The following is a 47,329-nucleotide window of genomic DNA, read 5'->3' as shown; positions in this document are numbered from 1 at the left end:
ATGGCTAAGTGGGAAAGGATGTGAGGATCCCAAAACAACCAGGATGTTGGCTTAGAAGCAGCCATCATTTAAAGAAAGCGTAACAGCTCACTGGTCTAAATAAGGGTCTTTGCGCCGAAAATGTACCGGGGCTAAAGCCATACACCGAAGCTGTGGATGCACGTATGTGCGTGGTAGCGGAGCGTTCCGTAAGCCTGTGAAGGGACAGTCGTGAGACATCCTGGAGGTATCGGAAGTGAGAATGCTGACATGAGTAACGATAAAGGGAGTGAGAGACTCCCTCGCCGAAAGTCCAAGGGTTCCTGCTTAAAGTTAATCTGAGCAGGGTTAGCCGGCCCCTAAGGCGAGGCCGAAAGGCGTAGTCGATGGGAACCACGTTAATATTCGTGGGCCTGCAGGTAGTGACGGATTGCGTGTGTTGTACATTCTTATTGGATTGAATGTGCAGCGAAGCGGTTCCAGGAAATAGCTCCTGCATATAGACCGTACCCTAAACCGACACTGGTGGACTGGTAGAGAATACCAAGGCGCTTGAGAGAACTGCGTTGAAGGAACTCGGCAAAATGCACGCGTAACTTCGGAAGAAGCGTGACCCTTCTATAGGCAACTATTGGAGGGTGGCACAGACCAGGGGGTAGCGACTGTTTACCAAAAACACAGGGCTCTGCGAAGTCGCAAGACGACGTATAGGGTCTGACGCCTGCCCGGTGCTGGAAGGTTAAGAGGAGATGTGCAAGCATTGAATTGAAGCCCCAGTAAACGGCGGCCGTAACTATAACGGTCCTAAGGTAGCGAAATTCCTTGTCGGGTAAGTTCCGACCTGCACGAATGGCGTAACGACTTCCCCGCTGTCTCCAACGCAGACTCAGTGAAATTGAATTCCCCGTGAAGATGCGGGGTTCCTGCGGTTAGACGGAAAGACCCCGTGCACCTTTACTATAGCTTTACACTGGCATTCGTGTCGACATGTGTAGGATAGGTGGTAGACTTTGAAGCAGTGGCGCCAGCCATTGTGGAGTCATCCTTGAAATACCACCCTTATCTATATGGATGTCTAACTGCGGCCCGTTATCCGGGTCCAGGACCGTGTATGGTGGGTAGTTTGACTGGGGCGGTCGCCTCCTAAAGAGTAACGGAGGCGCGCGATGGTAGGCTCAGAACGGTCGGAAATCGTTCGTCGAGTGCAATGGCATAAGCCTGCCTGACTGCAAGACTGACAAGTCGAGCAGAGACGAAAGTCGGTCATAGTGATCCGGTGGTCCCGCGTGGAAGGGCCATCGCTCAACGGATAAAAGGTACGCCGGGGATAACAGGCTGATGACCCCCAAGAGTCCATATCGACGGGGTTGTTTGGCACCTCGATGTCGACTCATCGCATCCTGGGGCTGGAGCAGGTCCCAAGGGTATGGCTGTTCGCCATTTAAAGCGGTACGTGAGTTGGGTTCAGAACGTCGTGAGACAGTTCGGTCCCTATCTGCCGTGGGTGTAGGAATATTGATAGGATCTGTCCCTAGTACGAGAGGACCGGGATGGACGTATCTCTGGTGGACCTGTTGTCGTGCCAACGGCATAGCAGGGTAGCTATATACGGACGGGATAACCGCTGAAGGCATCTAAGCGGGAAACCCACCTAAAAACGAGTATTCCCTATCAGAGCCGTGGAAGACTACCACGTTGATAGGCCGGGTGTGGAAGTGCGGCAACGCATGTAGCTTACCGGTACTAATAGCTCGATCGACTTGATCATTCTCATTTACAATATCCATCAAGCGTAGCTTGATGAATTGTTTGTCCTCACGCTGTCGCAGCTAAAGCTGCTTCGCTGCGGACGGCGCGTCGCATAAGCGACGGCACACAGTCGTGTGCTTATTGTTTATCAGCGCCAAAAAAAACAAATCAATATCTGCACGAAAGACAACCAGCTTCTCATATTTGTGTTCTTCGCCGACCTGGTGGTTATGGCGGAGCGGCTGCACCCGATCCCATTCCGAACTCGGCCGTGAAACGCTCCAGCGCCAATGGTACTTTGTCTTAAGACACGGGAGAGTAGGTCGCTGCCAGGTCTGCTAAGCACACAAATCATCAACATCTTCTCATAATCATACAAAACAGCATTCATCAGCGCTAAGCGCAAAAACTACCAAATCCGGTCATACAAATTAAGCCCTTAACGCGGGGTGGAGCAGCCCGGTAGCTCGTCAGGCTCATAACCTGAAGGCCGCAGGTTCAAATCCTGCCCCCGCAACCAAATTCAAAAACGCCCGTGGACAAAACCACGGGCGTTTTGACGTTTAAGGGACAGAGCTGTCCGCGTCTGAAAATAGTGCCAGGTACAGGATCGGCAAGGATGCAACTCCAAGCCCCATGCAACGGCAATCAGCACCTTCGGAAGCCAAAGACCAGACAATTAAACCCGTGAAGGCTGGTTCTAAACGAAATCGCTATCTACATAGAGAAAAGCCCCGGCAACGAGAGTTGACCGGGGCTACGTTATTTTTAAACCTCTGTGAGGCTAACTCTGGAGGCCACGTAAATGTGCGGAAAAGCTAGACGGTTTCCGTGACTTTGCTGAGATTCATAGGCTGGTCCGGATCAAGACCACGGCCAAGCGCAACACGTTCAATCAAGGTGTAATAAGCTCCAAGACCGACGAGCGGATCAATCAAACCGTGCCCCGTTGGTGTTATCCCTATAGTTTTATGCTGGGTGCGTTCAGCGCCAATCGTTAATACATCGGCCCCCAGACCGATCAGACGGTCGACTGCCTGTTTGCTGGCAGCGAATGCGTCGTCTTCATTCAAAAATGCCAGGACGGGAAAGCCGCTATGAACCAGACGTATAGGACCGTGCATAACTTCGGCCAATGAAAAAGCCTCGGCGTGAATGCCGCAGGTTTCCTTGGCCTTAAGCGCCGCCTCCAATGCGACCGCAAAACCCGTGCCCCGTCCGACGACATACATTCCTTCAATTGAGGCGAGCTGCGTAATCAATGCTGCATCGATTGGATTTGCAACAGTGGCATCCAATGCCTGCGGCAGTCTGGTGAGCGCCGCTTGCAACGCATCGTCGCCGCTGATCGCGGCAGTGATGGCTGCGAGCGCGGTTGCGCCAGCGATGCAGGATTTCGTTGCGGCTACACTCTGTTCTTTACCTGCGTGCAAGCCCAACACAATATCGGCCTGCTCTGCCAATGGGCTGTCAGTTACATTGACGATGGCCACAGTAATGGCTCCACCTGCTTTGGCGGCCTTCTGCAAGGCAACAATGTCAGGACTCGCACCAGACTGTGAAACCGTAAAATGCAATCCGTCCTGCAGTTGCAGGCGGCTGTTATAAACGGATGTCACGGAAGGGCCGATTGAAGCCACCGGTAAGCCAACGCTGATCTCAAACAGATACTTGAAGAAGGAAGCCGCATGATCGGATGATCCGCGGGCAGCCGTGGTGATCACACGTGGCTTGCGCTCTTCATAGAGACGTTTGATTTCCGCGATTGTTGCGGCTTCTTCAGTCAGCAAACGCGAAACAACGGCAGAGGCCTCGATTGTCTCTTTGCGCATAAACGATGTCGTGACCATGAAGGCCCCCTTGCTTGAATAGTTGTGTAATGTGCTGACGGTCTAGCTCTGCAGGATGGAAGCTCCGCCTGCGGCCTGTACGGCCAGACTGCCGCTCTTGACGCCTGCGGCGAGACAGTCGGCCGGGCTGCGCCCGTCAATCCACGAGTCAATGAAGCCAGCATTGAAAGCATCGCCCGCACCGGTCGTATCGATAACATCTACCTTGTCAGCCGGAATATGCATCTCCGTTGAGCCGGTAGTCAGCCATGCCCCTTCTTCGCCCGCCTTCAGAGCGACGACAGGGAAGTGCTTCGATAGAATATCAATCGCCTTACGGGGATCTCTATCGCCGGTAATGGCTTCTGCTTCTTCGCTGTTTGGCAGGAATATATCCACGCCCTCGCAGCTTTTCAGAAAGTCCTGGCTGTAGATGAGAGTTTCATCCCAGCTTGGATCCAGTGATACGGTCAGGCCGGCAGCTTTGGCTTTTGCTACCAGATCCGGAATTTCATGCAGTGTCGCATATTCTGCGATGTGCAGATGTTTAGCGCTGTTCCACATCAATGCGTCATCCAGAGTGGATGGCCTCGCGGAACCCGCACGACGGGAAAGAAACGCTCGGTCGTTGCCGATAACACTGGCCACAGTCACTTGCGGCCCAGCCTCAATTGAGGTTTCCAGAAAGCGAAGATCAAGGCCATCGATGGCCAGGTCTGTGGATATGCCTTTTGAGAGACTGTCAGTGCCAAGCCGTGCGACCAAAGCCACTGAGCGGCCAACATGAGCAAAGTGGGCGGCGGAAATAAAGGCACCGCCGCCGGCTACGATCTTCATGTCGCCTGCGAAAACTTCTCTGCCTGGTTGCGGTAACGCATCAAGGCCAGTGAAAATCAAGTCGCAGTAAATCCGTCCTATGCTCAGGACAGCAGGAGTTTTGAATTGTTTTGACATTATAGGCGACCGAGGCTCTTTTCCGTTTTGGCATCGAACAGATAAAGGCTACCAGCAGGCGCAAAGACGCTCAGTGTAGTGCCCGATTTTGGAACGGTTTTGCCCGGTGCTGTCGCAATGACTGCGGCGCCTTCGACATCAAGATGGACCAGAGTTTCCGCACCGAGTGGTTCAACAGCCGTTACAATGCCTTGCAGCGATATCCCGCCGGGCGTGCCGGTTTCACCAACAGTCAGCTCATGCGGGCGGATGCCGATCAGCATGTCGCCATCAGCCGCAAACTCAACCGTGTCGCCCTTGCGGCGACCTTGGAGCAGGTTCATCGATGGGCTGCCGATAAAGCGCGCGGTAAACACATCCACTGGATGTTCATAAAGTTCAGTTGGTGTGCCGGTTTGCAGGATATTACCATCGCGCATTACTACAATGCGGTCGGCCATGGTCATGGCTTCAACCTGATCATGCGTTACATAAACCGTAGTGGTCTTGAGGCTCTGGTGCAGGCGCTTGATTTCAATGCGCATCTGTGCGCGCAATTGTGCGTCAAGGTTCGACAATGGCTCATCGAACAAAAACGCTGAAGGGTTGCGGACCATCGCGCGGCCAATCGCAACACGCTGACGTTGCCCACCGGACAATGCCGCAGGGCGGCGGTCCAGATAGGGTGTCAGCCCCAACGATGCGCCAACATCTTCAATTCGCTTGGCCTTTTCCGCCTTGGAAAGCTTCGATGTATAAAGACCGAAACCGATATTCTGGCGCACGCTCATATGCGGATAAATTGCATAATTCTGGAACACCATCGCAATATTGCGCTGTTTCGGATCGCGTTCGTTGACGACTTCGCCGCCGATTTTCAGCTGGCCGCCTGAAATATCTTCGAGGCCTGCAATCATACGCAGAGTTGTTGATTTACCGCAGCCGGAAGGGCCAACGAAAACAACAAATTCTCCGTCTTCGATCTGCAAATCGATTGCGCGAACTGCTTCGACTTTGCCGTAACGTTTGACAAGTTTTTCGAGTTCAATGGTTGCCATTAACGTGTCTCCGCAAGTGCGCTGAATTTTTCATTAAGTTCTTGATTGGCTTTGGCTTCATAAGCTTCGTGCTCTGCTGCACGTGCATTGAACGCCTCTGCAGCAGCATGGTATCGCGTCAGAGCCTCGCCCATAGGCTTTGGTGCCGGACCGCCGAGACGGTCGCGTACGGCAACGAAATGCTGTGGCGAAACCAGTTCTTCAAATTTTATCTGATCAAAAGACGGTTCGCGCCCCGTTGCTGCATGGAATGCCGTAAGGAAAGGTGCAAAGCCGTCTTTCTCAAGTCCGCCACCCTGAGCCACCACGGCACGTGCTACAGTCGCTGCAATCTCATGCGCCTGACGGAACGACAGGTCTTCAATACGCACCAGAGAATCCGCAAGTTCCGTGATCGTGATGCAGGAGCGGCGGATATTTTCCGCAACCCTAGCCGGATCTATGCGGATCGCTTCAATGAAAGCCGCCAACAGATCAAGCACACGACCGGCTGAAGCAAAAGCCTCATACCCCATCTGCTGCGTTTCGCCTTCACTGTCATTCATATCGGTGAAAGGCGTATTGTGCATTACATCCAGCACGGTGCGGGCTCGCCCCATTGACTGGCTCGACAGATGACGCATGTGCTCAATTGGCACCGGATTGCGCTTTTGCGGCATGATTGAAGAAATCTGCACAAAGGCATTCGGCACATAAATCTGGCCAACTTCAAAACTCGTCCAGAACTGGAAGTCCTGAATGAGCCGTCCCAGATGAATGAACATCAGTTCCAACGCGGAATAGGTCGAGGTGACGTAATCCACGGCTGCGATACAGCTATAGGAATTGTTTAAGGGGGCAGCAAAGCCCAACAGCTCCGAGACGCGTTTGCGATCGATCGGAAAGCCGGAGGTGGTGATGGCTGCTGCCCCCATCGGTGACAGGTTCACAATCGTACGTGCGGCTTCAAGGCGCTCGATATCCCGGATCAGCACTTCCGTAGCCGCAGCAAGATAATGCCCGAATGTTGTCGGCTGTGCCGGTTGCCCGTGGGTATAGGCAACGATCAATGTAGCCTGCTCGCGTTCAACAGCTGCAACCAGCACATCAAGCAGGTGCCGTGACTTGGCGAGCAGCGTATCAATGTGCTTTTTCAAACCGAGCTTGAACAGCGTATGATCAATATCATTGCGTGAACGCGCAGTATGCAGGCGACCGGCAACATCGGCACCAATACGGGCTTTAAGTTCTTTTTCGATGAGGAAGAAGAAGTCTTCAACCTCACCGGTATAGGTCAGCTCAGCCGGATTGATTTCCTGATCAATGGCTTCCAGAGCGACGGCAATCTGTGCCGCCTGATCGCGATCAAGAATGCCGGTTTCAACCAGCATCACCAGATGGGCGCGGTCGATGCGTCGAAACCCATCCACATGATGCGTCTTGGCACCGTCAAACAGCGGCCGCAGCACGGTTTCTTTATAAACCGGATTTGGAAACACGCTGTTGTCGGACAATTTTGGGTCGAGATCAGACATGGTTCAACCTTTAAGACCAGCAAGCATAACACCGCGTACGATGTAGCGCTGAAGCAGCATGAAAACGATAAGCGTAGGCAATGTGGCGATAGCTGCGCCGGTCATGATCATTTCCCACTGGATCGACTGTTCAACCGCAAAGCTCGATAGACCAACCGGCAGCGTATAAAGCTCTGGACTGGTTGAAACGATCAGCGGCCAGAAGAAAGCGGTCCAGTTGCCAAGGAAGGTAAAGATCGCCAGCGCTGATAGGGCCGGGGTGACCAATGGCATGGCAATTTTCCACCAGATCTGGAACTCGTTAAGCCCGTCCACACGTGCGGCTTCGAGGAAGTCATTTGGCACACCTTCAAAGAATTGCTTCATCAGGAAGGTGCCGAAGGCAGTCATCATGCCTGGGAACATGATACCCCAATAGCTATCCAGCCAGCCGAGTTTGCTCGACATCAGATACCATGGAATAACCAGCATTTCGGTCGGGATCATCAGGGTCGAAAGGATCGCAAGGAAGATGAAATAGCGGCCCCGGAACTGGAATTTAGCCAACGTATAACCGACAAGGCTGTCGAAAAAAACGTTCGACAAAGTCACGACTACAGCCACGATCATCGAATTCATGAACCAGCGCAGAAAGCGCCCGTCAGCAAGAATGGTGGCATAGTTCTGGAGCGTTGGCTCCGCAGGAATAAGCCTCAAATCATAGACCTGACTTGCAGTTTTCAACGAGGTTGAAAACATGAAAACAAGTGGCGTGATCATGATCAGACCGCCGATGAACAGCAAAGTCCATGTAATGACGCGGCCGGGCTTCAGATTCTGGAACGGGAGGGATTTGGTTTGTGCAGGCGCGGTCATTTCTTTTCCCTCAGAATCCAGAGCTGTAACAGGGATACGCAAAGCAGAATGATGAAGAGAATGATCGTTTGAGCAGCCGCATAGCCCATTGCATAGGACGAAAACGCCGTTTGATAGATCATCAGTACCAGTGGTTTTGTCGAACCCAGCGGACCGCCCGGATCATTGGTGGTCATGTTGTAGACCTGATCGAAGATGCGCAGGAAACCGATCGAGGAAAACACCACCAGAAACACAGTTGTCGGCTTTAGCAACGGGATGGTGATTTTGCGCAGGATTGCCCACTCGCCGAGGCCATCGATGCGCGCGGCCTCATAAAATGTGCCGGGAATTGCGCGCAAACCTGCCATGAAGATGATGATCTGAAAGCCAAGTCCCGCCCAGATCGACGTTGCCATAATGGCATAAAGCCCCTGGTCAACCGAGCGCAGAAAGCCCTGTTGAGGCAGGCCGAGCGAACTCAGAATATTATTGATGAAGCCGATTGGTGCCGGCTGATAAAACCAGCGCCATACCCACGCCATTGCTGCTGCGGTTGTCAGATAAGGCAGGAAATATAGGGCGCGAATGAAGCCGTGCATGAGCCTGACACGGTCCAGATAGTAAGCGATGACAAAAGCCAAAACCAGACTGATGGGCGTGCCGACCAACAGGTAGATGAAAGTGTTTTTGAAAACTTTCCAGAATTCAGGATCGGCAAAAAGCTTCTGATAGTTGGCGATGCCGATAAATTCCGGCGGGCTCATCAGATCCCAGTTGGTGAAAGATAGCCAGAATGCTTCAATCGTCGGATAAAAGCGAATGACGCTATAGAAAAGGATGGGCAGAGCCAGAAAGCTCCACACCCAAATCAATCTTCTGGTTTTCATCGACAGGCGATCTGTCAGCCGCGAACCGAAAGGTCTGCGTGCTGTATGATCGGGTTGAGCCGTCATTGTCATAATAAAAATCCTTCGGCCAGCCGGTGCGTTGCAAGGCAGCCACGGTCGGAAGCGGTAAGCTCCCAAAACAGAGCCGTATTGTTCAAAGCAGTACGAAAGCTGCTGAAAATCGGAAGTGGGCGGTCTGCGGGAACCGCCCAACCGAACGCAGTTTTACTTCGCAGTGTCCAGAATGGCCTGTTCGGCCTTGGCAGCTTCATCAAGGGATTCCTTGACTGGCTGGTTCTGCAGGATCACGCGGTTAGACATGTCGACAACGATCTGGCGCTGTTTCAGCTCATCGGTGAACATGGTTGTATGGGCATATTCCAGACCTTTGAGGAATGGTCCATAAACCGGATCAGCCAAGTTGGTTTCCGTCAAAGCCGCCGAGCGACGTGCAGGCAGTTCGCCCACACCTTTCAGCCAGATTTCCATCGCTTCAGGTGAAGTGATGTAGTTGAGGAACTTTGAGGCTGCTTCCAGCTTTTCGCCCTTTGCCGATGCGCTGATGCCGTTGGCAAAATAGCTGGCATAGTTTGAACGCACGCCTTCAGCATTGGCTGGCAGCTCTGTCACGCCCCATTCAAAGTCTTTGATGGTGTTGAATGCTGCCAGACGGAACGTTCCGTCCACAGTCATTGCCGCTTTGCCGGAGCGGAATGCTGCATGGCCTTCATCCATGAACTTCACTTCGCCGACTTTATATTTGGTCTGCAAATCGGTGTAGAACTGCAATGCCTTTTCACCGGCAGCGTCGTCGTAGGCAACCTTGCGATAGTCATCGCTGTAAGGTGCACCACCGAACTGGCGAACCAGCACTTCGCGCCACCAATGCAGATCCTGACCCGGCATATCGAGTGTAATGCCTTCGCTCAACAGATTGCCGGAAGCATCGCGCTTGGTGGCTTTCTGGGCGTAAGCGAGCAGTTCGTCGAGGTTTTTCGGCGGGTTCTTGGGATCAAGACCAGCTTCTTCGAAAAGCTTCTTGTTGTAGAACAGTGCCAGCGAGCGCACAGCCGTCGGCAAGCCATAATATTCATCGCCGCGCTTCATTGCACTGACGATCGGGAAGAATTCACTTTCGATCTTGTCATGCGGAAATGCGTCCTGCGGCAGCGGCTGCAAAATGCCACCGGCTGCAAATTTATCGAGCCAGCCATAGAACAGCTGCATGACGTCCGGGCTTTTGCCCGCCATCTTCGCCGCAATGACGCGGGTCTGATAGTCGTCATAAGGGAACGTAACCTGTTTTACCTTGATGTCAGGATTGGCTTTTTCGAAATTCTCGATCAGTTTGTCCATCGTCTTGACGCGCGATTCAAAGACATACTGCCAATATTCGATTTCAACGGCTTGTGCAGCGTTGATTGCGATAGAGCTCAGACCGGCCACAAGACCCGCAAGCAGCAATTTACCCATTTGCATTAGACCTCCCCGTTGCTCAGCCCCTCTGGTGCCCGAGCAAGGTATGTGCAGGTCAATGACCTGCCGGTTCCACCATTGCTGCACTTTTCGTGCAGCATCCTCACCATCAGCATGTTCGGCCAAGTGCTGCCCGAATGCCGACAGGGCAATTATTTACCCCTGCATTAGGCTTCTATTTTGTGGCCCATTTGTCAATAAGATAATTTAGTTGAATTAATATATTGCTGTTAAAAGTCACGTGCGCTATCTAATTTGAGGCATCTGGGAGAGGGCATGAAATCGAAGGCGGCGAACTCACCAACCATGGCGCATCTGGACACGCAACCGATCACTCTGGGTAAAAATCCTGAACGAATCCGGGATCATAACCGACGTGTTGTGTTGGATGTCGTTCGTCGTCACGGTCCCGTGGGTCGTATGCATATTGCCCGTTTGACCCATCTGACGGCGCAGGCCATCGCCAATATCGTCGACGAGCTGGTTGCTGAAAATCTTCTGATGCAGCTTGGAAGATTGAAGACCGGGCGTGGTCAGCCACCGATCCAATTTGCTGTTAATCCTTCTGGTGCGATGACGATTGGAATCGAAATGGGTTCGACCCATATCGTGACGACAGTCCTCGATCTTTCTGGCACTCCGCGCAGGCAACAGGTGCATCTGGTAAGCGACACGCGGCCAGAGGCGCTTTGCGCCCAGCTTCGTATAGAGATCGACAAGATCAAGTCTGAGTTTGATGCGCGTCTCCTTGGGGTGGGGGTTGTGATGCCCGGTCCGTTTGGCATTGAGGGCATGACTTCTGTTGGTCCGACGACACTGCCGGGTTGGGCTGGTATTGATGCAGCCGCTGTCTTAAGTGCTGCATTTGGTGAGCCTGTTATTGTTGAAAATGATGCGAATGCCGCAGCCGTTGGTGAACGCTTGTTCGGTGCGGGGCGTGCGATTTCAAACTTTGCGATGATCTATTTTGGTGCCGGCATCGGACTTGGTATGATTCAGGATGGTTCACCATTCCGAGGCGCTTTCGGCAATGCCGGTGAAATCGGACATATCTCAATTGTTCCGGGGGGACGGCTCTGCTCTTGTGGTCAGCATGGCTGTTTGGAAACCTATTCATCTGTGCATGTTCTCAAAGAGAAGTTGGCGAATGCGGGGCTTTTCGATGTCAGCATCGACAAGCTCGAGGAGCTGTTACGCGACAAAAATCCGGTGATTTTGGATTGGGTAGCGGATGCTGCAAAACATCTCGCACAAATGATTGCTATCGTCGAAAACATACTCGATCCCGAGACTGTTGTTCTCGGAGGAATGCTGCCAAATCCTGTCATCGACGCGCTGATTTCGCATATGGATGAGCTGCCGATATCGGTTGCAAACAGAAGCGCACGCACGCTTTCGCGTGTGCTTCGCGGGCAGACAGGTCAGTTCACGGCAGCGCTCGGGGCGGCTTCGTTGCCCATGTTTGAGGTGATGACTCCCAAACTCGATACGAGTCTATAGAGTCCGTTTCGATCTGATTGAACGAGATCGGCGCTCTAACCCTTCTATCTGAAGCATCCTTCAGATAGTTCGCTCGTCGGTTTTCCAGTTCTGAGGCGAGGCTGAGTCCACGCAAAAGTTCACAGAAATAGCATTTAATTCCAGCAGCTTGTTTAAGATGGCGGTGGAATTCCGCCTCTCTATTGGGTGTGCACCGTTGTCTTGCAAATCTCTATTTTGACAAATGACGTATCTTAGTCAACAAATGTCAAATTCCTGTATTGACATATACGAGACAATTGGTGATTTTTGCCCTGCGTGGTCAAGGAGGATGACGTGCAGACGCTATCGGAGGATATGTCACCTTTTGCAGCAGTCTTTCTGGCATCAAGCGGCTCGCCCTATTGATCGATGGTGGAGCACAATTCTTTAAAGAAGCGGACGATCTGACGATTGGCTGGAGCCTTAGGCCTGACTTTACAATATATACCGCGGGAACTCATTTCTCGCCTTCGATAGGTGCAAAATGCAAAGATTTATCAATAACCCGGATGAAGTAGTCGAAGACACCGTCAAGGGCTTTGTCAAAGCTCATAAAGATCTGGTGCGGCTGTCGACGGAAAATCCCCGCGTGGTTGTAGCGAAAGACGCACCTGTCGATGGGAAAGTTGGCGTTATCACCGGCGGAGGCTCGGGCCACGAGCCAGCCTTCATTGGCTATACCGGCAAGAACCTGCTGGATGCTGTTGCCGTTGGCGAGCTTTTCTCTTCGCCGACCGCAAAGAGCTTTTACGATGCAGCGCGTGAAGCAAACGGCGGCAAGGGTGTCGTTTGTCTCTATGGCAACTATGCCGGCGACAACATGAATGTGAAAATGGCGGTGAAGCTTGCCGCCAAAGTCGGAATTGAGATTCTGACCGTTGTTGCCAATGACGATGTCTGCTCGGCTCCTATTGAAGAACGTGAAAAGCGCCGCGGCGTTGCTGGCGAAATCTTCATGTGGAAGGTTGGCGGCGCGAAGGCTGCTTCGGGGGCGAGTCTTCAGGAAGTACAGGCAACCGCACAGAAGGCCATCGATAACTGCCGTTCCATCGGCGTGGGTCTTGGTCCATGCACGTTGCCTTCGGTTGGGCACCCAAACTTCACGATTGAGCCGGGCACGATGGAAGTCGGGATCGGTCATCACGGCGAACCGGGCGTTCGCGTCGAGCCACTGAAGCGTGCCGATGAAGTTGCCAAGGATATGACCAAGATTGTTCTTGACGATCATAACCTTCCAGAAGGCGCTGAGGTGGCCGTTCTGGTGTCTGGCCTCGGTGCAACGCCGCTCAACGAGCTCTACATTCTCAACGATACCATTGAGCAGGAAATTACTGCCCGCGGCCTTACGATTTACCGCACCTATGTCGGCAACTATTTTACCTCACTTGAAATGGTTGGCGCGACGCTGACGATCATGGCGCTTGATGATGAACTCAAGACGTTGCTGGATGTTGAAGCCCGCTGCACGACAGTTTTGTAAGAAAGAGACGTATCATGCAGACTTTCAAGAACGCTGGATCGGGTGATATTGTTCTTTCGCTTGCAGACCGGATCATCGAAAACAAAGCCTATTTGAGCGAAATCGACGGCAAGATCGGTGATGGCGACCATGGTGTGAATATGGCCAAGGGCTTTGGCCTTGCCGCTGAACGCCTGAGAGGCAAAGATGTGACGCTCGCCGAAGGCCTCGATACGCTCGGAACGGTTCTGTTGACCGAGATCGGCGGCTCGATGGGCCCGCTCTATGGTGTGATGTTCAACGAGTTTGCAGAGAAGCTGGAAGGCATCGAGAATATTGACGCAGCCACTTTCAGCGCGATGCTTCATGCGGGTCTTGAAGGTATCCAGTCGATCGGCTCCGCAAAGCTCGGCGACAAGACGCTCCTCGATACGCTGATCCCGGCAATCAATGCTTTTGATGAAGCAAATGGCAAAGGCCAGTCCTTCGCTGAAAGCCTTGATGCTTTGTCGGCAGCTGCCGAAACAGGTCGTGACTCCACTATCAATCTCGTCGCTAAGATTGGTCGGGCAAGTCGTCTTGGCGAGCGCTCGCTGGGCGTACTTGACGCAGGTGCGACGTCCTGCGCGCTGATTCTGACAGACCTTTCGACACAGGCAAAGAGCCGTTTGCAGTAAGCTCTTTGCTTTAGTTTGGAATTTGGCACCTGAAAACTGTGTGGGTCAACACGTTCAGACGCCAAATTCGTTTCATCATGTTGCAATTGCGTTTGAACGCTTTCATGTTTGTGAGTGGAACAGAGGCAACAGAAAAATCGCATGACGCTCAAACCCAGCACATCGCGCAAGGCCGGCAAGCCCAAGGCCAATACCAGCGAAAATTCGTTTGCGATTCCCATGCGTTATGGTGACGACCCCTATGTTTGGGCCTGCTGGCTTTATTATGAAGACGGTCTGACACAAAGCGAGATTGCCGATGTCATGGGCATCTCGCGTGCCACCGTAAACAGCTATCTGGCTGAAGCGCGTGAAAAGGGTATCGTCAATATTTCCATTGAGGGTGGACGGCTTGAATCGCTGTCTATTGCTCAGGAATTGAAGCGCCATTTCGGTCTGGCAGACTGCCTTATCATTCCCCACGACGACAATGCCCGGCCTCTGATTGATCGGCTGGGTGGAGCTGGCGCTCATGCACTCAACAAGATCCTGAAATCAGGTGATACACTTGCCGTTGCCTGGGGCCGTACTGTGCTTTCGGTCGGTGAGCAGACCGTCATCGGTGCTTTGCAGGATATGACTGTTGTGCAAGCGACGGGTGGAACGACTGCATCTTTTCCTTATACGCCGGAACGCTGTGCAACCGTGCTTGCGGAAGCCGTATCTGCACGCTGCGTCAACATCATGGCGCCCGCGATGGTTCGTTCGCAACAGACGCGCGATGTTCTGCTTGACGAGCCCTTGCTTCACGAGCAATTCGCAATCCTTGAGAATGCCAATCGTATTCTGTTTGGTGTCTCGTCGCTTCGCTCCAATTCCACCATTCACACGAGCGGCTTTTTTGAATCTGTGTCTCTGCAGCAATATCTTGCAGCAGGTGCGGTCGGTGTTGTGGCCGGTCGTTTCATCGATGAGCGTGGGAAGCCGGTTGCGGGGCCACTTGATGAGCGCATCATAGGCATCTCGCTCGACAAGCTGCGCCAGATTCATACGCGTATTGCGGTTGCGGGTGGCTTCGACAAAGTGCCAGCGCTTCTCGCAGCACTCCGCGGCGGTTTCATCAATGTGCTTGTGACCGATGCTGCGACTGGGCTTGGTATTTTGCGTGCTGATGGCGTTATCGACCTTGATGCGCGCCTTTCGCAACGCCCGAAGGCAAATCAGGTGCCAGCGGCATTCCGCGTGCGGGTGAAGAAACTTCTCAACAACCCCAACGAGGTGGTTGAGGAAATGCTCGACGGCGTCGTTCGCGCCCATGGAAAATTTCTGCAACCAATCAGCGGCTCCAATCGTGCGCTGGTCGCGCGTGATGGCCCGCGTCCCGGTAAGGTCGGCCTGGTGATTGGCGGAGGGGCTGGGCATGAGCCGTGTTTCCTTGGCTATGTCGGCAAGGGACTGGCAGACGCAGTTGCTGTGGGCAACGTCTTCTCATCTCCTCCACCAGATCCGATTGTTCAATGCGCGCTTGCAGCCTCCAAGGGAGAGGGCGTGCTCTTCGTTTACGGCAATTATGCTGGCGACGTCATGAACTTCGAGATGGCTGCCGAGATGGCCGAAGAGAAGGGCGTCAGGATCAAAACCGTTTTGACCACCGACGACATCGCCTCTTCGCCGATCGATGACAAGGACGGGCGGCGTGGTGTGGCAGGCAATTTCTTCGTCTTCAAAGTGGCGGGTGCCGCTTGCGATAAAGGACTGTCGCTCGATGCCTGTGAGATCGTTACACGCAAGGCCAATGTGCGAACTTATACCATAGGTGTGGCGCTGGAGCCGGGTTCCCTCCCGCAAACTGGTCGGCATAATTTCGAGATTGGTCCCGAAGACATGGAAATCGGCGTCGGTATTCACGGCGAGCCGGGCGTCTCACGTGATCGCATTCGTCAGGCCGATGAAATCGTTGACGGCATCATGGACAGAATTTTCAATGAAATGAAGGCGGTCTCTGGTGATCGCGTGGCCGTGTTGGTCAATTCGTTTGGAGCGACGCCGCTGATGGAACTCTACGTTCTCTATCGGCGCGTGGCGCAGCGACTGGAAGCGAAGAATATCCATATCGAAGCCAATTGGATCGGGCATTACTGCACGTCTCTGGATATGGTCGGGGCATCGATATCTGTCATGCATCTTGATCAGGAGCTTACGGATCTCTTACTGCATCCCTGTGAAACGGCGAGCCTCAAAATCAGCTAGACCCTGTGTTTGAGTTCTGTCGTTTCACTCTGCCTGAAAGTAAATTAGCATACGCCTTATGATGAGCGACGCGCGTTGCAGTTGTAAGGTTTGAGGAGAAAATCCATGTCGGAAACTGCTGCTCGTCGTCTTGCCCATATGTTTGATGCTGTTTCTGCAGCCATAGAAGCTGATCGTGATCGGCTGTCCGAACTTGACGGCGCAATCGGCGACGGCGACCACGGAACGACAATGGCCCTGGGCTTTCAGACAGTGCGGAGTGAGTTGTCCAAGCTCAATCTGGATGAAGCTGACATTTCGATAGTTCTCAATACGGCTGCAACTGCCTTCATCAATGCGGTGGGCGCATCGACGGGTCCGCTTTATGCCACAGGTTTTCGTCGTGCAGCGCAGGCAACGACAGGCCGCAATGATCTCGACCTTGCCACTTGTGCAGTCATTATTGACGCTATCGGGGTAGGCATCCGTGAGCGTGGTCATGGTCAACGTGGCGACAAGACGATGCTTGACGCATGGCTGCCTGCCGCCGAAGCTGCTCAAGCGGCAGTCGCCGAAAATAGAAGTTCTGCTGAATTCTGGGACAAGGTTGTTTCAGCTGCCACGGCTGGCGCCAATACGACCCGCTCTATGATTGCAACCAAGGGACGCGCTGCGCGCCTTCGTGAACGCTCGCTCGGTCACATGGATCCGGGTGCGGCATCAGCGGTTATCATTTTGCAGGCGATGGCGGCATCAGCTAAAAACTGATGACAGTTATAGAGCTGAAAGCAGTTATCTGACAGCCCAACATTATCAGTATTTATTCGCCGTATGCCTCGATAGAAACCGATCAAGCTCTCTTTGTTCCGGTGCTTTGCCGGTGAAGGCTTCCACATAATGTGGAATGCGTGCGAGACGCACCTCAGTTTCTTCCTGTGTCCGCATGGAAATATAGCCGATCTGCACGAGATAGATTGTGCGGGCGCGGACATCTGAGATAGCTTTATCAAACCCGAAACGCTCAAACATGCGGGCCAGACCTTCCAGCCGCGAGGCATCGGCTGCACGCACTTCTTCTTCGACCTGTACGGATTGAAGCGCCCAGCTTCTAATGGCGAATTCGAAGGCTGGATCGAATAAATCGCGATCTAGCCAGCAGTCGAAGACATTCAAAACAGCTTCTTCGATGGTTTCTGCATAGGCGTCCGTCTGCCGTAAAAGAGCGCCGGTGTTCTTGTCACGCCAGCGTGCGATGAGTGCATCCAGCAACTCTTCGCGATCTTTGAAGAACCAGTAAAAACTGGTGCGTGAAATATCGAGGGTCTTTGCAAGCGGTAGAATGCGAACGGCATCCACGCCCTTTTCAATCAGTGCGTCATAGGCTGCCTGAAGCCATAAATCCGGCGAGCCGCGCCAGCCTGCATCACTCGTTGTGGCTTGTTTCATTGTTGAATTCTTACCAGACAGCATTGGTTTGGCAAGTGTAATGTACATCAATGATTATTAAATTGACAGTTATGTACATTTATACTTAGCTCATAAAAAATCATAAAATGGGAACTCTCGATATGTCAGTCGATCCGCTGCTGCAGCCGCTTCAGATCAAGCATCTGACGCTTCGCAATCGCATCATGCTTACCTCTCATGAACCGGCCTATGCCGAAGATGGTATGCCGAAGGAACGTTATCGCGCCTATCATGTGGAGCGCGCCAAAGCTGGTATTGCTTTGACGATGACAGCGGGTTCGGCAGCCGTTTCAAGGGACAGTCCACCGGCGTTTAACAACGTGCTTGCTTACAAGGATGAGGTTGTGCCGTGGCTGCGCGATCTCGCTGACGAGTGCCATGAGCATGGCGCAGCGGTCATGATCCAACTTACCCATCTTGGTCGTCGCACGCGTTGGGATAAAGGGGATTGGCTGCCTTCGCTCTCCTCTACGGGTAAGCACGAGCCTGCGCATCGTGCCTATCCCAAGAAGGCAGAGGAATGGGACATTGAGCGCATTATCGGCAATTATGCCGATGCCGCAGAACGGATGAAGGCGGCAGGTTTGGATGGATTGGAACTCGAAGCCTATGGCCATTTGCTGGATCAGTTCTGGTCGCCACGGACCAATGAACTGGAAGGCGATTATGGCGGCTCGCTCGACAATCGTATGCGCTTTTCGTTGCAGGTATTGGGTGCCATGCGCGAACGTGTCGGCCCCGATTTTCTGATCGGTATTCGCTATGTTGCTGATGAAGTGCTGGAAGGTGGACTGACGAAATCAGATGGTCTTGAAATCTCGCGCAAACTCAAGGAGAGCGGTCTCGTCGATTTTCTCAACGTCATTCGCGGGCATATCGAAACCGATGCAGGATTGACGGACGTTATTCCCATTCAGGGTATGCCCAGTGCACCGCATCTTGATTTTGCTGGCGAAGTTCGCGCGAGCACAGGCATGGCGACCTTTCATGCGGCGAAAATTCAGGATGTAGCAACCGCACGTCACGCAATTGCATCCGGCAAGCTCGATATGGTGGGTATGACGCGGGCGCATATGACCGACCCGCATATCGTGCGCAAGATTATCGAAAAGCGGGAAGAGGAAATTCGCCCCTGTGTGGGCGCCAATTACTGTCTTGATCGCATCTATCAGGGTGGTTCTGCTTATTGCATTCATAATCCCTCGACGGGACGTGAACTGACCATGCCGCATGTGGTGCAGAAAGTAGATCAAAGCCGACATATCGTCGTTGTTGGTGCTGGGCCAGCGGGTTTGGAAGTGGCGCGCGTGAGTGCGGAGCGTGGTCATAGGGTTACGGTATTTGAGGCTGCAAACCATCCCGGCGGACAGGTACGTTTAACAGCCCAAAGCCCGCGTCGCCGTGAAATGATGGGTATTATCGACTGGCGCATGGCACAATGCGAAAAACTTGGTGTCGAGTTCCATTTCAATACATGGGCAGAAACCGATGTCGTGCTTGGCGCGGCGCCTGATGTCGCAATTATTGCCACTGGTGGGATTCCTGATGTGCAAATCCTGCGCGAAGGTAACGAGTTAGCCGTTTCAACCTGGGACATAATCTCAGGTGATGTGCGACCGGGCGCAAATGTGCTGGTTTTCGATGAAGCTGGTGATCATGCCGGATTACAAGCGGCAGAGTTCGTCGCGGCGTCCGGTGGGAAAGTGGAGATCATGACTGCTGATCGCACCTTTGCGCCTGAGGTGATGGGCATGAATCTCGTACCCTATATGCGCAGCCTGCAAAAGAAGGATGTGACTTTCACGGTGGGCTATCGTCTGCACGTAATTCGCCGCGATAACAACCGGCTGATGGCACAGATTGGCAGTGATTACGGCGGTGTCGGTATTGAGCGCGAGTTTGACCAGATCATCGTCAATGACGGCACACGACCGATGGATGATCTGTATTTTGAGCTTAAACCTCTTTCCCGAAATATGGGTGCCGTCGACTATGATGCGCTTATAGATGGAAGACCCCAGAAACTGGTTGGAAACGAGGAAAGTGTCTTTGAGCTCTACCGGATTGGTGACGCGGTTTCTGCGCGCAACACACATGCTGCCATCTATGACGGATTGCGACTTGGCAAGGCGCTATAGCCTGATGTTAGGCGGCATTACTTCAGGTTATGACTGCGGGGATATTTTTTGCATTTGTAATCTGTTGGGTCGGAACTATCGTGACTAACCAAGGGAACGCTGACGGCAAAAAAATGAAACAGCCGTTAGAACGATAAATACTTCAGCACCGCTGCAGGAAATTGAAATCTGCACGTCGCGGAATGGTGGAACAATCGTGATGAACGATCAAAATGGGGAGTTTTCTTGTTGAACGCAATGCGGCCGACACTGGTGTCTGACAAGGCGAATGCAACCGCGCTCGCACCAAAACTCATCCGCCTGGAAGGGCTTAGTAAGCATTTCGGTGCACATCGCGTTCTCGAAAATATCGATCTGGATGTCGCGCAGGGCGAGGTTCTCGCAATTATCGGACCGAGTGGTTCAGGCAAAAGTACGCTGCTGCGCTGTATCAATTATCTCGAGCAGCCAGACGGCGGCTTGATTACGGTGGGCAAGGTGAAGCTTGATGCCACGCAACAGCCGCGTAAGGCGCAGTTGAAAGAGTTGCGCAACACGGTTGGTATGGTGTTCCAGTCGTTTAATTTATTTCCGCATATGAGCGTTCTGCGCAATGTCAGCTTGCCGCAGGAGCGCGTTTTGGGACGCAGCCGTGCCGAGGCAGAGGAAAGGGCGCTTCAACTCCTGGAGCGCGTAGGTCTTGCCGATAAAGCAACGCAATTTCCGGGGCGTTGTTCTGGCGGTCAGCAACAGCGTATCGCGATTGCGCGCTCGCTGGCGCTCGATCCGCAGGTGATGCTGTTCGATGAGCCAACTTCCGCACTCGATCCTGAACTCGGCCTCGAAGTCTTGGCCGTGATGCGCGAATTGGCTGAAAGCGGCATGACCATGCTGGTTGTCACGCATGAAATGGGCTTTGCCGAAAATGTTTCGGATACTGTCATGATCATGGCTGATGGCAAGATCATCGAAAAAGGCGCGTCGAAGGAAATCATGCGTAATCCGCAAGAGGAGCGTACGAAGCGGTTTCTTCGTGCGGTGCATGACAGATGACAGCAGACAATGTTCTTCTCATCCTGAGTGGCTTGCCATGGACACTTGCTCTGACGCTGGGTTCGTTTGGCATTGGCTGTATTCTCGGCGTTCCATTACTGGCAGCACGCAGAGCCGATTTTGCTCCCATACGCTGGATTGCGGCTTTCCTCATTCAGATCGTGCGTGCACTTCCACCCATTCTTTGGCTTTTCATCATCTTCTTCGGCATCGGTATGGGTATCATGCCCATCAATCCGTTTGTCGCAGCATTGATCGGCCTCGGCCTGATTGCATCAGCCAATATGGCTGAGATCTATCGTGGGGCACTGGCGTCACTCCATCATGGTCAGTGGGAGGCGGCGACGGCTCTAAATCTGGGAACCAGATTTACACTGATTGACGTTGTTGCTCCGCAAGCGTTTCGTGTCGCGCTGCCTTCGGCTGCGAGCTATCTGATCGGGCTTATGAAGGAAACGGCTGTCGCATCGACCATCGGCGTTGCTGATCTGGCATTCCGTGGCAATCAGGTATCGCAGCTTACCTTCAAGGGTATTGAAGTTTTCGCGCTGGTTGGCCTGTTCTATATTTTCCTGAGCCTGCCGGTTGCGTGGTTGTCGCGTTCTGCGGACAGCTATTTGAGAGCAAAGGTGGCACGCTGATGTTTCCCACCCTGGATGAATTTTATGAATGGATGCCGGCGCTTCTTGGCGGACTTAGAATCAGCCTGCAAGTTGCGGCCTTAAGCCTCGCAATCGGTATTCCGCTTGGGCTCGGTCTGGCACTCGGTGTGGGTGCCAAATCCCGTGCAGCACGCTATGTAAGCCTGTTTCTGGTTGAAATTGGCCGTGGCGCGCCCGCACTGGTTCTTCTGCAGTTCATGTATTTCGGTCTGCCCTCAACGGGACTGACAATGACGTCTTTTGCGGCAGCAATAGTTGCACTAGCCTGGAATACCGGTGCCTATACGAGTGAAATCATCCGCGCCAGCCTGCAATCGATCCATCATGGTCAGCGGGAAGCAGCTGAAGCGATGGGGTTCAGTACGCTTGATGAGTTGCGCTTCGTTTTGTTGCCGCAGGCCCTGCGAGTGGCGCTGCCAGCACTGTTGGGCTTTGCCATCCTGATTTTTCAGAGCACCTCGCTCTGTTTTACCATCGCGCTGCCGGAACTCGTGAGCAATGCTTATGAAATCGGGGCTAACACCTTCCGCTATATGCCCGCGCTGATGCTGGCGGGGCTGCTCTATGCCACGATCTGCGTTCCGGCGGCATGGATCGTATCTTACGTGGAGAAGCGGTCATCCGCTTATGCCGCGCGATAATTCACAATAACAAAAGGGGAGTCGCACATGAATAACGGGATCATTCGCAAGGGTATTATTGGGGTCGCCATTCTGATGGGGCTGTCGGCAACAGCCTTAGCACAGGATTGCAAGCCGAAGCATGAGTTCAAAACCATTACGCCGGGAACATTGACGATTGCCGTCACCACCTATGCACCGCATTCATTTATGGATGAAAGCGGCAAAATGAGTGGGCTTGATGGCGACATCGCGACAGAGTTTGCCAAACGCGAATGTCTGACACTGAAGCCTGTTGCGGTCGATCCGGCTGCAGCTATTCAGTATGTCCTGTCGGGCCAAGCCGATATCACTACCGGTGACTGGTATCGCACAGCCGAGCGCGCCAAGGTGATGAACCTTTCTTATCCGCTTTATAAGGATCAGATGGGCCTTTATTCCAAGGATGGCATCAAGACCGTCGAGGAACTGGTTGGCAAGAATGTAGGCACCGTTCAGGGTTATCTCTGGGTGACAGATGCCAAGAAACTGCTCGGTGCCAATCTTCGTCTTTATCCGAACTCGGTGAACATGCATCAGGATCTCGCATCCGGTCGTATCGATGTTGGTATCGATGGATATTCGACAGGCGCTTATGCTGCCAAGAATGGCAACTTGAAAGACATTAAGGTCGAGATTGCGCAGCCTGATGATCGCATTCGAGCCACTAAGGAAGCGGCACAGGCAAGCTTACCTTACGCCAAAAGTGCAACGGATTTTGGTGCTGCGCTCGATGCGAATATCGAAGAAATGCACAAGGACGGCACGATTTCCAAAATCCTGAAATCTTATGGTCTTGATGAAAGCATTGGGGACACCGGCGCTCCAAAGCTTATCGAATAGTCGATAAGATTACGACTTGATGCAGCGGATTGCCGCTGCATCCACCTCAACCAAATTCATATCGGAGACTGCAACGATGACTGTTTACGCGGTCAGCCGGAACAGCCAGTCGTGGTATGGGGAACAGGTCGGCATTCTCATTCTGGATGCCGCCTACCCTTGCGTGCCTGGCAATGTCGGCAATGCGACTACATATAAATACCCGGTGCGTTATCAGGAAGTGCGCGGTGCTTCCATTGATCGACTGCTGAACCAGCGCGATCCGGCGTTGCGTGATGCTTTCGTGGACGCGGCACTTGAGTTGCAGGGGCGGGGCGTCAAAGCCATCACGGGTGCCTGTGGCTTTATGGCATATTTTCAGGAAGAGGTTGCGGAAGCGGTCGATATTCCGGTCTTTCTGTCGAGCCTGATGCAGATACCGTTTATGCATGCTGTGGCGCGCGGTACGGTGGGCGTTATCACTGCCAATGCAGAGCGCCTGACCCCGCGCCATTTCGCTGCAAGCGGCATTCCAGACACGGTTCCGATTGTGTTGGCAGGAATGGAAGATCAGGTAGAGTTTCGCGAAGCGATCCTTGAGGAAAAAGGAACGCTTGATACCGCAGCCATCGAACGGGAAGTTTGCGAAGTTGCCAAAAAGCTGGTTCGCGAGAATCCGGAAGTGCGCTCGATTTTGCTCGAGTGCAGCGATCTGCCACCCTATGCCCATGCCGTGCAGAAGGTGACGGGTCGGCCGGTTTTCGATTTCATCTCAATGATCAATTATGTCCAGCAGACTGTTGCCTGTCGTCCTTATCAAGGCTTCATGTAATCCGCTTGATAATGAGGAGTTCCCCGATGTCGCTTGATCACTATTTCCTCCTCGGACGATCCGGTCTGCGTGTCAGTCGCCTAGCGCTTGGCACGATGACGTTTGGCAATGGGGGCGTCAGAGGGATCGGCGGTTCGTGGGGCACAGATGAAGACAATGCCCGCACCATCTTCAATCTTTATCTGGAGATGGGCGGCAATTTTATCGACACGGCAGACTCCTATGGCGCAGGTCTCAGTGAAACTCTGGTCGGCAAGTTTGTCACGGAAACTGCAAGCCGTGATCGGGTAGTGATTGCGACCAAATATTCGAACAATCTGCAGCCCGGCAATGCCAATGCGGGTGGCAATGGCCGCAAGAACATGATGCGTGCTGTCGAGCAGTCGCTGAACCGTCTGAAGACCGATTACATCGATCTTTATATGGTGCACACATGGGACGGCATGACCCCTGTTGAAGAAGTGATGCGCGGTTTTGATGATCTGATACGTGCTGGGAAAATCCGCTACTGCGGCCTGTCCGATGTGCCGTCATGGTATGCGGCGCGGGCACAAACATGGGCGGAAGCCCATGCATTGTCGCAACCGATCAGCCTGCAACTGCCGTATTCGCTGGTCGAACGCAGCATCGAACAGGAATTTGTGCCACTTGGGCAAAATCTCGGAATGGGTATCACTGCCTGGAGCCCGTTGGCCATGGGGCTTCTGTCTGGCAAATACCGTGCGGGCGGTGAGGGGCGGCTCAATCGCGATAATGCTGAGGGATTGGGGCTCTTCACGGAGCGCAACATGCGCATCGTGGCAGCACTTTCGGAAGTGTCCGACACTATGGATAAGTCAATGGCGCAGGTCGCGCTCAATTGGGTTGTCACTCAGCCGGGCATTGGTGCTGCCATCATCGGCGCAAGCAAGCTTACCCAGCTTGATGATAATCTCGGTGCGCTTGCGTTTACGATTCCCGACGAACTGCGCAAAAAGCTGGATGAGGCGAGTGCCATCCAACCGACTTATCCATACTCGCTTTTTGTCCCGGACTATCAGGCGGGCATCCTCAATACGGGTATTTCAGTTGGCGATAAGCCGCACGGTTATATGCCTTCGAAATTCGTGCCCAAGGTCGGTGACTACGCTTTCGGCAAATCCACCAAAGAATAGTGAAATTTCAGAAAGAACGATCATGAATGACATGCCAGTCAAGGTGCAGCCCGTGGCCAGCATCGATCCAACACTTTTTGTTCTGACGCTGGATTGTGATGACAAGCCCGGTATCGTGGCGGCAATCACCACAGAACTTGCGGCTGTTGGTGGTAATATCGTGGAAAGCAATCAGTTTCGCGATAAGCTCACCAATCGCTTTTTCATGCGTATCGCTTTCAGTGCTCCACTCGGCATGTCGCGTGAAGCCATAGAACATGCATTAAAGCCGGCTGGCGAACGGTTTGGTATGAAATTCACGGTTGCTGACGCCAACCGCAAGCCGAAGATCCTGCTTATGGTGTCGAAGTTCGATCATGCCATGTTGCATCTTCTCTATCAGATCCGAGTTGGCTGGCTGAATGCCGAAATTGTCGCCGTGGTATCTAACCACGAGGATAGCCGCGAGACTGCCGAGAGCGCTCAAATTCCATATCATTATTGGGTCGTGAATAAAGATAACAAGGTCGAGCAAGAGGCGCGGTTGCTTGATCTCGTGCGCGAAACTCAGGCTGATCTGGTCGTGCTCGCCCGCTATATGCAGGTGCTTTCAGATAACCTTTCAAACCGTTTGTTCGGTAAAATCATCAATATTCATCACTCGTTTCTACCATCTTTCAAGGGCGCCAAGCCGTATCATCAGGCATTCGAAAGGGGCGTGAAACTGATCGGTGCGACCGCGCATTATGTAACGCCGGACCTTGACGAAGGTCCGATTATCGAACAGGAAACCGAGCGCGTGACGCATTCCATGAGTGCTGAGGATTTTGTGGCGACAGGTCGCGATATCGAGAGCCGGGTTCTGGCGCGCGCGGTAAAGATGCACGCGGAAAATCGCGTCATGCTGAATGGGCATAAAACCGTTGTGTTTGCACAATAGATGCGGTTTCAGAACGTGCTTTAAATGCCGAATTCGGCATCTGCGCCTTGTTCCAGCAACCAGTCGCGAAACAGTTCAGCGCCTCGTTTTGGTGGGCGCTGGGCTGGCATGACGAGATGAATGATATCGCCAGATCGATTGTAAATGTCGATTGCAGGAACGAGGCGACCTGCCGCGATGTGATCGCGTACGAGATGCTTCCAGCCAAGTGCGATCCCCTGTCCAAAGACTGCAGCTTCAATCGAACTAAGTGCGTCGGTGAAGACAAAGTCCTGTTCAATGCGCGGGTTTGGCACGCCGCTGCGTTCCAGCCATTCGCGCCAGCCAAGCCGCGACCGATGCCGTTCCTCAAAATGCAATAATGTATGGTTGAGAAGATCCTGCGGGGATTTGATTGTCCCGTGTTCTTCGAGATAGGACGGGCTGCAGACAAGCCACACTTCTTCAGTCACAAAAGGCCATGAATGAATGCCGGGCCACTTGCCATTCCCGAGCCGGGCCGAAACGTCGATGTCTTCTTCCAGCATATCCTGATCGTCGCGGCTGCTTTCCTCGATACGAAGGGCGACATCGGGATGCTTCTCCTTGAAGCTTTTCAGGCGCGGCAACAGCCAAAGCTGCACAAAAGACGATGAGAACGACACGCGAATAATATCGCGTGAGTGCTTTTTGCGCATGGATGAAATGACCATGTGTAGATGATCGAATGCTTCCTGCGTTTCGCGATAAAGCCTTTGTCCTTCAGCCGTCAGCTCCAGACGACTGCGATCCCGCCTGAAAAGCTTCAGGCCGGTCGCTTCCTCTAGTAATTTGATCGTCTTGCTCACCGCAGGCTGGCTAACGTTCAGCTCTTCTGCAGCCGCCGTGAAGCTCAGGCGGCGAGCCGCCGCCTCGAACACGAAAAGATAGTTGGCAGAGGGGATCAGCGAGCGGAGTCTATGCATAATCTGAAGTTATACCTAAGCGGATTTTTTATCAAGCTCACAGCGTCGAGAACCCTCTGTAATGTAATGCCAAATGGGACCGTCCGGTTGCTTCGTCTGATCGCCGGTCGTCCCCACAAAATATGACATGGAAGGGAACTTGGAATGCAGACTCATGCACGCGCGGTGGTCATCGGGGGAGGGTGCGTTGGCGCCTCAATTCTGTATGGTCTGGCAAAAAGAGGTTGGTCAGACGTTGTTCTGTTGGAACGTACCCAGCTTACCGCTGGTTCGACATGGCACGCCGCGGGCCTGATCCCTTCTTACGCGCGCAACATCAATATCGGGCGCATGATCAACAAGTCTATCGAGATTTATGAAGGGCTGGAAGCAGAGACAGGACAACATGTCGGCTGGCACAAATGCGGGCAGCTGCGCATCGCCAATACGCGTGATCGTCTCGACGAATATAAGAGCTATATGAGTGTCGCCGAGGTACAGGGTATTCGGGCAGAACTTGTTTCTCCGGCCCGTGCGCGTGAGTTATGGCCTCTGCTTGAAAACAATCCTGATATGCTTGGAGCGCTCTATCATCCTGACGACGGTCATATCGCGCCGGCTGACGTAACCATGGCGCTTGCCAAAGGTGCACGCGACAATGGTGCCAAGATTTACCTCAACACGCAGGTTAATGGCTTCGAGCGTCTGCCGAGCGGCGAGTGGAAGGTGAAAACCAATAATGGTGACATCATCTGCGAGCACATTATTTCGGCCACCGGTAACTATGCTCGTCAGACCGGCGCGATGCTTGGGCTTGATATTCCCGCAATTCCGATTGTCCACCAGTACTGGATTACCGATGCCGTACCGGAAGTGATTGAGCGCAAGCGTCAGGGTTTGCCGGAAATGCCGATCCTGCGTGATGAAGGTTTTGAAGGCTATCTGCGCGAAGAAGGCGATGGCCTGATGTTCGGACCTTATGAAAAGACCGAACATCTGAAGTTGTTTGCTGAAAATGGTGTGCCTGAGTGGTTCGGTGCCGATCTTCTGGAGGAGGATTTTGACTCCGTTTCGTGGAATTGGGAACGAGCAATGGAACTCGTGCCCACACTTGGTCGGGTTGGCATCAAAGCCAATGTTCGCGGACCATTTCAGATGACAGCCGACGAACTGCCGCTGGTCGGTCCTGCGTGGGGGCTCGACAATGTCTGGCTCGCGGAGGGGGTTCCAGGCGGCATTTTGTGGGGCGGTGCAATTGGCTATTATCTCTCTGAGCGCATCGTTGAAGGGTGCAACAGTATCGACACGAGCGAACTCGATCCGCGCCGCTTCGGTGATTTTGCCAACAAGAACTGGACCCGCGAAAAGGTGCGAGAAGCATGGGGCACTCATGCGGACCAGCACTATCCGGGTCAGGATATGCCTGCAGCGCGCCCCCAGAAAACAGCGCCGTCTTATGATCGTTTGACGGAGTTAGGTGCCGTTTGGGGCTGCCTCAATGGCTGGGAAATGCCGAACTGGTTTGCACCAAAGGGTGTGGAAGCCAAAGATCAGTACAGCTGGCGTTGGACTGAAAAGGGCAAATATGTTGGCGAGGAAGTCGAAGCCGTGCGCAATGCGGTCGGCCTTGTCGAAATGACGCCGATGACCAAGTTTGAAGTCAGTGGTCCAGGTGCAGAAGCGTGGCTTGATAGCATTCTTGCCAATCGATTGCCGAAAGTGGGCCGCGTTAATCTCACCCATCATCTGACGAAAGCGGGCGGGGTGCAGGCCGAGTATGTCGTTGCCCGCATGGACGATGACAGCTTCTATATGATTTCTACACCGCGTGCCGAACGCTTGAATTTCGATGATCTGTCAAAGCTTCTGCCTAAGGACGGTAGCGTGAGATTGCGCAACGTTACCAATGATCGTGGCTGCTTCACCGTCGTCGGCCCGAAGGCGCGCGAGGTTCTGCAGTCGTTGACAGAGATTGATCTGTCCAACGAGGCATTTCCATGGTTTGGCATCAAGTCGGGAACGGTCGGGCTTGCCAGTGACGTGCGTCTGCTGCGCGTTAATTACGAAGGCGAACTTGGTTGGGAACTCTATCATCCACTCGCTTATCAGCGGCATTTGCTGGAAGCATTGCTCAATGCAGGCAAAGAACATGGCTTGCGCCTCATCGGTCTGCATGCACTGGAGTCGCTGCGTCTCGATAAATCCTATCGTGCGATGTATCGTGACATGAATCCTGAGCTAAGCGCTTGGGAAAGCGGTCTTGAACGCTTTATCCGTCTCGACAAGGGCGACTTTATTGGTAGGCAGGCCCTGGTCGCAGAAAAGGAACGCGGTATACAACAACGTTCCGTTACACTCGCTGTTGCAACCGATGGTGCCAGCACGCTGACTTGCGAGGGCGTGTATCATGACGGCAAGCTCGTCGGCCGTGTTACATCGGGCAGTTATTCCTACACTTTCAAACACGATATCGCGCTGGCGCTGCTGCCTGTTGAGTTGGGTGTACCGGGAACGGAGCTTGAAATCCCGGTTTTGGGAGAAATGCGCAAGGCGCGCGTGATTGAAGAGTCACCTTACGATCCGGAAGCCAAGCGTGCCCGCGTTTAACATGCAGATGACGCAAAACAGCGTTTCTATTTGAATGAAAGGTTAGCCTCATGAAGGCAGTTGTCGCAGTAAAGCGGGTTGTAGATTACAACGTAAAGATCCGTGTTAAGGGAGATGGTTTGGGCGTTGAGCTTGCGAACGTGAAGATGTCGATGAACCCTTTTGACGAGATTGCGGTTGAGGAAGCAATCCGTCTGAAGGAAGCTGGCAAGGTCACGGAAATCATCGCGGTTTCGGTCGGTCCGGCACAGGCGCAGGAAACGCTGCGCACAGCCCTTGCCATGGGGGCTGATCGTGCGATCCTCGTGAAGACCGATGACACCGTTGAGCCGCTTGGCGTTGCCAAGGTGTTGAAGGGCGTGGTCGAGGCTGAACAGCCGGATCTCGTTTTCCTCGGCAAGCAGGCGATCGACGACGATGCCAACCAGACCGGCCAGATGTTGTCGGCATTGCTCAACTGGAGCCAGGCGACGTTTGCCTCGAAGGTGGAGCTGGGTGACGGTTCTGCCAAGGTAACGCGTGAAGTCGATGGCGGTCTTCAGACCATTGATGTGAAGCTTCCAGCCATTGTGACAGTTGACCTTCGTTTGAACCAGCCGCGCTATGCATCGCTGCCAAACATCATGAAGGCGAAGAAGAAGCCGCTTGATGAAAAGTCGCCTGCTGATTTCGGTGCTGATATTGCACCGCGTCTCAAGGTCCTGAAGACCGAAGAGCCGGGTGGCCGCAAGGCTGGCGTGAAGGTCGGTTCGGTCTCCGAACTGGTCGAGAAGCTCAAGGCCGACGGCGTATTGTAAGAAATCGGAAGGGACAAACACATGGCTATTCTTCTTATTGCCGAACATGACAATGCAAGCCTTTCCGATCAGACCGCAAAGGCACTGACAGCCGCCGCTCAGATCGGTGGTGATGTTGATATTCTGGTTGCAGGCAAGGGTGCAAAGGCTGCGGCTGATGCGGCTGCAAAGCTTTCTGGCGTGCGCAAGGTTCTGCTGGCTGAAAGCGATGCGTTGGAAAATCGTTTGGCTGAGCCACTGGCTGCAGCCATCGTTGAACTCGCAGGAAACTACGACACGATCATTGCACCAGCCACCACGTCGGCCAAGAATGTGCTGCCGCGTGTGGCAGCACTTCTCGATGTGATGCAGTTGTCGGAAATCATGGAAGTGGTGTCCGCTGATACGTTCAAGCGTCCGATCTATGCGGGCAATGCGATCCAGACTGTGCAATCGACCGATGCCAAGAAGGTCATCACGGTTCGTACCGCTTCGTTCCAAGCGACCGGTGAAGGCGGCTCGGCTTCGGTTGAAAGCGTGAATGCGGCGAGCGATCCGGCGCTGTCGAGCTTTGTTGAAAACGCGCTTTCGGGTGGTGATCGTCCGGAACTGACGTCTGCCAAGATCATCATTTCGGGCGGCCGTGCGCTTGGTTCGTCAGAAAAGTTCCAGGAAGTGATCTTGCCTGTTGCTGACAAGCTTGGTGCAGCCGTTGGTGCCAGCCGTGCGGCAGTTGATGCGGGCTATGCGCCAAACGACTGGCAGGTTGGCCAGACCGGCAAGGTGGTTGCACCTGAACTTTACATCGCAGTCGGCATCTCGGGTGCGATCCAGCATCTTGCTGGTATGAAAGACAGCCGCGTGATTGTTGCGATCAACAAGGACGAGGAAGCTCCGATCTTCCAGGTTGCCGATTATGGGCTCGTAGGGGATCTCTTCACCGTGTTGCCGGAAATGGAAAAGGCTTCGATCTAAAGCATGTCTCCCGAAAGTGGGAACCGGTTTCGGGATAAAGACATGCTTAAAAACAAATAGATAGAGCATTTCCAATAATTCAATCAAAACAGGAAATGCTCTAGATATGCAGCAGGTCGCCGGATATTTGGTCTGGCGACCTGTTTGACTTAAACATTCTCGATCTTGTACAGAAACGTCGAAACTGTCTTCATACAGAGATCGCGTTCTTCCACATGCGGCATGTGGCTCGATTCCTCGAAAAGCACCCATTCACTACCCGGAACATTATCGACGTAAGGTTTGACCACTAAAGGGGTAGCCTCGTCATAACGACCGGAGATGACAAGTGTTGGTGCTTGAATGTGGTTGAGGCGGTCTTCAATCGTCCAGTCCTTCATCGTGCCAATCACGTGAAATTCGGTCGGGCCATTCATGTTGCGATAGACGGTATTGTCTTCATCCATGATGGCAAAGGTTCGTGCGACTTCCTTTGGCCATGGGCTCACGCGGCAGACATGCCGGTCGTAGAATACCCGCGAAGCGGCGATATATTCCGGATCGGTCAGCGTGCCTGCTTCTTCATGTTTCAACAAAGTCTGTTGTACATCTGAAGGAAGTTCGAGCCGCAAGCGGTTGGCCTCCGCGACCCATGTTCGCATATTGGCAGGTGAGTTGGCGATGACCAATGCTTTAAGGCCAGTCGGTCTCCGCACGGCATGTTCTGCGCCCAGTATTCCGCCCCATGATTGTCCCAGATAGGCATAGCGATCCTGAATGCCGAGATGTGTCAGAAGATTATCCAGCTCTTCCAGAAACAAATCCACGGTCCAGAAATCGGGGCCTTTATCTGGAAGACGTGTGGAGTTTCCGTTGCCGAGCTGATCGTAATGAATGACTGCACGACCATCGAGTGCTGCGATGTCCTTGAAAGCATCTACATAATCATGCGTGCAGCCGGGGCCGCCATGAGCGACGACAAGCGGGAGTTTTTCTGAATTGAGTGAGCCGGTAATGCGATACCACGTCTGGTAATCACGGAAGGGGGCAAAGCCTTCCGTCTGATTGATTAAAGCCAATTTGGTCCTCCATTTGTCTGTTTTTGGAGAACCATAGCGCTGCTTTTTTGGCTGCGGCAGCTATCATAACTTATAGGTCAGGCATCAAGCAGCCGCGCACGCGTCGCCCGTACAACGGCCTGAGTACGGTTTTTTGCACCCAGTTTTTTGGCTGCCGCGTTAAGATGCATCACCACTGTTGGAACGGATCTGTCGATGATGCGCGAGATTTCTTTCGCTGAGAGGCCTTCTGCCGCATAACGCAGACATTCACGCTCGCGAACTGTGAGATGCACCTTGCCAATGCCGCGAATATGCTCGTCAAAAAGCTCATATGCACTTTGATGGAAAATCTGTGCCATCAGGTTGAAATCGGCCACATAGCGTAAAGCGCGCTGTCTGAAGTCGGATCGTGGACCGGAAAATACGCCTGTGACGGTTGCATAATCGCCATGTGGCATATGAATGGGAACGGTGACGCCTGCGGATATATCGCGCTCATGAAGATAGTTTGCGACGGGTGCCGTGTCTTCCGTCATGAATTCCTGCAGCAGCGATTCAGCTCGCTCATCATAATTCCAGAAGAACGGGACAGATGCCCTGCAGGCGAGACGCTGAACCGGGTCGATGCGGAAATAGCCCTTTTCTGCCCAGAATTCGAACATGTCATCGCTGATATTGCGCAGTTTCATCAGCGACGGCCCCATCATGTCGCCATTCATGTCGAAAGCCGATGGGGTATAATCATAGATGAGGGCCTCGAAGCCAAGAGGCTTCATAGCCTGAAATATCTCATCAATACGCCCGTCGAGCGTCTGGTGAGCAGTAAAGTTCTGTCTGAAGGTCTCAATCTCGTCTCGCATCATGGTCTCCGAAACCTGACCCCAAGATTACATCCTATCACTTCTTATAGCTGGTGTAGTTTAGCTATTCGGTCCAAAATCAAAAGAAAAATGATGCCGACAATTCGACGCGGGAAACGGGTCGATGCGGTGATCGGGGAACAGATGTGGCGTGAGATGAAACCGGACAACCGGTATGAAGTGTCTGTGGGCACGCATAAAGTAGTGGCGTATAGTTTTGGAACGGGCGAAGAGGTGGTACTCTGTCTCAATGGCGGGCCCGGTTTGCCATGCGACTATTTGAGAGATGCGCATTCTTGCCTGATCGATGACGGTTACCGCGTGGTGGCTTTCGATCAGCTTGGAACCGGCGCGTCTGATCGTCCAACTGATCCTGCGTTATGGACAATCGCGCGCTATGTCGAGGAAACCGAAACGGTTCGTCAGGCGCTGGGTCTTGGTACAGTGCATCTTCTCGGCCATTCCTGGGGCGGCTGGCTTGGAATTGACTATGCACTGACCTATCCACAAAATCTGAAGACGCTCATTCTTGAAGATACAGTCGCGGACATGCCGCATCTGGTAAGTGAACTGGAGCGGCTGCGCAGCGCGCTGGGACCAGAAACCGTTGCGATGATGCAGAAGCATGAGGCGCAGGGGACGCTCGATCACCCGGAATATGCGGCAGCGATCACGATCCTCAATTATCGCCATGTTTGCCGCCTTTCGGATTGGCCCGCACCCGTGAAACGCTCGCTTGATGACTGGAACATGGGGCCATATGGTACGATGCAGGGTCCGAACGAGTTTCTCTATACGGGCAACCTGAAAGACTGGAACCGTGTGCCTGATCTCGGAAAAATCGAAGTTCCTGTGCTGATCACGGTTGGGGAGCATGATGAGCTGACGCCTGCCTGCGCTCTGCGCATGAAGCTTGCCTTGAAAAATGCCGAACTGCATGTGGTGCCAAATGCCAGCCATATGCCATTTTACGAAAACCCGTCCTATTATTATCCGGCCTTGACCGGCTTTCTCAATCGACATCGTTCCTCTCGATAGATCAGAATATTAGGGAGAAACTCCGCAGCCCATGCATCGCTTTCAGTTTGTACTACGCCGCCCCTTCCAGTTGCTGCCGGTTCTGTTCGGGATCAGTGTCATCACATTCGTACTGGTCCGGCTCATTCCGGGTGATCCGGCACGTGTGCTTCTGGGCACGCGCGCGACACCAGCAGCCATTGCCAATATCCGTGCGCAATATGGCCTCGATGAACCCATGTGGCTTCAATATCTGTATTTCCTGCGCAACATTGCAAATGGCGAAATGGGAAAATCGATCCTCTATAAGATTGACGTCCTGAAGCTGATTGCGACACGCATCGAACCGACTTTGATGCTGGTTATTTGCAGTGTCATTCTTTCGATCTTGATCGCCGTCCCTTTGGCCGCGATTGCAGCGCGGCGTAACGGTAAAATCAGCGATCATGTGATCCGCACGGTCTCGACATTCGGGATTGGCTTTCCGCCCTTCTGGCTCGCCTTGATGCTGATTATCCTCTTTAGTGTAAAGCTCGATCTGCTGCCGGTTTCAGGCTATGGCAACACGCTGCAAGAGAAGCTCGCGCATCTGGTGCTGCCGAGCCTCACGATAGCACTTTCACTTTCAACTGTGCTTGCCCGCAGCCTGCGCGCGGCTATGATCCAGTCACTCAATTCGGATGTTGCGACAGCTGCGCGAGCTCGTGGGATGCCTGAAAACATTGTGTTCTGGCGACATGTTTTACCCAACTCTCTGGTGCCGACTGTTAATTTGCTGGCCGTTAATATTGGCTGGCTGATCGGCAGCACAGTGGTTGTCGAGAGCGTGTTTGCTCTTCCGGGCATGGGGCAATTGCTGGTGCGTGCGATTTTCTCCCGCGACTATATGGTTGTGCAGGGCGTTGCCATGGTCTTTGCCTGCGCAACGGTTCTGGTCAATTTCATGGCCGACATCGCCACTGTCGCGCTTGATCCACGGGTGAAGCTATGAGTGCACGCCTTCTCCCTATAACCCTGATCAACTGGCGCCGTTTCCTAAGCCGACGCACGACGCTCGCCATCGGGATCGGTGTTCTTGCGTTCTTTGTATTGCTGGCTTTTGGTGCGCCGCTGATTGCCCCTTTTGATCCCGTTGTTCAAAATGCTGACGTTCGTTTGCAGCCACCGTCATGGTTGCACCCGTTCGGGACTGATAATTTCGGGCGGGATATTCTCTCCCGCGTTATCTGGGGTGCACGTATTGATCTTCAGATCGCAGTCTTCGGTGTCATATTCCCTTTCGCCATTGGAACGGTCGTCGGCACGGTTGCCGGGTTTTTTGGTGGCATTGTTGATACGATCTTCATGCGCCTGATCGATATCATTCTGGCGTTCCCATTTCTGGTATTGATGCTGTCGATCATCGCTATTTTGGGGCCGGGTCTTAAGAGCTTTTATATCGCCATGGCACTGGTTGGATGGGTTTCTTACGCCCGCCTTGTTCGGGCGCAGATACTGGTTCTGAAATCCACTGACTATGCCGTTGCTGCTGAAAGCCTTGGCTTCAGCCGTTTCCGTATCATGTTCCGCCATCTTCTGCCGAATGCCATTGCCGGATCGCTGGTTTTCGTAATGTCGGATGCCGTTCTCGTGCTGCTGAACGGTGCGGCAATCAGCTATCTCGGGCTTGGTGTGCAGCCACCTGTTGCAGAATGGGGTGTCATGGTTGCCGAAGGCCAGCCCTTTGTGACCACGGCCTGGTGGATCACCTTGTTTCCCGGACTTTCTATCGTGTTTCTGGCTTTTGGCTTTAGCATGCTCGGCGATGGACTGGGTGAAGCGCTGGGAGTGCACGAATGATGAAGCCAGTTCTTTCCATTCGTAATCTTCAGGTTGATGCATATTTGCCGGATGAAACCCGGCGCTTGATCGATGACGTTTCTCTCACGCTCAACCAAGGTGAAATTCTTGGCTTGGTCGGTGAAAGCGGATCGGGAAAAAGTCTGCTTTGCCGCTCGATTGTCAGGCTTTTACCGTCGTCGATTTTAAAGATCACCGCAGGTTCGGTCATGCTCAAGGGCAAGGATCTGGTTCAGGCAAGCGAAGCTGAATTGCTTGCCGTGCGTGGTGGCAAGATCGGCATGATTTTCCAGAACCCGACCAGCCATCTTGATCCTGTGATGAGTGTTGGTGACCAGATCGCGGAAGGCATACGCTTTCATAAAGGGCTCAATAAGGCTGACGCGCGGGCCGCAGCAATCGAAATCATGGCGCAGGTCGGCTTTACAGACCCTGCGCGCCAATATGGCAGTTATCCGCACGAATTTTCTGGTGGGATGCGTCAACGGGCGATGATTGCGGTGGCCCTTTCATGCGATCCGGAAATTCTTATTGCCGATGAGCCGACGACTGCACTCGATGTCACCATTCAGGCGCAGATACTCCAGCTCTTGATGGACATACGCGATCAACGCGGGCTTTCCATCATCCTCATCACCCATGATCTGGGGGTGGTCGCGCAGACTTGTGATCGTATTGCTGTTATGCGTAACGGGAAGGTGCTGGAACAGGGGTTGAAGAGCGACGTTCTCGGTAATCCCCGCGATCCCTATACACGCAATCTCATAGCCAGCCATCCGTCGTTGCCTGAGACGGCTTCCTTGCGTCTCGTGCCTCAGTTAGGGGATCAGCCGCTGTTGCAGGTTAATGATCTGCATGTTCGTTACCCTGTGGCTGGGGGATTTCTCAAGGCCCGGACGACGAGCGCGCTAAAGGGTGTAAGCCTTGAAGTTCGGGCTGGCGAGACGATCGGGATCGTCGGAGAATCTGGCAGCGGAAAAAGCACGCTTGCACGTGCGATCTTAGGCCTGACACCAATCGCCGAAGGCAGCATTACATTTGACGGATTGACGCTCAGCCCTGATCGTAAGGAAGCACTGGCGGCATTACGTCGTGATGCGGCCATGGTATTTCAGGACCCGTTCAATTCGCTCAATCCTCGCATGACGGTAGGTGAGACACTGGCAGAAGTACTGCGGGTTCAGGGCAAGATTGACGTTAAGGATACACCTCAGCGTATTGTCGAGCTGCTCGATCTTGTGGGGCTTGATCAAAGCTTTGCCACTCGCAAACCACGCAGCATGAGCGGCGGGCAATGTCAGCGCGCCGGTATAGCGCGCGCTTTGGCAGTGGAGCCAAAAATGATCATTGCTGACGAGTGTATCGCAGCACTCGACGTCACCATTCAGGCACAGATTGTCGATCTGTTTCGCGAGCTCAAAAGCAAGATGCAGCTGACATTGCTATTCATCGCCCATGATCTTGCTGTCGTGCGGAATCTCTGTGAGCGCGTGGTCGTTATGTATCATGGCGAGATCGTGGAAGAGGGATTAAGCGCCGAGGTTTTTGCGCGCCCCAAAGAGGCTTATACGGCGGCACTCATCAGCGCGATACCCGATATTGATCCCACGAAATCGCTGTTTGAAGAGAGAATTCTTGCTGAAGCATCCTGAACACGCATCGAAAACGATGTGCGACTAACCAAAAATATAAGGGGAAATACACATGCTTAAAAAATGGATGAAGATCGGCCTCGTCACTGTCATGACGAGCATGACATTTGGTGCAGCACTTGCCGAAGCGGCGGGTGTTTTGACAATCGGACGACGCGAGGATTCCTCTACTTTCGATCCAATCAAGACCGCACAGAATATCGACAACTGGGTGTTCTCAAACGTTTATGATGTGTTGGTGCGGGTCGACAAGACAGGCACGAAACTCGAGCCTGGTCTTGCTGAAAGCTGGACGATTTCGGATGACGGTCTCACCTATACGTTCAAGCTGCGCGATGCTAAATTCTCGGATGGATCGCCGATCACGGCCGATGATGCCGCTTTTTCGCTTCTGCGTATTCGCGACAATCCAGCTTCGCTTTGGAGCGACTCTTATAAGGTCGTGGACACTGCCGAAGCTGCTGATCCGCATACGCTGGTCGTTAAACTCAAAACGCCTTCCGCGCCATTCCTGTCCACGCTCGCACTCCCTAATGTTTCGGTTCTTTCCAAGAAGGGACTGGAGGAGTTGGGTGAGGATGGCTACGCAGAAAAACCAGTGGCATCGGGTGCGTTTGTGGTGGACGAATGGCGTCGTGGTGACCGGGTTATTTTGAAAAAGAATCCGAATTTCTGGGAGGCGGATCGTGTTAAGCTCGACGGGGTAGAGTGGATCTCTGTTCCTGACGATAATACGCGTATGCTCAACGTGCAGGCCGGTCAGCTGGATGCCGCGATTTTTGTACCGTTCTCGCGCGTGGCAGAGCTGAAAAAAGACCCGAATTTGAAGGTTCTCGAAGATACCTCCACACGCGAAGATCATCTTCTGATCAATCATGAGCATGGTGCACTCGCGAAGAAGGAAGTCCGTCAGGCGCTGGACATGGCGATCGACAAGCAGTCGATTGTCGATACCGTGACATTCGGGATTGGTCAGGTTGCAAATTCCTACATACCGAAGGGCGCTCTGTATCATTACGCGGATAATCTCAAGCGTCCGTATGATCCGGAAAAAGCCAAGCAGATGCTGGCCGATGCTGGCGCATCGGACTTGTCGCTCAATTATATCGTCAATGCTGGCAACGAAACGGACGAACAGATCGCAGTTCTTCTACAACAACAGCTTCAGAAGGCAGGCGTTACCGTCAACCTCCAGAAAGTCGACCCCAGCCAGAGCTGGGATATGTTGATTGCTGGTGATTACGATATCTCCGTCATGTACTGGACCAATGACGTTCTGGACCCCGACCAGAAGACCACATTCGTTTTGGGTCACGATACCAATATGAATTATATGACCCGCTATAACAATGAGAAGGTAAAAGACCTCGTTGCAGCAGCGCGTCTGGAGCTTGATCCAAAGAAGCGTGAGGCCATGTATATCGATCTTCAGAAAATGGCGAAGGACGACGTCAACTGGATCGATCTCTATTACAGCCCTTATATCAATGTCACCGGCAAGAACATTGAGAACTTCTATCAGAACCCGCTTGGTCGTTTCTTCCTCGAAGATACTGTGAAGAACTAAATTTGTGAGGGTATGTCGAAAATATTGCGGCGGGCAAAGCCCGCCGTTTCTTATTGGTGTTATTTGCCGAAGCGATAATTCACCTCGAAAAACTCAAGTTCGAGATGGACAGCGCGGAGAAAAAAGTCTCGACATATTTCTGGCTGCGCTGGACCAACCCGATCCAGTTCGGATTTGAGGAAACTTACAAATTCCCGGAAAGAGGGATTGTCGTGTAGTGTGATCCATTCTGCATGGACGAAATTATTTGGAAGCGGCGAGGGCGCGCGCGATGCCCAATCAAGATAAAGACCTTCAGCAACGTTGAGAACTGAGAGTATTGCACCATAGGAGCGCGTGGTAGCAGATTCACGCATGATTGCTTTGAACCCGATGGTTGGTTCGGTATCGGGGATATTTGCGCGTGCCTCCTCACTCACATTGAGTGCTGCAAAAGCACGGAGGAAATAGGTGTTTTCTTCTCCGGATACCATTCCAGCAAAGCGGCCAAAGCGCAGCCGCGCCTCAAATGTATCGGCTGTGGCCATTGCCGCACCCAGCAAAGTGAGAAAACTGTCGAGAAAACGATGATCCTGAACCAGATAGGATACCATCGATATATCCGAAAGGGTGCCAGCACAGAGCTCTTTGACGAAAGAATGCTCAACGGCCTGCGTCCACAATGGCTCGCTTACTTGCTTCAGTGTTTGAGAGAAGTGTTCAGTCATAGTGCTACCTTTCTGCTGGTAGCGAGACCGCATACATTCTGCATTATACGGCCTCGCAATGAGGCCGGCAAAAGGCTGGCTTAAACTTCCCCATCCCTTCGCCGGCATGATCCGGATCAGGTTCGAAGGGTCACGGCGCTGCGCTTGCCAGCCGTATCTCAGCCCCTTGCGGGACTCCCCTTGGTGTCAAAAATCTTAATCGAGACTCTCGCCAATGTCGAGCCGTTGGGTAGTCGATGGTTTGGATATAGCCGAACTGAAATCATCGTATCAACGATGCGCTAGTCAGTTAGCTTTATTGGATTCCACAAGTTCAAGTTCTCTTCGTCTCAGCATCTCAAACATGGATGTAGTACGCAAATTTGTCTCGGGATCAATCTTGCCGCCCTTCTGCCAGATGCCATATTTTTCGCGGAAATAATCGATGACAAGGAGATCGGCCTCAATACGGTCATGCCCTTCCTGAACCAGATTAAGCAGTGCATCCACTCTGCTTCCTTCGCCTTCACGAAGGTGGCGTCGCTTTCCGGTATTCCAGATTGGAATGCCCACGCGTTCCAAATGTCCGGAAATCCATGGATCATCTACAGTCCACATCACGTCGGGAATATCGTAGAAGAGTTCATCGAACCATTCTGGGCGAACAAGCACACCAGCAAAACCGGAAATCTGATCGACATATCCCGGGGAGGTCAGGTTAGGCTTGATGGTAAAAAGACAGAGTATCCGTTTCACTCTGTATATAGAGTCTTTGTGTTTCCAACGGCTGCGTGGGAGCCTGTCGGATGGGCGGTAATCATCGGATATATCCGGGAATGTTTCGCCTACCTCAATAATACAAGTGTTCGGTTTCTTGGCCGCTTCGCTTTTAAAGCGTGCATGCCAGCCTCGATCATAAATCTTGTCGTCGTCGCAGAACAGAATATCAACATCCTGTCCCTTCAGGTCCTTGGCGGCGGGAAGGACTTTCGTCGCGGGGCCATAATCCTGATCACAATGGCAGATAGTTACGCCCTTCGGCACAACCGGCAGTGTTCCATCCCAATCGGGAAAGCGGCGGTATGTTTCCGGTATATAAAGCCTAATTTCGTGGGCTTTTAAATTCTGAGATAAAAGAGACTTTAGGGTTGGCTGTATCAGATGAAAACGCGAAGGTATCGATGATAAGCTTATGATAGTCGGTCTACTCAATTTCAATCCCTTTGAGCAATCTGGTCTGCTGAAACGTGCTTCCACGCGTTCTGATTGAATGCTTTGTTAGTATAATTTATCAAATAAAAAAATGTACAAACTAATGAATAGCTATGCACATATCATGCGCTTTGGCGGACGCGCAATAGCATAAATGTTATAGCTGCAAATCCGACAACGCAGGCCGCAAAAGCCGTGAGTGAAACATTGAACCAGTACATAATGTATAACTTTCGCAGCCTGAGTACAAAACTTAACTATTATACTCATGTTTAAATTGCAAGAGTTCTCATATGCATCGCAAACGTTTTGCACCGCCTTGGCAGGCGGTGCGTTTCATGCCGCGCGAACATAGCAAGCGAGGCGGCGTGTTGCGCTTCTTTCAACGAGCAATGGCGGGGTTTGATGGCATTCTGCAACTGCGATGGGGCATCGTGTGGAGAAGCTGCAGCCCTTCGGCGGATTGGCGGGACTTGGCAGATCGCCACGTAAAACGATGCGTTTGCGCTGACGCTGGGCCACAGGATCAGGCAGTGGAATGGCTGAGATCAGTGCTTCAGTGTAAGGATGTTCCGGCTGATTGAAGACTTCGGACGTTTTGCCCGTCTCTACGATCCGCCCCAGATACATGACGGCTACACGGTCAGCAAAATGTCTGACAACCGAGAGATCATGGCTGATGAATAGATATGACAGTCCGAACTGGCGTTGAAGGTCGAGAAGCAGGTTGAGTATCTGCGAGCGGATCGAAACATCGAGTGCTGAAACCGGCTCATCCAAAATCATCAGCTTGGGATTAAGTGCCAGCGCTCTGGCAATCACGATGCGCTGCCTTTGTCCGCCTGAAAATGCACCTGGCTTTCTGAGCGCGTGTTCAGGATGCAAGCCCACGAGCTTGAGTAGTTCTGCAACGCGGGCACGCCGTTCGGATGCTGTGCCTATATTGTGTATAGCCAGTGGCTCGGCAATGCTCTCGCCAATCGTCAATTTCGGATTAAGTGCCGATGCAGGATCCTGAAACACGATCTGAATATCACGTGAAAGCCCGCGTATTGTTTCAGACAGACCATGCGTGACTGGTTTCCCATCAAAGCTGATATTGCCGGATGTCGCTCTGGTCATGCCAAGGATAGCTGTGCCGAGCGTGGATTTACCGCAACCAGACTCACCGACCAGAGCCACGCTTTCTCCACGGCCAATCTCAAGATCGACGCCATCAACGGCTTTCACAAAGTTGACGGCACGGCCCAGCAGACCGCCGCGAATGGGATAATGAACTTTAAGATTTTCAACGGACAGCAACATGTCACTCATACCAGCGCTCCCACTTGTTGCGAGCGCCAGCAGGCCGCTGCGCCAACATCCATGCGCGCTGAAAGCGGCGGTACATGCGTCCTGCATTGATCTTCCGAGATCGGGCAGCGTGGTGCGAAACGGCAACCATTAGGCCATGAGCCGATATCAGGCACAATGCCTTCAATCGTCGGAAGATGGGTTTTCGGTTCGCCTTCGAGACGTGGAATGGTTGAGAGCAGCAGCTTTGTGTAAGGATGCTCCTGCCGGGAGAAAATCGCATCGACGGGCGCCTGTTCGATGACGCGGCCTGCATACATCACAGCCACACGATCGGCCATATCGGCGACAACGCCCATGTCGTGCGTGATGAGCAGGATTGCTGTTCCCGTCTCGTCGCGCAGCTTTTTCATGAGGTCGAGTATCTGCGCCTGAATGGTCACGTCGAGAGCTGTCGTAGGCTCGTCCGCGATCAGAAGGCGAGGACGGCAGATCAGGGCCATGGCAATCATAGCGCGCTGGCACATGCCGCCTGACAGTTCGAAAGGATATTGTCCGAAGCGAATTTCAGGTTCTGGAATTCCCACTTCTTCGAGCATGGCAATGGCTGCGTGGCGCGCTTTCTTGCCACTCAGATCGCGGTGTACGACAAGGCTTTCTTCGATCTGCCGGCCAATTTTCATCAGTGGATTGAGCGATGCGACCGGCTCCTGAAAGATCATTGCGAGGTCATTGCCGCGCAAGTCGCGTTTGGTCTTTTCAGGCGCACTGACAAGATCCTGCTCGCCGAATAGAATGCGTCCAGATGCTATGTTTGCTACCTTAGGCAATAGTCCCATGACGGAGAAGGCCGTCAGCGATTTTCCGCAGCCGGACTCGCCCACAACAGACAGGATTTCGCTTTCATTGACTTGAAAGCTCACCCCATCCACTACCGGTTGTCCTGCAATATGAACGACAAGCTCATCGACTGTAAGCACAGGGTTTGTCATTCTGCCTCCGTGCGTACCGCTGCCCATGGATGATAGGGATGAGCCATGCCGATATTCTGGCCGTCTTCGCGCATCACGATGGAAGGAATGGAGAAGTTCACCGGATAGAGTGTGTCGGCAATAATTTCGACCGGAAATTCTTCACTTAAACGCGCTGGCACATCGGGCTGCGCGCGTTCACTAACGCGAAGCTTTACGCCGCTTGCATCGATACGCGGTGCATGAAATGCCTCTTCTGGCGAAAGGCCGAACACGTCTATATAGGACAGTATCTGAGCGACGGCTGGCATGATCTGACGCCCACCTGCAGCTCCCAGCGCGATATGGGGCTGACCATTTTTGCTTGCAATGATCGGGCACATGTTTGCAAGCGGCTTCACACCAGCCGCTATGGAGTTTGGTTGCCCGGGGCGCGGGTCGAACCACATCATGCCATTGTTCATGAGAAGATCGAGCGAGGGTGCAACGACTTTCGAACCGAAGCGCGACAACAGCGTGTTGGTGAGCGAAACCATGGTTCCATCACGATCAACAACGCTGATATGTGTTGTGCAGCTTTCGCCGCTGCTGCCATGTCCGAGTGTACGAAGCCGTTCTTCGGATGCGCGGCGAATGGCTCGCGCAAAGGCGAGCGCGGTTTTCCCCGAAAGGGCATCTTCCTGCGGCAATGTTCTGTCGAGTTCTTCAAGAACGCGTGCGAGTGTTGGTCCACCGGAAAGCCCTGGCATAGCGTGAACAGTAGTATCGCGATAATCAACGGTGAGCGGCTTTTTCCACTCAGGCTGGAAGTTGCGCAGATCGTCCTTGTCGATGAGGCTGCCACCAGCGCACAAATCGGCAATGAGCTTTTCGGCAATTTGTCCTTCGTAGAAGTCGCGCGCGCCTGCTTCTGCCAGCCGCTCCAGCATCGCGGCTTTTTTGGGCATTGAAATGCTACGCGGCGAACCGGTTTCAGGAACGCGCGGCGCACGGCCATTGTCAAGAAACAGTGCGCTTGATGCGGGAAAGCGGTTCAGTCCTTCGGTGTCGATGGCGAGGCAAAGCGTGGTGAACCAGTCGATTTGCAATCCATGCCGGGCATGATCGATTGCAGGCACCAGCGCATCGGCGAAGCTGATTGAGCCAAAGCGTTCCAGTGCAGATGACAATCCCGCAATTGCGCCCGGCACACATATGGAGCTGTAGCCTATGAGATTTTGGTCGTCGACAACTTTGGGCCAGTTGAACCAGTCGCCATCGCTGCCCGGGGCAAGCGGATAGTCGTTTGGATCAATATTGCGTGGCGACGTGACGTTGAAATCAAGCGCATCGACGCTTCCGTCTTTGCCATCAGCGTGCAAGAGAAAACCTCCACCGCCGATACCGGAAAGCCAGGGCTCTACTACACTCAAGACAAGCGCCGTCGTGACTGCGGCATCCATGGCATTGCCACCACGACGCAAGACCGCAGCACCCGCCTCAGCTGCGAGCCAGTTCTGGCAGGCGACCATGCCGCCTTCGCTACGGATTTGCTTTTTCTGGATTGCCCAGCTCTCAGCCATTAGTCTGTCCAAATCTACGGTTTCCGATAGAGTCGGGTATTTTCGCTTCGACAGCAAAGCGCCCTACATTGGCGGATGATGCATGGTGTGCCGCAATTTCTGCCGCCGTTGTGACCCACGCGTCTTTTTGGCTGGTGATGTTGTCGAGCAGTTCCTCCAGAAGGGCGATGCGCTGCGCGCGACCTGAAATCCAGTCATGCACAGTCAGCGTAAACAACCCGCCAAAGCGATGAAGTGTGCGCCATTCAGAAATCCAGTCGCGCAATATTGCTTGCCCGGATTGAAACGGCCACTTGTCGCGTCCGCCACCTTCAAACTTGAAGAAAATGGCATCGTCGGTCGCCCACTGGACTGGAATTTCCGTGATGCCGTCGATCTCATAGGGGTGATCGAAGCCGGAGAGTGAGGAGTCATAAGCCAATCCCACCCGCTTGATCTCGCGCAGCATATGCGGCGTGATTTCCCATGCAGGGGAACGAAAGCCGACTGGTTTCTTGCCAGTCTGTTTGACGAACAGTTCTATGCTTGCTTCCAGCGCGCCGGTGAATTCTGCATCCGTCACATCGGCGACAATCTCATGAAAATAGCCATGAAGGCCAACTTCATGCCCGGCTTCAACGAGTGCTGGCAGGATTTCCGGATTGGTTTCTGCGGTTAATCCCGGGACATAAAAACTGGCTTTCACGTGGTAGCGTGCGAAAAGGTCAATCAGCCGATAAAGCCCGGTGCGCGGTCCGAAGTTACGGATTTCGAACGTAGCCAGTCGATCAGGAAGGCCATCGCGATGCGCCCACATGAACGGCACCTGCGCATCCACATCGACGGACAGGAGTGTCGCTGATTGCTTTCCAGACGGCCACTGATAGTTGGGCCAGGGCGATTTGGCGTTTAGTCCTTCGGTCATAGCGCCTTCTTCTTCTGCTGAAATACGGCAAGCGAACCGATGGAGTTGCCGCCGTCCACAGTCAGGGTGGCGCCAGTGACATAAGCGGCGGCCGATGATGTCACATAGAGGACTGCAGATGCGACATCGGGTGCGGAAGAAGCACGTCCAAGCGGTATCGACGAAGTCACAGTCTTCACATGCTCATCGGACAAGGCGCTGACATCGCTTCCGGCGGCAAAACCCGGTTCGACCGCATTGACGCGAATGCCATATTCGGCAAGCTCAAGCGCAAAGCCTTTGGTCAGGCGATCAAGTGCTGTCTTGGAGGTGCAATAAGGGACGACCGTGGTACGCATCTTGCGTGCCGCACCTGATGATATATTGACGATGGAACCCGCAGTTTCGGTGTCGACCATCTGTTTTGCGAAAAGTTGAGACAGCAGGAATGGAGCGCGCAGGTTGACGCCCATGATGCGGTCCCAGTCTTCCAGCGAAATATCGAGCAGGAATCCTGAAGGATATATGCCCGCATTGTTGATGAGAATATCCGGCGCGCCCCAGCGTGTCGCAACCGCGTCCGCAAAGCTCGTGATAGAAGCTGCATCAGTAAGGTCTGAGACAATGCCGAAATGGCCCTCGCCGGGCAGTTCCGCGATGCGGGCATCAAGCTTTGTCTGATCCTGATCGGTAAGGCAGAGGATTGCGCCTTCCTGCGCAAAAGCCGCGGCGATCCATGCGCCAATAATGCCGCCAGCGCCTGTTACGATAACTTTTTTGCCTTTGAATTCATTCTCGAAATTCACGGATAAAACTCCTATCTGCCGCGCGGATCGAGCCGGTCGCGGATATGATCGCCGATAAGGTTGATGGAGAGGACAAGCAGGAACAAAGCGAGGCCCGGAAAAGTCGCGATCCACCATGCGGAAGCGACGTAGTTGCGTCCGGTCGAAAGCATCGCTCCCCAGCTTGCGGTCGGTGGCTGCACGCCCAATCCAAGGAAAGACAATCCGGCCTCAAACAGGACCATCAACCCGAATTCAAGCGTGGCAACGACAATAAGCGCGCCAGCGATATTGGGCAGAATATGCCGCCACAAAAGGCGTAACCATCCAGCTCCCATGAAACGTGACAGGCGGACATAGGGCATATTGGCCACCGAAAGTGTCTGTCCATAGGCAACACGCGCATAGCGCGGCCAGCGGGTGAGGGCGAGGACGATGACGACATTGGCGAGACTCGGCCCGAGGATCGCAACCGTGATGATTGCCAGAAGAATGGCTGGGACCGACAAGACCATATCGACCAGCCGCATGATGATGGTTTCGGTCCAGCCGCGATAAAAGGCTGCAACCATACCAAGGATGCTTCCCAGAATTCCGGAAAGAACGACTGAGGAAATAGCCACCAGCAGCGAAATACGTGCACCGTAAATCAGCCGGCTTAAAACATCGCGCCCCAGCTCATCGGAACCAAGATAATAGACGATGCCACGGCTCTCAAAGCCCGGCGCTTTGAGGCGCGCAAGCAGGTTCTGCTTGTTGGGGTCCATCGGTGCGAAGAATGGCGCAAAAATCGCTATCAGGATCAGGAGGATCAATATCGCCAGAAAAGGTGAAACCGATAATGGCAGTTTCTTCGACCATTTGATGAA

The 47,329-nt window shown here is 53.2% G+C and carries 40 protein-coding genes, 1 tRNA gene, 2 rRNA genes and 1 riboswitch (2 of these 44 only partly in view); of the genes, 24 read left to right on the top strand and 19 right to left on the bottom strand.

The genetic code is table 11. From position 1 onward, the window contains the following. From ACSME1_RS11795 to ACSME1_RS11785, 3 genes are all read left to right on the top strand, one after another. A 23S ribosomal RNA gene (locus ACSME1_RS11795) occupies window positions 1-1,747 on the top strand (it extends 1,161 nt beyond the left edge of the window). Between the two features lie 201 nt (window positions 1,748-1,948). Continuing rightward, window positions 1,949-2,063, top strand: a 5S ribosomal RNA gene (rrf, locus tag ACSME1_RS11790). Between the two features lie 108 nt (window positions 2,064-2,171). Beyond that, a tRNA-Met gene (locus tag ACSME1_RS11785) sits at window positions 2,172-2,248 on the top strand. 298 nt (window positions 2,249-2,546) lie between these two features. Here the strand turns inward: ACSME1_RS11785 and ACSME1_RS11780 are convergent. From ACSME1_RS11780 to ACSME1_RS11750, 7 genes are all read right to left on the bottom strand, one after another. Then, window positions 2,547-3,578: an SIS domain-containing protein gene (locus ACSME1_RS11780; RefSeq protein WP_024898684.1), complete on the bottom strand. Its 1,032-nt coding sequence runs from the start codon at window positions 3,576-3,578 to the stop codon at window positions 2,547-2,549. 42 nt (window positions 3,579-3,620) lie between these two features. Further along, window positions 3,621-4,511 carry a carbohydrate kinase family protein gene (locus ACSME1_RS11775; RefSeq protein ID WP_100558154.1) on the bottom strand — a complete coding sequence of 297 codons (891 nt, stop codon included), beginning with the start codon at window positions 4,509-4,511 and terminating at the stop codon, window positions 3,621-3,623. Beyond that, window positions 4,511-5,548: an ABC transporter ATP-binding protein gene (locus tag ACSME1_RS11770; RefSeq protein WP_024898682.1), complete on the bottom strand. Its 1,038-nt coding sequence runs from the start codon at window positions 5,546-5,548 to the stop codon at window positions 4,511-4,513. Before ACSME1_RS11770 ends, ACSME1_RS11775 begins: the two co-directional genes overlap by 1 nt. Then, window positions 5,548-7,062: an argininosuccinate lyase gene (gene argH / locus ACSME1_RS11765; RefSeq protein ID WP_024898681.1), complete on the bottom strand. Its 1,515-nt coding sequence runs from the start codon at window positions 7,060-7,062 to the stop codon at window positions 5,548-5,550. The genes ACSME1_RS11770 and argH overlap by 1 nt, the downstream gene beginning before the upstream one ends. 3 nt (window positions 7,063-7,065) lie before the next feature. After that, window positions 7,066-7,917, bottom strand: coding sequence for a carbohydrate ABC transporter permease (locus ACSME1_RS11760; protein WP_024898680.1), 852 nt, complete (start codon window positions 7,915-7,917; stop codon window positions 7,066-7,068). Further along, window positions 7,914-8,786 (bottom strand): ABC transporter permease subunit, encoded by an 873-nt coding sequence (locus ACSME1_RS11755; RefSeq protein WP_161662549.1) that lies wholly within the window; start codon window positions 8,784-8,786, stop codon window positions 7,914-7,916. Before ACSME1_RS11755 ends, ACSME1_RS11760 begins: the two co-directional genes overlap by 4 nt. A gap of 225 nt (window positions 8,787-9,011) precedes the next feature. Continuing rightward, window positions 9,012-10,259, bottom strand: coding sequence for an extracellular solute-binding protein (locus ACSME1_RS11750; protein ID WP_024898678.1), 1,248 nt, complete (start codon window positions 10,257-10,259; stop codon window positions 9,012-9,014). Window positions 10,260-10,538: 279 nt separating this feature from the next. Between ACSME1_RS11750 and ACSME1_RS11745 the strand changes: the two genes are divergently transcribed. The 5 genes from ACSME1_RS11745 to dhaL (ACSME1_RS11725) all read left to right on the top strand — a co-directional run bounded on the left by ACSME1_RS11745 (window position 10,539) and on the right by dhaL (ACSME1_RS11725) (window position 16,895). Beyond that, the gene (locus ACSME1_RS11745) at window positions 10,539-11,762 is read left to right on the top strand and encodes an ROK family protein (RefSeq protein ID WP_036567623.1); all 1,224 of its coding nucleotides are present in this window, start codon (window positions 10,539-10,541) and stop codon (window positions 11,760-11,762) included. A 505-nt stretch (window positions 11,763-12,267) separates the two neighbouring features. Beyond that, window positions 12,268-13,263, top strand: a complete 996-nt coding sequence (locus ACSME1_RS11740) for a dihydroxyacetone kinase subunit DhaK (protein ID WP_024898676.1) — start codon at window positions 12,268-12,270, stop codon at window positions 13,261-13,263. 14 nt (window positions 13,264-13,277) lie between these two features. After that, window positions 13,278-13,919: a dihydroxyacetone kinase subunit DhaL gene (dhaL, locus tag ACSME1_RS11735; protein WP_024898675.1), complete on the top strand. Its 642-nt coding sequence runs from the start codon at window positions 13,278-13,280 to the stop codon at window positions 13,917-13,919. 141 nt (window positions 13,920-14,060) lie between these two features. Beyond that, complete coding sequence (locus ACSME1_RS11730) at window positions 14,061-16,148, top strand: bifunctional sugar-binding transcriptional regulator/dihydroxyacetone kinase subunit DhaK (RefSeq protein WP_084486847.1); 2,088 nt, start codon at window positions 14,061-14,063, stop codon at window positions 16,146-16,148. A gap of 105 nt (window positions 16,149-16,253) precedes the next feature. Continuing rightward, on the top strand, window positions 16,254-16,895 hold the full coding sequence (dhaL, locus tag ACSME1_RS11725; RefSeq protein WP_105708050.1) for a dihydroxyacetone kinase subunit DhaL: 642 nt from the start codon (window positions 16,254-16,256) through the stop codon (window positions 16,893-16,895). Window positions 16,896-16,940: 45 nt separating this feature from the next. Here the strand turns inward: dhaL (ACSME1_RS11725) and ACSME1_RS11720 are convergent, their stop codons facing one another. Next, a complete protein-coding gene (locus ACSME1_RS11720) occupies window positions 16,941-17,573 on the bottom strand; it encodes a TetR/AcrR family transcriptional regulator (RefSeq protein WP_105708060.1) in 633 nt (210 codons plus the stop codon). A gap of 122 nt (window positions 17,574-17,695) precedes the next feature. Here ACSME1_RS11720 and ACSME1_RS11715 point away from each other — a divergent pair, with 122 nt between their 5' ends. From ACSME1_RS11715 to purU, 8 genes are all read left to right on the top strand, one after another. Continuing rightward, on the top strand, window positions 17,696-19,732 hold the full coding sequence (locus ACSME1_RS11715; RefSeq protein WP_105708052.1) for an NADH:flavin oxidoreductase: 2,037 nt from the start codon (window positions 17,696-17,698) through the stop codon (window positions 19,730-19,732). A gap of 237 nt (window positions 19,733-19,969) precedes the next feature. Then, a complete protein-coding gene (locus ACSME1_RS11710) occupies window positions 19,970-20,764 on the top strand; it encodes an amino acid ABC transporter ATP-binding protein (protein ID WP_051514795.1) in 795 nt (264 codons plus the stop codon). Beyond that, window positions 20,761-21,405 carry an amino acid ABC transporter permease gene (locus ACSME1_RS11705; RefSeq protein ID WP_024898670.1) on the top strand — a complete coding sequence of 215 codons (645 nt, stop codon included), beginning with the start codon at window positions 20,761-20,763 and terminating at the stop codon, window positions 21,403-21,405. The genes ACSME1_RS11710 and ACSME1_RS11705 overlap by 4 nt, the downstream gene beginning before the upstream one ends. Beyond that, complete coding sequence (locus ACSME1_RS11700; protein WP_024898669.1) at window positions 21,405-22,067, top strand: amino acid ABC transporter permease; 663 nt, start codon at window positions 21,405-21,407, stop codon at window positions 22,065-22,067. Before ACSME1_RS11705 ends, ACSME1_RS11700 begins: the two co-directional genes overlap by 1 nt. Window positions 22,068-22,094: 27 nt before the next feature. Further along, entirely contained in the window at window positions 22,095-22,928 is an 834-nt protein-coding gene (locus ACSME1_RS11695) for a substrate-binding periplasmic protein (RefSeq protein ID WP_024898668.1), read from the top strand. Window positions 22,929-23,004: 76 nt separating this feature from the next. Then, window positions 23,005-23,739, top strand: coding sequence for an aspartate/glutamate racemase family protein (locus ACSME1_RS11690; RefSeq protein ID WP_024898667.1), 735 nt, complete (start codon window positions 23,005-23,007; stop codon window positions 23,737-23,739). Between the two features lie 26 nt (window positions 23,740-23,765). Then, window positions 23,766-24,893 carry an aldo/keto reductase gene (locus ACSME1_RS11685; RefSeq protein WP_024898666.1) on the top strand — a complete coding sequence of 376 codons (1,128 nt, stop codon included), beginning with the start codon at window positions 23,766-23,768 and terminating at the stop codon, window positions 24,891-24,893. 22 nt (window positions 24,894-24,915) lie between these two features. Then, entirely contained in the window at window positions 24,916-25,812 is an 897-nt protein-coding gene (gene purU / locus ACSME1_RS11680; protein ID WP_036567621.1) for a formyltetrahydrofolate deformylase, read from the top strand. Between the two features lie 20 nt (window positions 25,813-25,832). Here purU and ACSME1_RS11675 read toward each other — a convergent pair whose 3' ends face one another. Next, window positions 25,833-26,756 (bottom strand): LysR substrate-binding domain-containing protein, encoded by a 924-nt coding sequence (locus ACSME1_RS11675; protein WP_024898664.1) that lies wholly within the window; start codon window positions 26,754-26,756, stop codon window positions 25,833-25,835. A gap of 144 nt (window positions 26,757-26,900) precedes the next feature. Between ACSME1_RS11675 and ACSME1_RS11670 the strand changes: the two genes are divergently transcribed. The 3 genes from ACSME1_RS11670 to ACSME1_RS11660 are packed head-to-tail and all read left to right on the top strand — an operon-like array spanning window position 26,901 to window position 31,093. After that, complete coding sequence (locus ACSME1_RS11670; protein ID WP_105708055.1) at window positions 26,901-29,342, top strand: GcvT family protein; 2,442 nt, start codon at window positions 26,901-26,903, stop codon at window positions 29,340-29,342. A 50-nt stretch (window positions 29,343-29,392) separates the two neighbouring features. Then, entirely contained in the window at window positions 29,393-30,139 is a 747-nt protein-coding gene (locus ACSME1_RS11665; protein WP_435655238.1) for an electron transfer flavoprotein subunit beta/FixA family protein, read from the top strand. A 21-nt stretch (window positions 30,140-30,160) separates the two neighbouring features. Further along, complete coding sequence (locus ACSME1_RS11660) at window positions 30,161-31,093, top strand: electron transfer flavoprotein subunit alpha/FixB family protein (RefSeq protein WP_435655237.1); 933 nt, start codon at window positions 30,161-30,163, stop codon at window positions 31,091-31,093. Between the two features lie 149 nt (window positions 31,094-31,242). On the opposite strand, the gene ACSME1_RS11655 is transcribed toward ACSME1_RS11660, so the two are convergent. Both ACSME1_RS11655 and ACSME1_RS11650 read right to left on the bottom strand, forming a co-directional pair. After that, window positions 31,243-32,151 (bottom strand): proline iminopeptidase-family hydrolase, encoded by a 909-nt coding sequence (locus ACSME1_RS11655; protein ID WP_105706073.1) that lies wholly within the window; start codon window positions 32,149-32,151, stop codon window positions 31,243-31,245. 77 nt (window positions 32,152-32,228) lie between these two features. Further along, window positions 32,229-32,993, bottom strand: a complete 765-nt coding sequence (locus ACSME1_RS11650) for a helix-turn-helix transcriptional regulator (protein ID WP_100556702.1) — start codon at window positions 32,991-32,993, stop codon at window positions 32,229-32,231. Window positions 32,994-33,137: 144 nt separating this feature from the next. Between ACSME1_RS11650 and ACSME1_RS11645 the strand changes: the two genes are divergently transcribed. The 5 genes from ACSME1_RS11645 to ACSME1_RS11625 are packed head-to-tail and all read left to right on the top strand — an operon-like array spanning window position 33,138 to window position 39,068. Further along, window positions 33,138-34,031 (top strand): proline iminopeptidase-family hydrolase, encoded by an 894-nt coding sequence (locus tag ACSME1_RS11645; protein WP_105706432.1) that lies wholly within the window; start codon window positions 33,138-33,140, stop codon window positions 34,029-34,031. 31 nt (window positions 34,032-34,062) lie between these two features. After that, window positions 34,063-35,001 carry an ABC transporter permease gene (locus ACSME1_RS11640; protein WP_024898058.1) on the top strand — a complete coding sequence of 313 codons (939 nt, stop codon included), beginning with the start codon at window positions 34,063-34,065 and terminating at the stop codon, window positions 34,999-35,001. Beyond that, on the top strand, window positions 34,998-35,849 hold the full coding sequence (locus ACSME1_RS11635; RefSeq protein ID WP_024898057.1) for an ABC transporter permease: 852 nt from the start codon (window positions 34,998-35,000) through the stop codon (window positions 35,847-35,849). Before ACSME1_RS11640 ends, ACSME1_RS11635 begins: the two co-directional genes overlap by 4 nt. Next, window positions 35,846-37,501 (top strand): dipeptide ABC transporter ATP-binding protein, encoded by a 1,656-nt coding sequence (locus ACSME1_RS11630; RefSeq protein WP_105706075.1) that lies wholly within the window; start codon window positions 35,846-35,848, stop codon window positions 37,499-37,501. The genes ACSME1_RS11635 and ACSME1_RS11630 overlap by 4 nt, the downstream gene beginning before the upstream one ends. 52 nt (window positions 37,502-37,553) lie before the next feature. Beyond that, window positions 37,554-39,068, top strand: a complete 1,515-nt coding sequence (locus ACSME1_RS11625) for an ABC transporter substrate-binding protein (RefSeq protein WP_024898056.1) — start codon at window positions 37,554-37,556, stop codon at window positions 39,066-39,068. A 59-nt stretch (window positions 39,069-39,127) separates the two neighbouring features. Here the strand turns inward: ACSME1_RS11625 and ACSME1_RS11620 are convergent, their stop codons facing one another. The 8 genes from ACSME1_RS11620 to ACSME1_RS11585 form a co-directional block, all read right to left on the bottom strand. Next, window positions 39,128-39,775, bottom strand: coding sequence for a TenA family protein (locus ACSME1_RS11620; RefSeq protein ID WP_435655236.1), 648 nt, complete (start codon window positions 39,773-39,775; stop codon window positions 39,128-39,130). A gap of 76 nt (window positions 39,776-39,851) precedes the next feature. Next, window positions 39,852-39,966: riboswitch (TPP riboswitch) on the bottom strand. 94 nt (window positions 39,967-40,060) lie between these two features. After that, on the bottom strand, window positions 40,061-40,966 hold the full coding sequence (locus tag ACSME1_RS11615; protein WP_024898054.1) for a hypothetical protein: 906 nt from the start codon (window positions 40,964-40,966) through the stop codon (window positions 40,061-40,063). A gap of 336 nt (window positions 40,967-41,302) precedes the next feature. Continuing rightward, on the bottom strand, window positions 41,303-42,280 hold the full coding sequence (locus ACSME1_RS11610) for an ABC transporter ATP-binding protein (protein WP_024898053.1): 978 nt from the start codon (window positions 42,278-42,280) through the stop codon (window positions 41,303-41,305). After that, window positions 42,277-43,251 carry an ABC transporter ATP-binding protein gene (locus ACSME1_RS11605; protein ID WP_024898052.1) on the bottom strand — a complete coding sequence of 325 codons (975 nt, stop codon included), beginning with the start codon at window positions 43,249-43,251 and terminating at the stop codon, window positions 42,277-42,279. The genes ACSME1_RS11610 and ACSME1_RS11605 overlap by 4 nt, the downstream gene beginning before the upstream one ends. After that, window positions 43,248-44,792 carry a gamma-glutamyltransferase family protein gene (locus ACSME1_RS11600; RefSeq protein WP_105706077.1) on the bottom strand — a complete coding sequence of 515 codons (1,545 nt, stop codon included), beginning with the start codon at window positions 44,790-44,792 and terminating at the stop codon, window positions 43,248-43,250. Before ACSME1_RS11600 ends, ACSME1_RS11605 begins: the two co-directional genes overlap by 4 nt. Next, window positions 44,785-45,696, bottom strand: a complete 912-nt coding sequence (locus ACSME1_RS11595; RefSeq protein ID WP_105706078.1) for a polysaccharide deacetylase family protein — start codon at window positions 45,694-45,696, stop codon at window positions 44,785-44,787. Before ACSME1_RS11595 ends, ACSME1_RS11600 begins: the two co-directional genes overlap by 8 nt. Continuing rightward, on the bottom strand, window positions 45,693-46,481 hold the full coding sequence (locus ACSME1_RS11590) for an SDR family NAD(P)-dependent oxidoreductase (RefSeq protein WP_100556711.1): 789 nt from the start codon (window positions 46,479-46,481) through the stop codon (window positions 45,693-45,695). The genes ACSME1_RS11595 and ACSME1_RS11590 overlap by 4 nt, the downstream gene beginning before the upstream one ends. A gap of 11 nt (window positions 46,482-46,492) precedes the next feature. Beyond that, window positions 46,493-47,329: the 3' portion of an ABC transporter permease gene (locus tag ACSME1_RS11585; RefSeq protein WP_024898048.1), read on the bottom strand. The gene runs 30 nt beyond the window's last position; only the last 837 of its 867 coding nucleotides appear in the window; its start codon lies beyond the right edge, outside the window; the stop codon is at window positions 46,493-46,495.

It is taken from the genome of Brucella pituitosa (assembly GCF_965577835.1).
Lineage (GTDB): Bacteria > Pseudomonadota > Alphaproteobacteria > Rhizobiales > Rhizobiaceae > Brucella > Brucella pituitosa.
Note: the sequence above shows the minus strand (reverse complement) of the source record. Positions and strands in the feature narration are given on the sequence as shown.

What these genes read in the sequence shown, in the direction of transcription:
- ACSME1_RS11640 (WP_024898058.1), top strand. Translation starts at nt 34,063, where the DNA reads ATGCATCGCTTTCAGTTTGTACTACGCCGCCCCTTCCAGTTGCTGCCG.
- ACSME1_RS11700 (WP_024898669.1), top strand. Translation starts at nt 21,405, where the DNA reads ATGTTTCCCACCCTGGATGAATTTTATGAATGGATGCCGGCGCTTCTT.
- ACSME1_RS11645 (WP_105706432.1), top strand. Translation starts at nt 33,138, where the DNA reads ATGTGGCGTGAGATGAAACCGGACAACCGGTATGAAGTGTCTGTGGGC.
- ACSME1_RS11605 (WP_024898052.1), bottom strand. Translation starts at nt 43,251, where the DNA reads ATGACAAACCCTGTGCTTACAGTCGATGAGCTTGTCGTTCATATTGCA.
- dhaL (WP_024898675.1), top strand. Translation starts at nt 13,278, where the DNA reads ATGCAGACTTTCAAGAACGCTGGATCGGGTGATATTGTTCTTTCGCTT.
- ACSME1_RS11720 (WP_105708060.1), bottom strand. Translation starts at nt 17,573, where the DNA reads ATGAAACAAGCCACAACGAGTGATGCAGGCTGGCGCGGCTCGCCGGAT.
- ACSME1_RS11730 (WP_084486847.1), top strand. Translation starts at nt 14,061, where the DNA reads ATGACGCTCAAACCCAGCACATCGCGCAAGGCCGGCAAGCCCAAGGCC.
- ACSME1_RS11740 (WP_024898676.1), top strand. Translation starts at nt 12,268, where the DNA reads ATGCAAAGATTTATCAATAACCCGGATGAAGTAGTCGAAGACACCGTC.
- ACSME1_RS11670 (WP_105708055.1), top strand. Translation starts at nt 26,901, where the DNA reads ATGCAGACTCATGCACGCGCGGTGGTCATCGGGGGAGGGTGCGTTGGC.
- ACSME1_RS11755 (WP_161662549.1), bottom strand. Translation starts at nt 8,786, where the DNA reads ATGAAAACCAGAAGATTGATTTGGGTGTGGAGCTTTCTGGCTCTGCCC.
- ACSME1_RS11695 (WP_024898668.1), top strand. Translation starts at nt 22,095, where the DNA reads ATGAATAACGGGATCATTCGCAAGGGTATTATTGGGGTCGCCATTCTG.
- argH (WP_024898681.1), bottom strand. Translation starts at nt 7,062, where the DNA reads ATGTCTGATCTCGACCCAAAATTGTCCGACAACAGCGTGTTTCCAAAT.
- ACSME1_RS11685 (WP_024898666.1), top strand. Translation starts at nt 23,766, where the DNA reads ATGTCGCTTGATCACTATTTCCTCCTCGGACGATCCGGTCTGCGTGTC.
- ACSME1_RS11690 (WP_024898667.1), top strand. Translation starts at nt 23,005, where the DNA reads ATGACTGTTTACGCGGTCAGCCGGAACAGCCAGTCGTGGTATGGGGAA.
- ACSME1_RS11715 (WP_105708052.1), top strand. Translation starts at nt 17,696, where the DNA reads ATGTCAGTCGATCCGCTGCTGCAGCCGCTTCAGATCAAGCATCTGACG.
- ACSME1_RS11665 (WP_435655238.1), top strand. Translation starts at nt 29,393, where the DNA reads ATGAAGGCAGTTGTCGCAGTAAAGCGGGTTGTAGATTACAACGTAAAG.
- purU (WP_036567621.1), top strand. Translation starts at nt 24,916, where the DNA reads ATGAATGACATGCCAGTCAAGGTGCAGCCCGTGGCCAGCATCGATCCA.
- ACSME1_RS11600 (WP_105706077.1), bottom strand. Translation starts at nt 44,792, where the DNA reads ATGGCTGAGAGCTGGGCAATCCAGAAAAAGCAAATCCGTAGCGAAGGC.
- ACSME1_RS11710 (WP_051514795.1), top strand. Translation starts at nt 19,970, where the DNA reads ATGCGGCCGACACTGGTGTCTGACAAGGCGAATGCAACCGCGCTCGCA.
- ACSME1_RS11770 (WP_024898682.1), bottom strand. Translation starts at nt 5,548, where the DNA reads ATGGCAACCATTGAACTCGAAAAACTTGTCAAACGTTACGGCAAAGTC.
- ACSME1_RS11760 (WP_024898680.1), bottom strand. Translation starts at nt 7,917, where the DNA reads ATGACCGCGCCTGCACAAACCAAATCCCTCCCGTTCCAGAATCTGAAG.
- ACSME1_RS11625 (WP_024898056.1), top strand. Translation starts at nt 37,554, where the DNA reads ATGCTTAAAAAATGGATGAAGATCGGCCTCGTCACTGTCATGACGAGC.
- ACSME1_RS11610 (WP_024898053.1), bottom strand. Translation starts at nt 42,280, where the DNA reads ATGAGTGACATGTTGCTGTCCGTTGAAAATCTTAAAGTTCATTATCCC.
- ACSME1_RS11705 (WP_024898670.1), top strand. Translation starts at nt 20,761, where the DNA reads ATGACAGCAGACAATGTTCTTCTCATCCTGAGTGGCTTGCCATGGACA.
- ACSME1_RS11660 (WP_435655237.1), top strand. Translation starts at nt 30,161, where the DNA reads ATGGCTATTCTTCTTATTGCCGAACATGACAATGCAAGCCTTTCCGAT.
- ACSME1_RS11650 (WP_100556702.1), bottom strand. Translation starts at nt 32,993, where the DNA reads ATGCGAGACGAGATTGAGACCTTCAGACAGAACTTTACTGCTCACCAG.
- ACSME1_RS11775 (WP_100558154.1), bottom strand. Translation starts at nt 4,511, where the DNA reads ATGTCAAAACAATTCAAAACTCCTGCTGTCCTGAGCATAGGACGGATT.
- ACSME1_RS11595 (WP_105706078.1), bottom strand. Translation starts at nt 45,696, where the DNA reads ATGACCGAAGGACTAAACGCCAAATCGCCCTGGCCCAACTATCAGTGG.
- ACSME1_RS11630 (WP_105706075.1), top strand. Translation starts at nt 35,846, where the DNA reads ATGATGAAGCCAGTTCTTTCCATTCGTAATCTTCAGGTTGATGCATAT.
- ACSME1_RS11620 (WP_435655236.1), bottom strand. Translation starts at nt 39,775, where the DNA reads ATGACTGAACACTTCTCTCAAACACTGAAGCAAGTAAGCGAGCCATTG.
- dhaL (WP_105708050.1), top strand. Translation starts at nt 16,254, where the DNA reads ATGTCGGAAACTGCTGCTCGTCGTCTTGCCCATATGTTTGATGCTGTT.
- ACSME1_RS11635 (WP_024898057.1), top strand. Translation starts at nt 34,998, where the DNA reads ATGAGTGCACGCCTTCTCCCTATAACCCTGATCAACTGGCGCCGTTTC.
- ACSME1_RS11675 (WP_024898664.1), bottom strand. Translation starts at nt 26,756, where the DNA reads ATGCATAGACTCCGCTCGCTGATCCCCTCTGCCAACTATCTTTTCGTG.
- ACSME1_RS11780 (WP_024898684.1), bottom strand. Translation starts at nt 3,578, where the DNA reads ATGGTCACGACATCGTTTATGCGCAAAGAGACAATCGAGGCCTCTGCC.
- ACSME1_RS11750 (WP_024898678.1), bottom strand. Translation starts at nt 10,259, where the DNA reads ATGGGTAAATTGCTGCTTGCGGGTCTTGTGGCCGGTCTGAGCTCTATC.
- ACSME1_RS11745 (WP_036567623.1), top strand. Translation starts at nt 10,539, where the DNA reads ATGAAATCGAAGGCGGCGAACTCACCAACCATGGCGCATCTGGACACG.